Annotated in this window: 66 protein-coding genes; 18 read left to right on the forward strand and 48 right to left on the reverse strand. The window is 37.2% G+C overall.

What is annotated here, in order from left to right; all coding sequences use genetic code 11:
* A partial coding sequence (locus AC1DCY_RS04840; protein ID WP_477347949.1) for a hypothetical protein occupies window positions 1-223 on the forward strand: 223 nt, incomplete at its 5' end.
* Between the two features lie 220 nt (window positions 224-443).
* Here the strand turns inward: AC1DCY_RS04840 and cysC are convergent.
* The 11 genes from cysC to AC1DCY_RS04895 form a co-directional block, all read right to left on the reverse strand.
* The gene (gene cysC, locus AC1DCY_RS04845; protein ID WP_477347950.1) at window positions 444-1,040 is read right to left on the reverse strand and encodes an adenylyl-sulfate kinase; all 597 of its coding nucleotides are present in this window, start codon (window positions 1,038-1,040) and stop codon (window positions 444-446) included.
* Window positions 1,037-2,176 carry a sulfate adenylyltransferase gene (gene sat, locus AC1DCY_RS04850; protein ID WP_477347952.1) on the reverse strand — a complete coding sequence of 380 codons (1,140 nt, stop codon included), beginning with the start codon at window positions 2,174-2,176 and terminating at the stop codon, window positions 1,037-1,039. Before sat ends, cysC begins: the two co-directional genes overlap by 4 nt.
* 169 nt (window positions 2,177-2,345) lie before the next feature.
* A complete protein-coding gene (locus tag AC1DCY_RS04855) occupies window positions 2,346-3,410 on the reverse strand; it encodes an inorganic phosphate transporter (protein ID WP_477347954.1) in 1,065 nt (354 codons plus the stop codon).
* 12 nt (window positions 3,411-3,422) lie between these two features.
* Window positions 3,423-4,124: a phosphoadenylyl-sulfate reductase gene (locus tag AC1DCY_RS04860; RefSeq protein ID WP_477347956.1), complete on the reverse strand. Its 702-nt coding sequence runs from the start codon at window positions 4,122-4,124 to the stop codon at window positions 3,423-3,425.
* A gap of 348 nt (window positions 4,125-4,472) precedes the next feature.
* Window positions 4,473-6,194 (reverse strand): assimilatory sulfite reductase (NADPH) hemoprotein subunit, encoded by a 1,722-nt coding sequence (cysI, locus tag AC1DCY_RS04865; protein WP_477347958.1) that lies wholly within the window; start codon window positions 6,192-6,194, stop codon window positions 4,473-4,475.
* An 87-nt stretch (window positions 6,195-6,281) separates the two neighbouring features.
* Entirely contained in the window at window positions 6,282-8,069 is a 1,788-nt protein-coding gene (locus AC1DCY_RS04870; RefSeq protein ID WP_477347960.1) for an assimilatory sulfite reductase (NADPH) flavoprotein subunit, read from the reverse strand.
* A 63-nt stretch (window positions 8,070-8,132) separates the two neighbouring features.
* Window positions 8,133-8,282 carry a YezD family protein gene (locus tag AC1DCY_RS04875; RefSeq protein WP_477347962.1) on the reverse strand — a complete coding sequence of 50 codons (150 nt, stop codon included), beginning with the start codon at window positions 8,280-8,282 and terminating at the stop codon, window positions 8,133-8,135.
* Window positions 8,282-9,019, reverse strand: coding sequence for a sirohydrochlorin chelatase (locus AC1DCY_RS04880; protein WP_477347964.1), 738 nt, complete (start codon window positions 9,017-9,019; stop codon window positions 8,282-8,284). Before AC1DCY_RS04880 ends, AC1DCY_RS04875 begins: the two co-directional genes overlap by 1 nt.
* A gap of 12 nt (window positions 9,020-9,031) precedes the next feature.
* Window positions 9,032-9,808, reverse strand: coding sequence for a uroporphyrinogen-III C-methyltransferase (gene cobA, locus AC1DCY_RS04885; RefSeq protein WP_477347967.1), 777 nt, complete (start codon window positions 9,806-9,808; stop codon window positions 9,032-9,034).
* Between the two features lie 234 nt (window positions 9,809-10,042).
* Complete coding sequence (locus AC1DCY_RS04890) at window positions 10,043-10,252, reverse strand: uroporphyrin-III methyltransferase (RefSeq protein WP_477347969.1); 210 nt, start codon at window positions 10,250-10,252, stop codon at window positions 10,043-10,045.
* A gap of 68 nt (window positions 10,253-10,320) precedes the next feature.
* The gene (locus tag AC1DCY_RS04895; protein WP_477347971.1) at window positions 10,321-11,829 is read right to left on the reverse strand and encodes a leucyl aminopeptidase; all 1,509 of its coding nucleotides are present in this window, start codon (window positions 11,827-11,829) and stop codon (window positions 10,321-10,323) included.
* Window positions 11,830-11,940: 111 nt separating this feature from the next.
* Between AC1DCY_RS04895 and AC1DCY_RS04900 the strand changes: the two genes are divergently transcribed.
* A complete protein-coding gene (locus AC1DCY_RS04900) occupies window positions 11,941-12,423 on the forward strand; it encodes a divergent PAP2 family protein (protein ID WP_477347973.1) in 483 nt (160 codons plus the stop codon).
* A 218-nt stretch (window positions 12,424-12,641) separates the two neighbouring features.
* Here AC1DCY_RS04900 and AC1DCY_RS04905 read toward each other — a convergent pair whose 3' ends face one another.
* From AC1DCY_RS04905 to AC1DCY_RS04925, 5 genes are all read right to left on the reverse strand, one after another.
* Window positions 12,642-12,971 (reverse strand): YuiB family protein, encoded by a 330-nt coding sequence (locus AC1DCY_RS04905; RefSeq protein ID WP_477347975.1) that lies wholly within the window; start codon window positions 12,969-12,971, stop codon window positions 12,642-12,644.
* Between the two features lie 614 nt (window positions 12,972-13,585).
* Window positions 13,586-15,379, reverse strand: coding sequence for a carbon starvation CstA family protein (locus AC1DCY_RS04910; protein ID WP_477347977.1), 1,794 nt, complete (start codon window positions 15,377-15,379; stop codon window positions 13,586-13,588).
* A gap of 118 nt (window positions 15,380-15,497) precedes the next feature.
* Window positions 15,498-16,244 (reverse strand): LytR/AlgR family response regulator transcription factor, encoded by a 747-nt coding sequence (locus AC1DCY_RS04915; RefSeq protein ID WP_477347979.1) that lies wholly within the window; start codon window positions 16,242-16,244, stop codon window positions 15,498-15,500.
* 4 nt (window positions 16,245-16,248) lie between these two features.
* Window positions 16,249-18,000 carry a LytS/YhcK type 5TM receptor domain-containing protein gene (locus AC1DCY_RS04920; protein WP_477348201.1) on the reverse strand — a complete coding sequence of 584 codons (1,752 nt, stop codon included), beginning with the start codon at window positions 17,998-18,000 and terminating at the stop codon, window positions 16,249-16,251.
* A gap of 23 nt (window positions 18,001-18,023) precedes the next feature.
* A complete protein-coding gene (locus AC1DCY_RS04925) occupies window positions 18,024-18,521 on the reverse strand; it encodes an NUDIX hydrolase (protein ID WP_477347981.1) in 498 nt (165 codons plus the stop codon).
* A 184-nt stretch (window positions 18,522-18,705) separates the two neighbouring features.
* On the opposite strand from AC1DCY_RS04925, the gene AC1DCY_RS04930 reads away from it, so the two are divergent.
* Window positions 18,706-19,257 (forward strand): hypothetical protein, encoded by a 552-nt coding sequence (locus tag AC1DCY_RS04930; RefSeq protein WP_477347983.1) that lies wholly within the window; start codon window positions 18,706-18,708, stop codon window positions 19,255-19,257.
* 273 nt (window positions 19,258-19,530) lie between these two features.
* Here AC1DCY_RS04930 and AC1DCY_RS04935 read toward each other — a convergent pair whose 3' ends face one another.
* Window positions 19,531-19,974, reverse strand: coding sequence for a MarR family winged helix-turn-helix transcriptional regulator (locus AC1DCY_RS04935; RefSeq protein WP_477347985.1), 444 nt, complete (start codon window positions 19,972-19,974; stop codon window positions 19,531-19,533).
* Window positions 19,975-20,118: 144 nt separating this feature from the next.
* Here AC1DCY_RS04935 and AC1DCY_RS04940 point away from each other — a divergent pair, with 144 nt between their 5' ends.
* Entirely contained in the window at window positions 20,119-20,610 is a 492-nt protein-coding gene (locus tag AC1DCY_RS04940) for a CarD family transcriptional regulator (RefSeq protein WP_477347987.1), read from the forward strand.
* Between the two features lie 61 nt (window positions 20,611-20,671).
* Here the strand turns inward: AC1DCY_RS04940 and AC1DCY_RS04945 are convergent, their stop codons facing one another.
* Together AC1DCY_RS04945 and AC1DCY_RS04950 are read right to left on the reverse strand one after the other, a co-directional pair.
* Window positions 20,672-21,073 (reverse strand): NUDIX hydrolase, encoded by a 402-nt coding sequence (locus AC1DCY_RS04945; RefSeq protein ID WP_477348203.1) that lies wholly within the window; start codon window positions 21,071-21,073, stop codon window positions 20,672-20,674.
* A gap of 1,021 nt (window positions 21,074-22,094) precedes the next feature.
* Complete coding sequence (locus AC1DCY_RS04950; RefSeq protein ID WP_477347989.1) at window positions 22,095-22,466, reverse strand: HesB/IscA family protein; 372 nt, start codon at window positions 22,464-22,466, stop codon at window positions 22,095-22,097.
* A 389-nt stretch (window positions 22,467-22,855) separates the two neighbouring features.
* On the opposite strand from AC1DCY_RS04950, the gene AC1DCY_RS04955 reads away from it, so the two are divergent.
* The gene (locus AC1DCY_RS04955) at window positions 22,856-23,548 is read left to right on the forward strand and encodes a DUF2225 domain-containing protein (protein WP_477347991.1); all 693 of its coding nucleotides are present in this window, start codon (window positions 22,856-22,858) and stop codon (window positions 23,546-23,548) included.
* 48 nt (window positions 23,549-23,596) lie between these two features.
* Here the strand turns inward: AC1DCY_RS04955 and AC1DCY_RS04960 are convergent, their stop codons facing one another.
* Window positions 23,597-23,833: a NifU family protein gene (locus tag AC1DCY_RS04960; protein WP_400727666.1), complete on the reverse strand. Its 237-nt coding sequence runs from the start codon at window positions 23,831-23,833 to the stop codon at window positions 23,597-23,599.
* Between the two features lie 84 nt (window positions 23,834-23,917).
* Here AC1DCY_RS04960 and AC1DCY_RS04965 point away from each other — a divergent pair, with 84 nt between their 5' ends.
* Window positions 23,918-24,253, forward strand: coding sequence for a YuzD family protein (locus AC1DCY_RS04965; RefSeq protein ID WP_477347993.1), 336 nt, complete (start codon window positions 23,918-23,920; stop codon window positions 24,251-24,253).
* A gap of 265 nt (window positions 24,254-24,518) precedes the next feature.
* On the opposite strand, the gene AC1DCY_RS04970 is transcribed toward AC1DCY_RS04965, so the two are convergent.
* The gene (locus AC1DCY_RS04970) at window positions 24,519-25,583 is read right to left on the reverse strand and encodes an NAD(P)/FAD-dependent oxidoreductase (protein ID WP_477347995.1); all 1,065 of its coding nucleotides are present in this window, start codon (window positions 25,581-25,583) and stop codon (window positions 24,519-24,521) included.
* A gap of 341 nt (window positions 25,584-25,924) precedes the next feature.
* Between AC1DCY_RS04970 and AC1DCY_RS04975 the strand changes: the two genes are divergently transcribed.
* Window positions 25,925-26,161, forward strand: a complete 237-nt coding sequence (locus AC1DCY_RS04975; RefSeq protein ID WP_285398312.1) for a YuzB family protein — start codon at window positions 25,925-25,927, stop codon at window positions 26,159-26,161.
* Between the two features lie 118 nt (window positions 26,162-26,279).
* Here AC1DCY_RS04975 and AC1DCY_RS04980 read toward each other — a convergent pair whose 3' ends face one another.
* Together AC1DCY_RS04980 and AC1DCY_RS04985 are read right to left on the reverse strand one after the other, a co-directional pair.
* A complete protein-coding gene (locus tag AC1DCY_RS04980) occupies window positions 26,280-27,035 on the reverse strand; it encodes a TIGR01457 family HAD-type hydrolase (protein WP_477347997.1) in 756 nt (251 codons plus the stop codon).
* Window positions 27,032-27,484, reverse strand: coding sequence for a DUF86 domain-containing protein (locus AC1DCY_RS04985; protein WP_477347999.1), 453 nt, complete (start codon window positions 27,482-27,484; stop codon window positions 27,032-27,034). The genes AC1DCY_RS04980 and AC1DCY_RS04985 overlap by 4 nt, the downstream gene beginning before the upstream one ends.
* Window positions 27,485-27,572: 88 nt before the next feature.
* On the opposite strand from AC1DCY_RS04985, the gene AC1DCY_RS04990 reads away from it, so the two are divergent.
* Entirely contained in the window at window positions 27,573-27,839 is a 267-nt protein-coding gene (locus tag AC1DCY_RS04990; protein WP_100546184.1) for a DUF3055 domain-containing protein, read from the forward strand.
* Window positions 27,840-28,016: 177 nt separating this feature from the next.
* Here the strand turns inward: AC1DCY_RS04990 and AC1DCY_RS04995 are convergent, their stop codons facing one another.
* Entirely contained in the window at window positions 28,017-28,211 is a 195-nt protein-coding gene (locus AC1DCY_RS04995) for a hypothetical protein (protein WP_477348001.1), read from the reverse strand.
* 64 nt (window positions 28,212-28,275) lie between these two features.
* Complete coding sequence (locus AC1DCY_RS05000; RefSeq protein ID WP_477348003.1) at window positions 28,276-28,803, reverse strand: D-glycero-alpha-D-manno-heptose-1,7-bisphosphate 7-phosphatase; 528 nt, start codon at window positions 28,801-28,803, stop codon at window positions 28,276-28,278.
* A gap of 141 nt (window positions 28,804-28,944) precedes the next feature.
* On the opposite strand from AC1DCY_RS05000, the gene AC1DCY_RS05005 reads away from it, so the two are divergent.
* The gene (locus tag AC1DCY_RS05005) at window positions 28,945-29,163 is read left to right on the forward strand and encodes a hypothetical protein (protein WP_477348005.1); all 219 of its coding nucleotides are present in this window, start codon (window positions 28,945-28,947) and stop codon (window positions 29,161-29,163) included.
* 59 nt (window positions 29,164-29,222) lie between these two features.
* Here AC1DCY_RS05005 and AC1DCY_RS05010 read toward each other — a convergent pair whose 3' ends face one another.
* Together AC1DCY_RS05010 and lipA are read right to left on the reverse strand one after the other, a co-directional pair.
* Window positions 29,223-29,576 carry a YutD family protein gene (locus tag AC1DCY_RS05010; protein ID WP_477348007.1) on the reverse strand — a complete coding sequence of 118 codons (354 nt, stop codon included), beginning with the start codon at window positions 29,574-29,576 and terminating at the stop codon, window positions 29,223-29,225.
* Between the two features lie 32 nt (window positions 29,577-29,608).
* Window positions 29,609-30,532: a lipoyl synthase gene (lipA, locus tag AC1DCY_RS05015; RefSeq protein ID WP_477348009.1), complete on the reverse strand. Its 924-nt coding sequence runs from the start codon at window positions 30,530-30,532 to the stop codon at window positions 29,609-29,611.
* A gap of 143 nt (window positions 30,533-30,675) precedes the next feature.
* On the opposite strand from lipA, the gene AC1DCY_RS05020 reads away from it, so the two are divergent.
* Complete coding sequence (locus AC1DCY_RS05020) at window positions 30,676-30,924, forward strand: hypothetical protein (RefSeq protein ID WP_477348011.1); 249 nt, start codon at window positions 30,676-30,678, stop codon at window positions 30,922-30,924.
* A 94-nt stretch (window positions 30,925-31,018) separates the two neighbouring features.
* On the opposite strand, the gene yunB is transcribed toward AC1DCY_RS05020, so the two are convergent.
* Genes yunB through AC1DCY_RS05045 form a run of 5 tightly spaced genes read right to left on the reverse strand, consistent with a single transcriptional unit; the run spans window position 31,019 to window position 36,068 of the window.
* Window positions 31,019-31,807: a sporulation protein YunB gene (gene yunB, locus AC1DCY_RS05025; RefSeq protein ID WP_477348013.1), complete on the reverse strand. Its 789-nt coding sequence runs from the start codon at window positions 31,805-31,807 to the stop codon at window positions 31,019-31,021.
* A 43-nt stretch (window positions 31,808-31,850) separates the two neighbouring features.
* Entirely contained in the window at window positions 31,851-32,960 is a 1,110-nt protein-coding gene (locus tag AC1DCY_RS05030) for an HD-GYP domain-containing protein (RefSeq protein WP_477348015.1), read from the reverse strand.
* 41 nt (window positions 32,961-33,001) lie between these two features.
* A complete protein-coding gene (locus tag AC1DCY_RS05035) occupies window positions 33,002-34,366 on the reverse strand; it encodes a bifunctional metallophosphatase/5'-nucleotidase (protein WP_477348017.1) in 1,365 nt (454 codons plus the stop codon).
* A gap of 23 nt (window positions 34,367-34,389) precedes the next feature.
* Window positions 34,390-35,211 (reverse strand): sulfite exporter TauE/SafE family protein, encoded by an 822-nt coding sequence (locus AC1DCY_RS05040; protein ID WP_477348019.1) that lies wholly within the window; start codon window positions 35,209-35,211, stop codon window positions 34,390-34,392.
* On the reverse strand, window positions 35,211-36,068 hold the full coding sequence (locus tag AC1DCY_RS05045) for a DUF72 domain-containing protein (RefSeq protein ID WP_477348021.1): 858 nt from the start codon (window positions 36,066-36,068) through the stop codon (window positions 35,211-35,213). Before AC1DCY_RS05045 ends, AC1DCY_RS05040 begins: the two co-directional genes overlap by 1 nt.
* A 153-nt stretch (window positions 36,069-36,221) precedes the next feature.
* On the opposite strand from AC1DCY_RS05045, the gene AC1DCY_RS05050 reads away from it, so the two are divergent.
* Window positions 36,222-36,425: a hypothetical protein gene (locus AC1DCY_RS05050; protein WP_477348022.1), complete on the forward strand. Its 204-nt coding sequence runs from the start codon at window positions 36,222-36,224 to the stop codon at window positions 36,423-36,425.
* A gap of 149 nt (window positions 36,426-36,574) precedes the next feature.
* On the forward strand, window positions 36,575-37,399 hold the full coding sequence (locus tag AC1DCY_RS05055) for a GNAT family N-acetyltransferase (protein WP_477348024.1): 825 nt from the start codon (window positions 36,575-36,577) through the stop codon (window positions 37,397-37,399).
* A gap of 62 nt (window positions 37,400-37,461) precedes the next feature.
* On the opposite strand, the gene AC1DCY_RS05060 is transcribed toward AC1DCY_RS05055, so the two are convergent.
* From AC1DCY_RS05060 to AC1DCY_RS05070, 3 genes are all read right to left on the reverse strand, one after another.
* Entirely contained in the window at window positions 37,462-38,064 is a 603-nt protein-coding gene (locus tag AC1DCY_RS05060; RefSeq protein WP_477348026.1) for a nitroreductase family protein, read from the reverse strand.
* 82 nt (window positions 38,065-38,146) lie between these two features.
* A complete protein-coding gene (locus AC1DCY_RS05065) occupies window positions 38,147-38,746 on the reverse strand; it encodes a DsbA family oxidoreductase (protein WP_477348028.1) in 600 nt (199 codons plus the stop codon).
* Window positions 38,747-38,840: 94 nt separating this feature from the next.
* Entirely contained in the window at window positions 38,841-39,278 is a 438-nt protein-coding gene (locus AC1DCY_RS05070; RefSeq protein WP_460014811.1) for an Rrf2 family transcriptional regulator, read from the reverse strand.
* Window positions 39,279-39,585: 307 nt separating this feature from the next.
* Between AC1DCY_RS05070 and AC1DCY_RS05075 the strand changes: the two genes are divergently transcribed.
* Window positions 39,586-39,936: a DUF3592 domain-containing protein gene (locus AC1DCY_RS05075; RefSeq protein ID WP_477348030.1), complete on the forward strand. Its 351-nt coding sequence runs from the start codon at window positions 39,586-39,588 to the stop codon at window positions 39,934-39,936.
* Window positions 39,937-40,325: 389 nt separating this feature from the next.
* On the opposite strand, the gene AC1DCY_RS05080 is transcribed toward AC1DCY_RS05075, so the two are convergent.
* The 3 genes from AC1DCY_RS05080 to AC1DCY_RS05090 all read right to left on the reverse strand — a co-directional run bounded on the left by AC1DCY_RS05080 (window position 40,326) and on the right by AC1DCY_RS05090 (window position 42,735).
* Entirely contained in the window at window positions 40,326-41,384 is a 1,059-nt protein-coding gene (locus AC1DCY_RS05080; RefSeq protein ID WP_477348032.1) for an alpha/beta hydrolase, read from the reverse strand.
* Window positions 41,385-41,750: 366 nt separating this feature from the next.
* The gene (locus AC1DCY_RS05085) at window positions 41,751-42,209 is read right to left on the reverse strand and encodes a DUF6097 family protein (protein ID WP_477348034.1); all 459 of its coding nucleotides are present in this window, start codon (window positions 42,207-42,209) and stop codon (window positions 41,751-41,753) included.
* A 316-nt stretch (window positions 42,210-42,525) separates the two neighbouring features.
* Complete coding sequence (locus AC1DCY_RS05090; RefSeq protein WP_477348036.1) at window positions 42,526-42,735, reverse strand: hypothetical protein; 210 nt, start codon at window positions 42,733-42,735, stop codon at window positions 42,526-42,528.
* A 112-nt stretch (window positions 42,736-42,847) separates the two neighbouring features.
* Here AC1DCY_RS05090 and AC1DCY_RS05095 point away from each other — a divergent pair, with 112 nt between their 5' ends.
* The gene (locus AC1DCY_RS05095; protein ID WP_477348038.1) at window positions 42,848-43,723 is read left to right on the forward strand and encodes a ferritin-like domain-containing protein; all 876 of its coding nucleotides are present in this window, start codon (window positions 42,848-42,850) and stop codon (window positions 43,721-43,723) included.
* A gap of 48 nt (window positions 43,724-43,771) precedes the next feature.
* Here AC1DCY_RS05095 and AC1DCY_RS05100 read toward each other — a convergent pair whose 3' ends face one another.
* The 7 genes from AC1DCY_RS05100 to AC1DCY_RS05130 form a co-directional block, all read right to left on the reverse strand.
* Window positions 43,772-45,130: a lytic polysaccharide monooxygenase gene (locus AC1DCY_RS05100; RefSeq protein WP_477348040.1), complete on the reverse strand. Its 1,359-nt coding sequence runs from the start codon at window positions 45,128-45,130 to the stop codon at window positions 43,772-43,774.
* A 410-nt stretch (window positions 45,131-45,540) separates the two neighbouring features.
* A complete protein-coding gene (gene sufB / locus AC1DCY_RS05105; protein WP_031417705.1) occupies window positions 45,541-46,938 on the reverse strand; it encodes a Fe-S cluster assembly protein SufB in 1,398 nt (465 codons plus the stop codon).
* A 100-nt stretch (window positions 46,939-47,038) separates the two neighbouring features.
* A complete protein-coding gene (gene sufU / locus AC1DCY_RS05110; RefSeq protein WP_370042329.1) occupies window positions 47,039-47,467 on the reverse strand; it encodes a Fe-S cluster assembly sulfur transfer protein SufU in 429 nt (142 codons plus the stop codon).
* Entirely contained in the window at window positions 47,457-48,686 is a 1,230-nt protein-coding gene (locus AC1DCY_RS05115) for a cysteine desulfurase (RefSeq protein WP_477348043.1), read from the reverse strand. The genes sufU and AC1DCY_RS05115 overlap by 11 nt, the downstream gene beginning before the upstream one ends.
* Entirely contained in the window at window positions 48,686-49,993 is a 1,308-nt protein-coding gene (gene sufD, locus AC1DCY_RS05120) for a Fe-S cluster assembly protein SufD (RefSeq protein WP_477348045.1), read from the reverse strand. The genes AC1DCY_RS05115 and sufD overlap by 1 nt, the downstream gene beginning before the upstream one ends.
* Before the next feature lie 18 nt (window positions 49,994-50,011).
* Window positions 50,012-50,791, reverse strand: coding sequence for a Fe-S cluster assembly ATPase SufC (sufC, locus tag AC1DCY_RS05125; RefSeq protein WP_049669097.1), 780 nt, complete (start codon window positions 50,789-50,791; stop codon window positions 50,012-50,014).
* A gap of 347 nt (window positions 50,792-51,138) precedes the next feature.
* Window positions 51,139-51,549 carry a hypothetical protein gene (locus AC1DCY_RS05130; RefSeq protein WP_477348047.1) on the reverse strand — a complete coding sequence of 137 codons (411 nt, stop codon included), beginning with the start codon at window positions 51,547-51,549 and terminating at the stop codon, window positions 51,139-51,141.
* 230 nt (window positions 51,550-51,779) lie between these two features.
* Between AC1DCY_RS05130 and gltC the strand changes: the two genes are divergently transcribed.
* The 4 genes from gltC (at window position 51,780) to AC1DCY_RS05150 (ending at window position 55,018) form a co-directional block, all read left to right on the forward strand.
* Window positions 51,780-52,682 carry a glutamate biosynthesis transcriptional regulator GltC gene (gene gltC, locus AC1DCY_RS05135; RefSeq protein ID WP_477348049.1) on the forward strand — a complete coding sequence of 301 codons (903 nt, stop codon included), beginning with the start codon at window positions 51,780-51,782 and terminating at the stop codon, window positions 52,680-52,682.
* A 38-nt stretch (window positions 52,683-52,720) separates the two neighbouring features.
* Window positions 52,721-53,146 (forward strand): hypothetical protein, encoded by a 426-nt coding sequence (locus AC1DCY_RS05140; protein ID WP_477348051.1) that lies wholly within the window; start codon window positions 52,721-52,723, stop codon window positions 53,144-53,146.
* 7 nt (window positions 53,147-53,153) lie between these two features.
* Complete coding sequence (locus AC1DCY_RS05145) at window positions 53,154-53,735, forward strand: LytR/AlgR family response regulator transcription factor (protein WP_477348054.1); 582 nt, start codon at window positions 53,154-53,156, stop codon at window positions 53,733-53,735.
* A 236-nt stretch (window positions 53,736-53,971) separates the two neighbouring features.
* Window positions 53,972-55,018: a sensor histidine kinase gene (locus AC1DCY_RS05150; protein WP_477348056.1), complete on the forward strand. Its 1,047-nt coding sequence runs from the start codon at window positions 53,972-53,974 to the stop codon at window positions 55,016-55,018.
* A 148-nt stretch (window positions 55,019-55,166) separates the two neighbouring features.
* Here the strand turns inward: AC1DCY_RS05150 and AC1DCY_RS05155 are convergent, their stop codons facing one another.
* The 3 genes from AC1DCY_RS05155 to AC1DCY_RS05165 are packed head-to-tail and all read right to left on the reverse strand — an operon-like array spanning window position 55,167 to window position 57,385.
* Window positions 55,167-55,868, reverse strand: a complete 702-nt coding sequence (locus AC1DCY_RS05155; RefSeq protein WP_460014735.1) for a hypothetical protein — start codon at window positions 55,866-55,868, stop codon at window positions 55,167-55,169.
* A 23-nt stretch (window positions 55,869-55,891) separates the two neighbouring features.
* On the reverse strand, window positions 55,892-56,605 hold the full coding sequence (locus AC1DCY_RS05160) for an ATP-binding cassette domain-containing protein (protein ID WP_477348059.1): 714 nt from the start codon (window positions 56,603-56,605) through the stop codon (window positions 55,892-55,894).
* A 6-nt stretch (window positions 56,606-56,611) separates the two neighbouring features.
* The gene (locus AC1DCY_RS05165; RefSeq protein WP_477348060.1) at window positions 56,612-57,385 is read right to left on the reverse strand and encodes an ABC transporter permease; all 774 of its coding nucleotides are present in this window, start codon (window positions 57,383-57,385) and stop codon (window positions 56,612-56,614) included.
* Between the last annotated feature and the right edge of the window lie 24 nt (window positions 57,386-57,409).

Below are 57,409 nucleotides of genomic sequence, written 5' to 3' on the forward strand. Positions count from 1 at the left end.
CGAAGCGAAGCGAAGCGAAGCGACAGCAAAAGGGTTTTATCTGCGAAGCGAAGCGACAGCAAAAGGGTTTTATCTGCGAAGCGAAGCGACAGCAAAAGGGTTTTATCTGCGAAGCGAAGCGACAGCAAAAGGGTTTTATCTGCGAAGCGAAGCGACAGCAAAAGGGTTTTATCTGCGCGAAAGCGAAGCGGCAACGGCAACAGCACCGAAGTTGGTCACTTAGTCGTTGTCACAGGACGTGGCGTTCATAGACTGAGTTCCTCTATTTCAGCGGATGTTTGTACACCCGCTGAAAAGTAACTTAAACCCGCATTCGTTTCACCGCCTTTAGAGATGGGAGATTGCTGTACCTGTCGCTACGCTTTCGGTACACTAAACATTCGCTGAAAGAAGTTAAAAAAATCTGCTCATCATAAGTAAGCAGATTCTTTAAGAAAACAGATTTAGTATATATATCCTTTTGAAGTTAATATGTCTGTGAGCTGTTCTACGCATTCTTCGATAGAATGGAGTTCTGTGTCTAAAATAATTTCTGGATTTCCCGGTTCTTCATAGGGGGCACTAATCCCAGTAAAGTTTGGAATTTCCGCATTGCGTGCTTTTTTATAAAGCCCCTTCGGATCACGCATTTCACACGTTTCAACAGAACACTTCACATAAACCTCTATAAATTCCCCTGTTTCCACAAGCTCACGGACAACTTGACGATCTTCTCGGTAAGGTGAAATAAAAGCAGTTAGAACAATTTGTCCATTTTCCACAAAAAGCTTAGATACCTCTCCAATACGTCTGATATTTTCCTTTCGACCTGCTTCATCAAATCCTAAATCTTTATTTAAGCCATGGCGAACATTATCACCATCTAAGACAAATGCTTGATTGCCCCGTTCAAAGAGTCGGCGCGCAAAGGCATTCGCCACAGAAGATTTTCCTGATGCTGATAAACCAGTGAACCATAAAATAAAGCTTTGATGCTTGTTTTGTGTACGTCGCTCCTCTTTCGTAATGGACGCTTCATGCCAAACGATGTTTGAACTCACTTTAAAACCTCCTTACGCATCCCTTTAATTAGGACATCTACAACCTCTTTACGGCTAAATGTACTTGGAGGTACTTCGCCATTACGTAACATTTCACGAACCTTAGTACCCGATAAAATGACATGTGCTGAGCTATCATGAGAACAAGTTTTCGTCGTTGCCATCCCTTCACATATGTTGCAATAGAAGCTATGCTCAAATTTTAATGGAACAATTCCTAATTCATCTTCCGTAAATTGTTCAAAGATTTTTTGTGCATCGTATGTGCCATAGTAATCGCCAACACCTGCATGGTCACGCCCAACGATAAAGTGCGTACAGCCATAATTTTTTCGTACAAGTGCATGGAAAATAGCTTCCTTTGGTCCTGCATAACGCATTGCAGCTGGAAATACACCTAATTGCACGCGATTTTCAGGATAATAATTTTGTAGTAAAACTTCGTAACTTTCCATGCGAATTGCGGCTGAAACATCGTCTGACTTCGTTTCCCCAACTAGCGGATTTAAAAATAAACCATCAATTGTTTCAAGTGCAGCCTTTTGAATATATTCATGTGCTCGATGCACAGGATTCCGAGTTTGGAAGCCAACAATTGTTTTCCAACTCTTTTCAGCAAAAAGCTTTCGTGTTTCAAGCGGATCGAATGAATAGGCAGGAAAATTTTGCTCTAGACGTTTTACTAATGTAATTTTCCCCCCCACATAAATATTTGGACGTTCATGCAACTTTTTAACACCTGGATGCTGTAAATCCTCCGTGCCGTATATTAACAATGCCTCATTCCGTTTATTTGGCTCATAAATATCGGCAACTTCAATAACACCATAAACAGCATCACCGTATACTAGTTTTGCCTCATCACCAGGCTGCAATGTTGCCGCTACCTCCTTTGCTACAGGTAATGTAATCGGAATACTCCAAACCACGCCTGACGCTAAACGTGTATGTTCAACAACTGATTCATAATCTTCCTGTGTTAAAAAACCTTCAATTGGACTGTAACCACCGATAGCAATTAACTCTAGATCACTAAGTGCAATGGCATCAATCTCAATAACTTTATTTATATGCGTTACATCCTTGTCTGGATTAAAGACTTGCACTAATAGTCCACCATGTGGTTGTAAACTCATAAAAATCTCCTCCTAATTCCATTGAATTACTCAGTTTTATTTTTTAGTGTATTTGCATATTTTATTGATTTTTCGTCTTAGGCAAATTGAGGCTTCTGTGATTGATCCCTTCCTTTCAAAAGAATCAGCTTCTCCTCTGATTTGATCGGCTTTCCCCTCAACCAGGTATTTATATTCCTTCACCCGCATCGTATATTGAGCGTTCTTCTTCACGCATTGTTCGCATTAAGCTAATGACACCAAGCGTTCCAACAATAATACTGCCAATTAATACGATGGTATAGAAATCTTTCTCTAAGAATAGCTGAACTAAAAAATAGGAGATGACTAAAGAAAGGATTGGTGAGACAATCCAAATACGGATTATTTTTTTCACAATATGCTTATGAAAAATTTGTTTCCCGTTTTTGGCCATCCCCATTCCGATAATCGAAGAGGATGTTACTTGTGTTAACGGCACGGGAAGCCCAAAGATAGAGCTTATACTGACTAGTAGTGCACCTGTACACGATATTAGTATCCCTTCTGCTTTCTCAAAGCGCATAATTTTTTTCCCGTTTGTTTCAAGCACTCGTTTTCCAAGTAGCATTGCGCCAAGCGCCACAAATGCCCCACCAAGCAATATCCCTGTTGTTACACTCATCATTCCTGCACCAACGAGAGGTCCAACTGCATTTGCTACGTTATTCATCCCTGCTGAAAAGGCTTCGAAAAATCCAGCGAACACAAGGAGGATCGTTAATATTGAATGATCTTTTAACAAGCCCTTAACACGTAATTTATACAGCCACTTCCCAAAGAAAAATGCAATGACAAACGCCACAATTGGCACTATTACCCAAAACGATATGATGACAAGCAATGATTTAATATATAACACTTTGTAGGCAATCCCTACACCTACAACTGCTCCTACTGTCACTTCACTTGTTGATAATGGGATGCCTAAAAGATTGGCGAGAAATAGTGAGCTTGTCGCAGAAATCAAAATAATAATGACAATCTTTACTGTAATGTACTCCTTTGGCATTATGCCGGAGCTGATTGTTTTTACTACCTCTCCACCACCAAGAACTGCCCCCAAAAAAACACCTACTGAGCAAATGAGCAATGCTTGCCAAGCTTTTTTGATGGCACCTGCTCCGTAAGCAACTCCCATTGAGGCTGCCGCTCCACTAGCACCTATATTCATCGCAAAAAATAAACTAATCGCTATTGCTACATATTCAAGCATGGCAAAACTCCTTTACTCATGTAATCCACACTCAGTTTTACCAGACCCCTGCCACCTACCTGAACGCAAATCATCCATTGTAAATGCTGGTTTTGTACAATGCTCGCAGCCAATGCTTGGATAGCCTTTATCATGCAATGGATTGTACGGCAAATCATGCTTTGAGACATAACGCCAGACATCCTTCCATGTCCAATGAATGAGTGGACAAATTTTAATAGACTGAAATTTATCGTCACAATTGATAAAGTTCGTATTTTGTCGGGTTGGTGATTGTTCACGTCGTAAGCCTGATATCCAAGCCTTTGCGCCCGTTAACGCTTCATGTAACGGAACAATCTTGCGAATTTCGCAACATTTATTTGGATTAGACTTCCACAATTCATCACCGAATTCAGTTGCTTGTTGTTCGAGTGTAAGTGCTGGTTTTTGTATAATAATGTTCAGCTGTGGATATTTTTCTTTTACTTTTTCAATCGTTTCATATGTTTCCTTAAAATGAACATCTGTATCTAAAAAGATAATCGTAGCATTAGGCTTCACCTTTGAAATAAGGTCAATCAAGACCATTCCCTCAATCCCAAAGCTACATGCATAGACGATATCCTCACCATATTCAGCATAACTCCACTGTAAAACCTCTAGTGCAGCCTTATACGTTTCGTCTACCTGAAAATTCAATGTTGGCTCATGCCAAGTTGCATATGTTAGCATATAATCCTCCTCATAACGAAAAAGAGGCGTTCTAACGAAAGACATATATACATGTCTTTGTTAAAACGCCTCTAGTTTGACTAGCCAGCTCATTATTTAATGATTGTTCACTGGTATTGGCTACCTCGTTCTACAATCATTTTTTCTTATTACCCAATATATACTAAAGTACACCTAGTAGTCAACTAGGTTTTTTGCAAAAATTCATTCCAATGGGATTATAATGAGTAGCCTGGAACAGAAATCACCCTTTTTAAAGCCCCGAGCATTCACAACTAGTACCTTGATCATTTTGTTTTTCAACACTATAAGCCATGTAGCATAGACATTTGCTACACGGCTATTATTTTATTTATGATGAAAATCTCGTCCGTCGTACACGGCTGTAACATAACCCGCACGAATAACAAAATCACCGAAATGCTCGCCCTCTAGACGTTCCTTCGCATAGCGAAGAAGGATTGGACGAAGCTCCGCTAATATCTCCTCTTCATCTATATTTTCACGATAAATTTTATTGAGACGATTACCAGTAAAGCTTGCTCCTAAATACATATTATAATTCCCTGGACCTTTACCGATAAAGCCAATTTCAGCCATTGCTGCACGAGAGCAACCATTCGGACAGCCTGACATGCGAATAACGATTTCAGTATCGTTTAAGCCTGCTTCATCAATGATTGTATCAATTTTTGTAATAAGAGAAGGCAGGTAACGCTCCGCTTCTGCCATGGCTAAACCGCATGTCGGTAATGATACGCAAGCAATCGAATTACGGCGCAAAGCAGAATAGTGTGCACCATCTGTAAGGTTATATTGCTCAATAATAGCAGCGATTTCTTTCTTCTTTTGCGGCGTTACATTACTAATCATTAAATTTTGGTTTGGCGTTAAGCGGAAATCACCCGTATGCATCTTCGCAATTTCACGTAATCCTGTTAAAAGCTCATAATTTTCAAAGTCCTTAATACGACCATTTTGAATAAATAATGTATAATGCCATTGACCTTTTACACCTTTAATCCAGCCAAACTCATCACTCGTGCGATTAAAAGTAAATGGACGAGCCTCTTGAATATCCCAGCCTAGACGACGTGTTAATTCTTCGTTAAACCATTCAAGTCCTCTTGCATCAATTGTATATTTAAAACGTGCATTTTTACGAACCGAACGATTCCCATAATCACGCTGAATCGTAATAATTTTCTCCGCTGTTTCCAGTAGTTTATCAGGTGTGATAAAGCCTATTATACGAGCAAGCTGTGGGTATGTTTCATGATCGCCATGTGTCATGCCCATCCCTCCGCCAACTGCTACATTAAAACCTATTAGCTTATCCTCCTCGACAATTGCAATTAACCCTATATCTTGTGAGAATACGTCCACATCATTACTTGGCGGAATAGCAATACCAATTTTAAATTTACGTGGCAAATATTGCGCACCGTATATAGGTTCAATTTCTTCATCTTGAGTGTCAACTACCTTTTCACCATCTAGCCATAGTTCATGGTAAGCCCTTGTTCTAGGTAGTAAATGCTCACTTAATTTGGCAGACCAATTATAGATTTCCTCATGTAATGCGGATTGGTTAGGATTCACATTACACATCACATTACGATTGACATCTCCGCAGGCTGCAAGAGAATCTAATAACACCTCATTAATTTCCTGCATATATTTTTTAACATTCCATTTTAAAATACCGTGCACTTGGAATGCCTGACGTGTCGTTAATTTTAAGGAGCCGTTACCATACTTTCTCGCCAATTCATCCATTACAAGCCATTGTGCTGGAGTAGCTGCTCCGCCCGGTGTACGTACACGCACCATAAATTGATAGGCAGGCTCAAGCTTTTGACGCTGGCGTTCATTACGAAGATCGCGATCGTCTTGTAAATAACTACCATGGAACTTCATTAGACGATTATCATCCTCTGGAATACCCGAACTTAATGGATTGTTCATCGTACGCTCTAATGTTCCGCGTAGATAATTACTGTCGCTTTTAATACGTTCTACATCACTCGGCTTCCCTGGTTGTGGAGGTAGAATAATTTTCCCTGTCATTTGTTATCGCTCCTTTAATCAATTATGCCTCGGCATAATTGTAGCTGTCGCTTTGCTTTCGCTACATAAAACAATTGCCGAAAGCAGTTAATAAACGTCACGTTGATAGCGTTTCTGCTGTTTTAGCTCTTGGACAAAGGCTTTAGCTTCCTCTGGCGTTTTTTGTCCCTGTTGTTCAATAACGCGAAGTATTGTTGCATCAACATCAGCAGCCATCGATTTTTCATCGCCACAGACATAAATGACAGCTCCTTGCTCTAGCCATTCATAAAAGGCCACAGCATTTTCCTCAATTTTATGTTGAACATATATTTTTCTATCTGTATCACGTGAAAAGGCGACATGCATTTGACTGAGCGTGCCTGAAGTAAGCCAACTCTGCCAATCCGTTTGATAAAGGAAGTCTGTGACAAAATGTTGATCACCCAAAATTAGCCACGCTTTTCCTTCGACGCCTAATTCCTCACGCTCCTCCAAAAATGCACGATACGGAGCTACACCTGTGCCAGCACCAATCATAATAATCGGTGTGTCCTCATGCTCTGGTAATCTAAAGTTCGGATTTTTATGAACATATATCGGTAGTGTATCTCCAATTTGAATACGTTCCGCTACACTGCCGGAGCAAACACCAAGACGTTGTCGTCCATTCGTCTCATAGCTTACTTTCCCAATTGTTAAATGTACTTCTTCACTATTTGCCTTTTGACTACTAGCAATGGAATATAGACGTGCTGGAATTTTACGTAGTAAATCTACAAATTGCTGCGCATCCCATATAAATGGTGCAAAGTCTTGCACAACGTCAAGTAAATCTCTTCCTTTTGCATAGTCCTTCCAGGAATTAGAGTCTTCAAGTAACTTTGTAAATTGCTGATGAACCGTATAGGCACTAATTTTTTGTAACAACGGCTTTGACAGCACTGTAATTTCTAATTTTTTTTGTAATGCATCTTTTAATGGTAGCGTTTCTTCGAAGACGGTTACATCCGTTTGTGGATCAAACTGTAACGCTGTGATTAAAGCATCCACTAGCTTTGCATCATTATCTGGTTGAATACCGATACTATCTCCTGGTTCGAAGTGGAAACTTGCACCTTCGATGGATAATTCAATATGGCGTGTTTCTTTATTTGATCCGCGGCCGTTTAAATTAATGTTTTCAAGTACTTCTGCATAAAACGGATTTTTACGAGAATATGTAGTGTCTCCATGTGCTGTCTGATATTGTGTAGTCGATGTAGCAGCTATATCGGTCTGTTGCAACAACTCCTGCTGAACAGCAGAAAACCATTGTGCTGCCGTGTCATCATAATCTACATCACAATCTGTGCGAGGTACGATTGTAGTTGCCCCTAATTTTGCAAACTGCTCATCAAAGTCCTTTCCCGTTTTACAGAAAAACTCGTAAGAACTATCTCCTAATGCTAGTACAGAATAATGAAGATGCTCTAACTTAGGAGCACGCTTACTATGCAAAAAATCGTAGAACTGTATCGCTTGATCAGGCGGATCCCCTTCCCCATGTGTGCTAACAATAAGTAAAAGATTCGTTACCTTTTTTAAATTATTTGGTTTAAACGTTGCTAGCGATGAAATAGTTACGTCGACATCGTTATCTTTCAAGGCTGAGGCATATTTTTCAGCTAACCCCTGGCTATTGCCTGTTTGTGAACCATATAAAATCGTCACTGTCTTGGTGCTTGCTTTTACTATCGGCGTTGCTTTTTCGACAACAGAATCAATAGTTGCTAGTGGAGCACTTAAATAGCCGCTTAACCACACCCTCTGTTCTCCTGTCAGTTTAGGAAGCAGCTCATTTAACAGCTTTACCTGCTCCTCATTAAATGGACTATTCACTACTTGCAGTTTCAATCTTGCCACCTCACGTATTCGTATCATTTTCTACTCTTGATAATTTGTCTGACAAAAACGTTATTATCGAAGTCGGATTTTTTCCTTCTTTTCAATTTGGACAACATAGAAATTTTGCACAATCAATGTAATTGATCCGTGGTTCACAGTATTTAAAATTTGGCGAACATTATCTAATGCTAAATTTACATTTTCATTTCTTTTATCTATCATTACAAAACACCTTCCTCGGTAAATTTTAACAATCGATAAATACGTTCCACTAAAACTTTCCTTACATTGTCGTCATAGCCTAAACTTTCACATAAAATAATGTTCTTATTCTCATAATCTTGTAATCGTTTTGTTATACGTTGACGCAAAATCCCAGTAAACAACAGATACGGCACTATAAATACTTGATTGTCCTTATTTTCTTGTTGTAACCACTCTTCAAACGTAGGACCCATTCCATATAAAAAACATGTGTCTACAGCTTTATAAGCATATTTGTCACGTAATCTAGTTGCAATTTTATCTAAATCGCTCTTTACTGCAGGATCACTACTCCCACGACCTATAAGTAAAACACTTGCATCGTTAGTAGGGCACCTTGCTTCTAAAATTCTAGTCTGTAATGTATCAATTAATAATTCATGGACACCAAGTGGTTCACCGTATGTAAATCGCACTTGTGGATGCTGTTTTTTTGCTTGATCAATTTCTTTTGGAATATCGTGCTTTGCATGCTGAGCGGCAAGCAATAAAATAGGCACGATAGCTATAGCTGTAGCCCCTTGGTTAATACAGCTTGCTATACCTTCAGCAATTGTCGGCGTCGCGAGTTCTAAAAAACTAATTTTTTGAATCGGTATATTAATCTCCTGTTGTACACTCTTTAGAAAGGTTACGGCTTGCTCTACTCCTGCCTTCACTCTACTTCCATGAGCGATATATAAAATAGCTTGCATACCCCCACATCCTTACACAGAAATTTCTGTTAACTGTGGCTGTGGAATGTTTTGTTCGAACCATTGAATTGTTTCCCTCAAAGTCACAACTTTCCCTACTACAATTACGCTTGGATTTTGAATGTTTTCTCGTTGCACTAGTTCTTCAATATTAGCTAAAGTACCTGTGACTGTTTTTTGTTGAGAAAATGTACCCCAATGAATGAGCGCTATTGGTGTTTCTTGATCACGCCCATACTTAAGTAGCTGCTGACGGATATAAGGAAGGTTACCGACCCCCATATAAATAGCAATCGTATCAATCCCTTTTGCTAGACTTTCCCATTGGATAGCATCATCCTTGCCCTCTCTCATATGGCCAGTAACCACTGCAAAACTTGAGCTTAAGTCACGATGTGTAACAGGAATCCCTGCATAGGCAGGAGCTGCTATCCCTGAAGTAATGCCAGGCACAATTTCAAATGGAATATTATGCTGAGCTAGCACCTCTGCTTCCTCAGCCCCCCTTCCAAACACGAAGGGGTCGCCTCCCTTTAATCTCGTTACAATCAATCCTTGCTGTGCATAGCTGACAAGTGATTGATTAATTTGCTCTTGAATCATGGCGTGCTGCTGAGGTAGCTTACCGCAAAAGATGAGCTTAGCCTCTTGTTTAGCATAGGATAGTAGTGTCTTATTAATGAGTCTGTCATACAGAATGACATCTGCACATTCGATACACCGCAATCCTTTTACTGTGATAAGATCCACATCGCCAGGACCAGCACCCACTATAAAAACTTTCCCCATTCGATTTCACTCCCTCTCGTCAGATAAAAAAAAGACTCCAATTATTCATAGGCAGAGCAATGCCTGTAAATAATAAGAGCCTCTAGTTTGCTAGTCAGCTATGTATTTAATTCTTAGTAATATAATAAGAATAATAAATAATGTTGTATATTCTGTCAACATTTTATTTCTTTTAATGTAACCTATTAAAGAAAAAACCAGGTGTCACTTGCTGACATCTGGTTTTTTTGAGATCTAATAGAATCTACGATGCCCTCCAAACGGTGGACCTGGTCGGAAAAACGGTGGACCCGGACGGTAAAACGGTGGATATGGTCGATAAAACGGCGGATAAAATGGAGATGGGCCAAACTGTGATCCAAGAAAACTTCCTAAAAATCCTCCCAAAAACGGCCCACCAATTGGCCAAAAGCCACCTCCTGGATAACCTCCGAAGAATGTCATTAAGCTTCCTCCCTTTTTTACTCTATCGTATGTAGGGGGATGCATATATCACATGTCCATTGCCTATTCTATTTTTCTTCTCCTAAACGTTGCACGAAGTTTGCTAGAGTACGTACCATTACACCTGTACCACCTTTTGGGCCTAGGTCATGTACAGCAATCGCATCTGATGTTCCTGCAATATCTAAGTGAATCCAAGGTGTATCACCAACAAACTCACCAACAAAGCCTCCACCAAAAATCATGTGTCCATCACGACCAGGAGAATTATTTAAATCAGCGACGTCTGATTTACGAATTCGTTTTTTATCATTTTCTGTTAAAGGCATGCGCCACACAAATTCATCAGTTTCCTGTGCAGCTTCCATGAAAGTAGCAAAGAATTCATCGTCATTAGAAAGTGCACCTGTTTTATCCATACCAAGTGCTGTAATTACTCCTCCTGTTAACGTTGCAACATCGATTAGAGAAGTAGCTCCTTGTTGCTTAGCATATGTAGTAGCATCTGCTAATACTAAACGTCCTTCTGCATCGGTATTTAAAACTTCTACTGTCTTACCACTATATGTTGTGATGACATCATCTGGCTTAAATGCTGTGTCAGATACCATATTATCGGTAGAGCCAATAACTGCTAAGACATTTTTGTTAGGACGTAATTCACCGATGATTTTCATGGCACCTAGCACAGCTGCAGCACCGCCCATATCACCCTTCATGCCTACCATTGAATCTTTTGGCTTTAAGGAATAGCCACCTGTATCATACGTAACCCCTTTGCCGACAAGGCCAATTGGATCGTCAAAATCTTCAGTCGCTTTATATTTTAAAGTTATTAAACGAGGTTCTTCATGGGAGCCTTGATTGACACATAGAATACCCCCCATACCAAGCTCCTCTATTTGTGCTTTATCTAAAATTTCCACTTCAAAATCGTACTCGATTGCAAGGGACTCTGCATAATTAGCTAAGTCTGTCGCTGTCAGTAAGTTTGGTGGTAAATTAATTAAGCTACGTGCTTCATTTACTGCATTTGCATAAATAGCACCCACCTCAAAGCTTGCCACCACTTCATCTAAATCATTAGCAGTAGTCACAAGGTGAACAGCGTCAATGCGTTTATCTACTTCATTTGATGTTGTTTTGTAATGAGGAATTGAATAATAACCAAGACCTGTTCCTTCACCAGCTAAAAAGGCAACATCTGTTACAGTAATCGACTCTGTCGTAAACGACTCAAGCCAAATGGAATATTCCTTAACCTTTAAAGCTCTTAGTTCCTTGCCAAGCAATCCAAATGCTGCACGAATATCGCCTTCTGTTAAATTTTTACGCTCATCTAAACCAACAAATAAAATACGTTTAAGATTTGTATGGTCTTTCAGGAATGGCAATTTCGTCATTTTTTTTAGTTCAGTAGAAACATCCCCTGTACTAATCCACGCGTCCAGGGATTCCCCGTAAAATGATGAAAAGCTTGCCCAATCCTGCATTTGCTCACGATGTTTAGTGACTCCTACTACTAACACCTCAGTAGAAATCGTTTCAAATGTTTTTGCTTCTTTTACAATATGCATGTAAATTCCTCCATTCAATTCTATTATACCTAAGTTTCAGAAAACGCGTAATATTTGGCTTTTAGAAAATAATGAATGTTATAATAAATGTAATTATAAGTGAAGGTTGTGATGATTATGAGTTTACTTCAAAATACCCCTTTACTCGTTGCCCTTTTTGCAGTTCTCTTTGCACAGTTTGTTAAAATCCCTATTCATTTTTTAATGACAAGAAAGATTAACTGGGGATTATTTACTTCCACCGGGGGAATGCCTAGTTCACACTCCGCTTCCGTAACAGGACTAACAACCTCTATTGCCTATGAAACAGGATTAGATTCCCCAATTTTTGCTGTAGCCGCTATGTTTTCATTTATCGTTATGTATGATGCGAGTGGTGTACGCTATCAGGCAGGTCAACATGCAGCTGTATTAAATCAACTGCGTAAGGACTTTCAAACATTGCTTCATGATTTAAAAAAATGGCCACAGATGGATGGGCAAGAAAAAATGGAAGAGCTAAAAACATTGCTAGGCCATAAACGGAGCGAGGTATTATTCGGGGCATTAACTGGCATTTTTATCGCCATCATCACATACCAGTTTATTTTGTGAAAACAGACACATCCTCATATCGAGGCTGTGTTTTTTTATTTATCGGAACAATTTTGAGATTTATCGGAAACATTTGTGATTTTATCGGAACAATTTTGAAATTTATCGGAAACATTTCACGTTTTATCGGAAGTTTTTCTAGTTTTATCGGAAACATTCAAAAAAAAAAAAAAAAATCAGTATTCTTCTCTCCTCCGAAAGAAAAATACTGAAAGAAGTTAAAACATTCGATAACCACTTTTACGCAAATAAATCATGACAATTCCCGCAACAATTGAACCGGCAAAGCCACCAGATAAGATTGCAATATCTACTAAATGCAGTGCTTGCAACTTATCTAAAAGTGCTGGAAATGCAGAACCTGGCTTAAAAATATAATCTAAAAAGCTTACATCATCGACAATAAAGATGACAACAATTGGATACACTATTGCCATTAACCATGTCATTCGCAGAAGCATATTCAATAAAAATCCAATACCAAAGAACATGACAAAAAATAACAAAATTGAAATGATTAACTGTACTAATGAAACTGGACCATCCATGTATGTATAACCTCCGTTTTCCTCTCATTAGTTTACATGATTACTACAACGCTTTCAATGAACATATCCTTGATTTCGCTTGTTCGTCATATTTATGGTGTGGTTGATTTCCGTTTCGACTGGGCGCTTTCCTGGGGCGTCCGAGAGCCGCTTGGGGCAACAAATGTTTTGTGCGCGAAAGCGTAGCGTCAGCAAAAGAGCTTTATCTGCGCGAAAGCGAGGCGGCAACAGTACGATGTTGGTCACGAAGGCGTTATCACAGAACATGATGGTTTTAGCCTTCGTTCCCCTATGTGCTCGCTGCAGCGTCTCATCTGTGACGCAGTCGGAACGAAAATCAACTGATTCACATGACATACCTTTTAACAGAATGACATCCAACTTTTGAGTTTTATCGGAACACCTTTACGTTTTATCACCCAACTTTTGAGTTTTATCTACTAACTTTCACGTTTTATCTACTAACTTTTAAATTTTATCTACTAACTTTCACGTTTTATCACCCAACTTTTGAATTTTATCGACATTCAACTTATAGATGAACCATAATTAAGAAATTAAAAAACTATTGAAAACTAGTATACGACTAATTTTCAATAGTTTCTCGCTTTTCACTATGAAGCTGTTTGTGATAATAAAAACCTCGGTGACTTCCAAAGCTCTGCCCATTTTTTAAAGGCGGCTATCACAATTATCAAGCCTAAAATTAACATAATAACGGACAATACACCATTTAACATATTGTAACCGGCAGCCGCTGTATTCCAATAAACATTTTTAATCATCCAAAGGCCCGCTACATTTACAGTGACATATAAATAGGCTAATGGGATAAAACATGTTAAAGCGTAGATTCGCTTATCTGCAACTTTTAAGACCATTGTTACACCACATACTAAACCGATTGTCGCCATCAACTGATTCGAAACGCCAAATAATACCCAAATCGAACTGATATCTCCTGAATACAATAAATAGCCCCACATAAAGCATGCCAGTGCACTTGCAAAGATTGTACCTGGAAGCCAATTTGTTTGCTTCAGCGGCTTGTAGACATTGCCGCCAAAATCTTGAATTAAATAGCGCGCTACACGTGTCCCAGCATCAATTGCAGTTAAAATAAAGACCGCTTCAAACATGATAACGAATTGATAGAAGTAAGAAGACAGTTCAGCAAACCAAGGAATCCCCGTGAAAATATCAGTCATCCCAACTGCTAGAGTTACAGCTCCACCTGTACGTCCTTCTAAATCCATCCCAATACTTTCGGCTAATGCATGTAAATGAACCGGCTCCATTCCTAATGTAGCAAAGACTGCTGGAGCTGAATTAATCGCAAAATAATCTGCAGGATGAAGGGCCGTTGCTGCGATTAAAGCCATTACCCCTACTAAAGATTCTACAAGCATAGCCCCGAAACCAACGATGCGAATATCTTCCCAACGATCAATCATTTTCGGCGTTGTCCCAGAGCCAACAAACGCATGGAAGCCGGAAATAGCTCCACAAGCAATTGTAATGGAGACGAATGGCCATACTGGACCAGCAATTACTGGACCACCACCATGAATAAACTCTGTAATTGGTGGGAATTGAATGATTGGGTTCACGAAAAAGACCCCAATGATTAACGCAATAAATACGCCAATTTTCATGAAACTACTTAAATAATCACGCGGCGCTAATAAGAGCCAAACAGGTAATGCCGCCGCAAAGAATGCATAGATAGGTAGAATAATAGCTAAAGTATTACGGTCAAACGTTAAAAAATCACCAAATGCTGTTCCTTGAATCATCGGTCCAATAAATACACCGACCATTAACAAAATAAAGCCAACTGTTGACGTAACAATTAAATTTCCCGTTTTACGATAAGCAATACCAACAAGCATCGCTATTGGAATAGTAATCCCTACCGCAAAAGTTCCCCATGGATTTCGCTCCAACGCACCAAGGACAACCATCGATAGCCCGGCCATTGTAATTGTAATAATGAAAAGCATCGCAAGGCCTGTACAGAATCCTGCAACAGGTCCTAACTCCTTCTTCATAACCTCTGATAACGATTTTCCTCCATGGCGCATAGAAGCGAATAACACTACAGCATCATGTACTGCACCACCGATTACCGCACCAATTAACAACCAAAGGAGCCCTGGCAAATATCCAAATTGTGCAGCTAAAATAGGTCCAACTAACGGTCCTGCTGCTGCAATCGCTGCAAAATGATGCCCAAATGTTACCCATTTATTCGTCGGAACATAGTCTTTACCATCCTCCATAGCGTGCGCTGGGGTGGGCGTATCATCTTTTATCTTAAGTACCTTCTTTGTGAAAAATATGCCATACAAACGATAGCTAATCATCAGTACACAAATGGAACCTATTACAATTGTAATAGCATTCATGTTATCACTCCTTTTACGTTTTCCACATCATAGCAAATGAATTAAACAATTATTCGTAAAATTCACCGAAATGTCAGAATTTTAAGTTGAAAGGGTGTTTTCTACTGTTGAAATGCAGTTATTTTGATAGCTGAAATATCTTGCGCACATCTTTCATATAAAGCCTGCTGACAGGTATCGAATGCCTATTATGCAAAATCAAATTGTATTTAGAGCTACTCCAAGGCTCCAGTTCTTCAATATGTTCTAAATTGACGATAAATGCCCGATGGACACGCACAAAACCTTTTAAAGCAAGTTTATTCTCCAAAGCAGCTAACGACTCTGAGGCAAAATATTTCCCTTTCTCAGTGACAACAATCGTCTTACTATCTTCAGATGTACAATATAAAATTTCCTGTATATTAATAAGCAAGATTCGATCATTTATATAAACTGTTAATTTATCAAGCTTGTCCAATTGTAAATGCTTTATTTTCTCCATCGTTTTAGCCTGCGTTGCTCTTCTTTTCGCCCCTAGCTTTTCAACTGCACTTTGTACACGCTCTGGCTCGAATGGTTTTAAAATATAATCAAAGGCGTTTACTTCGAATGCCTGTAATGCATACTCATCATAAGCAGTAGCAAAAATAATTTCAGGTTTAAGTATGCTTTGTTGCAGCTGTTTTGCTAATTCAAGGCCATTATTTACCCCTAGCTGAATATCTAAAAACACACAATCAATCTGCTCAAACTGTGGGTCCTGCAGTAGGTCCTCCAGATCCTCCGATTCTCCAATGATCTGGACTAACTTTGTTTGCTCCAATAAATAGCGCAATTCAGCCCTTGCTAACGGTTCATCATCTACTATATAGACATTTAACATAGTTCTACTCCCATCTTGTGGCTTTTAAAGGCAGCTGAATCATAATTTTCGTGCCAACATCCAACGTACTTGAAATGTGAAAATCCGCCTCAGTTCCATAAATTTCATGAATACGCTGATAAATATTCCATAAAGCTGTCCCTGTCCCTTGCTCGGATTGCATGATCGTTTTGCCAAGCTGTTTAACCTGCTCTTTTCTCATCCCACAGCCATTATCCTCTGTTAACAGCAATAGCTTATTATTAATTCGTTGCACCTTTACGTCAATTTTGCCTTCCTTACGATTTTTAAAGGCATGATAAATGGCATTTTCAACAAGTGGCTGTAAGGTAAATGGGGGGATTTGTACGTCAAAAAGTGATTCATCTAAGTGAAATTGCACATCATAGCGGTTCGGAAACCTTGTTTGTTCAATCGACAAATAAGCCTCCACATGGTCAATTTCATTTTTTAACGGAATTAGCATTTGACGAGCTCCTTGCAAATTACTCCTAAAAAACGTACTAAGCTTTATCAATAATGCTCTAGCCTCATCAGCATCCGTTCGAATCAAACTTGAAATAGTATTGAGACTGTTAAAAAAGAAATGCGGATGAACCTGTGCTTGTAGCGCTTTAATTTCGGCATCCTTCAATAGCTTTCTTTGCTGCTCAATTTCAGCATATTCAAGCTGCGAGGAAAATAGTCGACTGAGGCCCTCAGCAAGCTCCTTTTTGGCCCCAGTTAATGAAGAAACATTGATAAAATATAGCTTTAAGGTACCTACCGTTTTATGCTGTACTTTTAAAGGTAAGACAATCGCAGCACTTAACGGACAATATTCATGTGGACAGCTGATTTCTTTTGCTGACGTCGCTGTAATAATGCGTCCTTCTACTAATACCCGTTTCGTTAAAGCCGTCATTATTTCTTGATGAATGACATGATGGTCCTCGCCTACTCCTACATGTGCTAAAATCCCATTTGTATCCGTAATCGCGACAGCATCAACTTCAATCTCTCTTTTAATAATTTCCGCAACCGTTCGGCAGGATTCTTCATTTAACCCTTTACGAAAATGTTCAATTGTTTGTTGGGCAATAGAAAAGGCTTGGTGTGTTTGTAATGCTTTTGTGCGCTCTTCCTCATCAATAAAAGTTTTGATAATAATGAAAAATATCAAAATCCCAAAGGCATTCATAAAAATCATCGGTAGCGCTATTAAAGAAACTAATTGCAAAGCTTGTTCAAATGGTTTTGCCACTAGTAAAATAACAATCATTTGTAAAGTCTCTGCACAAATTCCGATGATAACAGCTTTTTTATAAGAGAAGGTTTGACGTATTTTTAATTGCTTACTTAAACTACCAGTAATGAATCCTGCTAGTATTGTCGAAACACCACAGGCAACCGCTGTAAAACCGCCAAGGGTAATACGATGAATCCCTGCAATAACCCCTACGCTAACACCAACAAGTGGCCCACCAAAAATACCAGCAATCGCTACGCCAATTAGCCTCGTATTCGCGATAGCTTCCTCTGCATTTATAGTGCTATGTATCATTTGATTTAAAGGATTGATAGACCCACTTTCGATCTTTATCCCTGTATAGCTGCTCACTATACTTAAAGCACTAAAAATAATAATAAGCCAAACCTTTTCCTTAACCCCTTGATCTTGAAATAATACTCCCCGAAAGAGCCGCCATCTTGACATTAAAAAGGCAAACACAATGATTAGCCCAACTCGCTCTAGCATAAACAAAAATAGCTCCATCATAGGTCCCCTCCTCTGTCACTTTATTTTTTAAAGAACAATTTATAAGAGGAATAGCCAAAAACATCTCCTGGATTAATGCCTTCAATCCCCTCTAATTGGTGCTTTTCAAATTGGTTGGATGCCATTTCCTTTAACATCACTGATGTCATTTCATCCTGAGCGAGCTCCGTTGGATACATCCATTTCGCTTCTAATAATTCATATTCCTGAATGCAAATCTTCTGCTGCTCATCCTTTATCCGACAATAAAATATCGCCATATTATCACTAATGTCACTACGAATCACACCTGTTCGAAATCCAATTAAGCCTGACACGTAGCAATCGATACCCGTTTCTTCTTTCAATTCACGAACAACAGCTTCATCTACTGTTTCGCCAGCATTGACAAAACCAGCCGGCAATGACCATCTTCCCTTTAATCCGCTATACGCTTTTTTGACAACTAGCCATTGTCCTAACTCGTTGACAGTAACTCCCGCAACACCTAACCAAACTTTTCCTCTATCTTTTTTCATCATCGTCTTCACCTCTATATCACTATTATAACGGTCAATTTTCCATATATAGAAGTATTAATTCAGAATTTTATGGTTACTCCGCACTCCCAATCATAAAATACCCACGTACGCCTACTTTTGTAAATATGTTACACTGATAAAAATACAGAATATTCACTTTTAAATAGAAGGAGGAGATTTTATGTTAAACGAATTATCACCTAGTACAAAGTTTTTTATTTTTGCGATAGTGTTGCTTTTACTATCACCCATCATTGTTTTCATGTTGCCATTTACGATTTCCCAAACGTTTTATTTTAGTAGAGATAATATCGTGCTGATCACTCCAACAGACAACTTCTTTATGCTTTTCCTAGCAATTGCACTACTTATTTTAACGTTGATCGTGCTTGGATTTAAAAGAAATAAATACACTTATCTAATTACGCTTTTAGTAATCGTTAGCAGTCTAGTTTTAGGCTATTTTTCTGTTTTAAGTTATACCGCTATACAGAATAAACAAATTGTTTTCAAAGATTTCCATCATCAAACTTCATATGAATGGCAGGACATTAAGGAAGTCATTTATGAGTATGAAATAGGTACAGTAGGCACTTATTATTTCCAAACGAAACATAACGAAAAGTTTGTCATTGAAGAAGACGGACAATTTGGTGCGGAGGAGAAAAGTGCCATTTATAATTTAGCAAATGAAAATGGCGCTACATTTTTAGAACGTGAGAAGGTAAAGTAACGATTATCAATTATGCCTCGACATAATTGCGTCCAGAATCGGCTTTGTGCTTGTCCACCCACTGTAAATCCGCCTTCATCCTATAGTGGTGGGACACTTCTGTACCTGACGCTTTGCTTTCGCTACCAAAACACCTGCTGAAAGAAGTTAAAAAAAAGCCACTTTCGACTAGGACGAAAGTGTCTTGTAAAATATTTCTATATAGCTTACATGAAAAGATAGTACCCTACCTTTTCATGTAAGCTATATTTTTCATAACTAAACAACGAATACTTACGCGTCCAGCTGCTCGATATCCCAATCAAGCTTTAATATATTTTTTAATCTGATGACCTGATCTTCTCCAATTGTATTGACCAGTTGTTTTTCTATTTCTGCTTTACAATATTGATTTTTTTCAAAGCAATCTTCACCAAATTCAGTCATACGAATAGCTTTATGTTTTTTACTATGTTCAACACTCGTAACTGTCACCAACCCTTTAACTTCCAAACTCTTTATTATTTTATGGGTTGCTTGTCTTGAAAATTTAACATTTTTAGCTACATCTGAAATCGTAAGTTGTTTTTTATAAATCATCCCTAGAATATACCATTCTGAATTTGAAATATAAATATCGTTATGCTTATTCCACTTCTCTTCAGCTAGTCTTCGAAGTAGTTCGTGACGTTCGCTCAACAAATCAATGACATCTCGATTCTGCAATTCGTCCTTCAACTATTTCACCTTCATTTCATATTTTTCGTTATTAATATACAAAAAACAGCACCAATCGTCAACTAAGTTGACAAAAACCTTATAATTGCTTACAATAAATTTAGTCAACTTAGTTGACAATATAGTTTGTTGGAGGGGATATACATGTACAACGTTGGCGATGTAGTCATTTACTCATCACATGGACTTTGTTCTATTGAAGATATTTGCGAACAAACCTTTAACGACATTACTAAATCTTATTACGTGTTACAACCACTAAATGAACCACAATTAATCATTCGTACCCCTATTGACAATTCCAAAAAACAGCTTAGAGATATTATTAAAGAAGAAGAAGCCCTCAGTATTTTACATTCATTCACATCACCTGGTGTGGAATGGATTGAACAAAATACACATCGAATGAGATTTCATTTAGAAATCATTAAATCTGGCAATCGCCAAAAACAAGCCAAGCTTTTAAACACATTGTTACGAAAAAAGCTCGAATATAAGACCAATGAAAAAAAATTCCCTAACCAGGAAGAAAAATTATTGCAATCATTACAAGATACTATCTTTTCAGAGTTTTCCATAGCTCTTAATAAACCATCCGATGAAATTTATGATTATGTTTTAACACAACTTCACTAGTTGTAAATTGTCGGTACATGAATAAGGCCACGCTAAAAAATAATCGTGGCCTTATTCTTAGTTAAAAAGAGATATAAAAAGGTTCTGCTCCATAGTTTAAGCAAAGTAATAGTTCCTGTTTAAAATCTTCATTTTCTATTAATAACAATGCCTCCTCAACATCAAAAAAACCGACCTCTAAACTTTCACAGCTCGTTTGTAACTTACCACCAATAGGAGTTCCTAACCACCACATATTACAAATACTATTTTTTATTTCTTGCGAAACACCACAAAATTTGATAATTTCGATTTCAATTCCAGTTTCCTCTTTTACTTCCCTAATAGCTGTATCTTTAAATGTTTCATTTTTTTCTACACGGCCACCTGGTAACTCCCATCCTCTAATGGGATCTTTTTTTAAAAGTATTTGATCTTGTTTATTTAAAATAACAGCACCTGATGTAACAGTAAATTTGCAAATGTTTGATCAACACCTTTTCATTTAATTTTAGTAAGGGCATTTTTTATTGTGTTATAGCATTTTTACCAATTATCTAACAATACGTATTAATGATTCATTCGGATCAGATTCTGGTCAATCATATCGCCTGCTATAAGTGAAATATGGACAAGCGTGTTCAAGCCCTCTCACGTTCAGTCATCATGGCTCAAAAGAAATAACAAATCTATACAGCGCTTTACAAATGGTATATATTGTTAATAAAGATTTATTCCACATAAAAGGAGGGAACTAATTCGAACACACATAAAATTTTAGTTCTGTACAACACTCTCACACGCATAGAGAAATGAACAGATCGATAATCGTTCATCTCGTTCACGTTGAGAGCTGTATAATATTCTAATGGAAACAAGGTTCAACATATATAGCTCGATTATCGTTATGCCCTGTAGTAACAGTCAATCCCATTGGTTGCACATGTATCATATTCTACATAAAGCGTTAAATCTCTATGTTACGATTTCAATAGATTTAATTTTCAGTTGTTTAAAAAATAGTGGGAGGTAGTAATTTGATTATATTTGCGTTTATTAACGTTTACTGCATGCCTATACTCGGAATCATTTTTTGTTTAAATCTTGTCAGCATTTTAACTAAAATTAAGAAGGATGAAAAGACAACAAAGAATACATTTTGGCTTACACTATCATTCGTTCTAATAATTTGGTCTATATCTATGGGAACTTTAATGAGATAAGACGAAATTGCCAACTTTTCAACAAGCGAAAACTCAAACGAGTTTGTGGTTAGGATATTTCTTTTCCATTGCCAACAGCCTTACGTTTCTTCTTTTTTAAAACCATACAAAAAAGCCTCCTCAATTTGTTATGTTTTCGCAACATACAAATCAAAAAGGCTTGGTATCTACAATCCTACATGCATCACTTTTGGGTTGTGAGCGCACACATTTTAAGGATTGCGTACACATCAATTTCTAGTGTTGTTTACAACCCTACTTCAACACTTAGACAATTTATTTTTAATCACAAATCTCAGGCGTACCTTCACGTTTCGCCGTTTTGAAAGACGTGCCACAGCCGCATGATGCGATGGCATTTGGATTATCGATTGTGAAGCCTCCGCCCATTAGTGATTGCTTATAATCAATTTTTGTCCCCATTATAATCGGCGCATCTTCACGGGAAACAAGAATTGTTAAACCATGTTGTATATCTTCAAAATCATCTTCTTTTTTCTCTTTATCAAAATGCATACCGTATGATAGGCCACTGCATCCGCCACCATTAACAACTACACGTAAAAACGAACCTCGCTCTTCATTGTGCTCCATCATTTCATTAATATGAAAGACGGCCGCTTCAGTAACTTCAATTACTTGCTTACTTGTCATCCCAATCACCTTCCTTCTTACTTATTATCATATCAATTTTGACTATTGTATGACAAACATTCAGCTCCGATAGGATTTTGGTTCATTACTAATAGTTAAGGATGACATTTGTTAGAACGTATGCTATGTAGTTAATTGGAGTGGCGGCTAGCGACTCCTCGGGCTTACCCGATCACTTTTCAGGGATACCTGATCACTTCCGGGTATCGGGACGCCACGCCACCAGGAAAACGCCTAGTCGGAATGGAAATCAACCCACCAATATAGTGATGAAACAGCTTTTTAGTAAAAATTCTAATATTTTTCACATTTTTAGTATTTTTTATCCATGTTTATAAAATTCACATTGGTATAATAGTTGTAATAAGTCGATGAAAGAGGTATAAAATATGGAGATTTCACCTTATTACGAAAAAAAAATTCAATGCCATAATTGCAAAAAAGAATTTCCAACATTAAAAGTACGCTCTAAATTCATTAAAGTAGATCATACAGAAACAGATTTTCATCCTATTTATGCAGACGGTGTAAATGCACTTTATTATAATGTATTTGTTTGTGAGCATTGCGGATTTTCATTTACAGAAGACTTTTCAAAATATTTCGCCCCTGGCACGCAAGATGAAATTCGCACGCAAATTACTGAAAAATGGGTGCACCATGATTTTAAGGGTGAACGTACTGTATTCCAAGCAATACAAGCTTATAAATTAGCATTCCTTTGCGGTACAATTAAAAAAGAAAAATTTGTCGCTATAGCTGGGCTTACGTTACGTCTTGCATGGCTATATCGTTCACTAAAAAACGAAGGCCAAGAGCAACGTTTTATGACAATGGCCCGAGATTACTATATGGATTCTTATTCAACTGAGGATTACAGTTCAACGCAAATGTCAGATATTCGAATTATGTATATGATTGCTGAACTTTCACGACGTATCGGTGATTTAGAAAATGCTACACGCTTCTTTTCAAAGGTCATTGAAAAGCAAAGTATAGGTGGAGAAGCAAAAATCATTGATATGGCTAAGGAACAATGGGCTATTATTCGAGAAGAAAAAGAACACGCTCGACAAATGTAAGAAAAAAAGTTCTAGTCTGAATGAATCAGCTAGAACTTTTTTTAGTCATTAGAATACTTGCTCCACTTCAATAATACCTGGTACTTCTTCTAATAATGCGCGTTCGATACCGGCTTTAAGTGTAATCGTTGAACTTGGGCAACTACCACATGCACCTAATAAACGTAATTTTACAATGCCGTCTTCTACATCTACTAATTCACAGTCTCCACCGTCACGTAGTAAGAATGGGCGTAATTTATCTAATACCTCTTGAACTTGATCGTTAATTGTTACTTCTGCCATTTTGTCTCGACTCCTTTCCTTATAATGATTATAATGTTAGCAACAGAAAAAATCCAATATAGAATCACGAGGAGTGGAAATGGAATGGGACAAACGAAACCAATGATCGAAATTTACGGAACAGCGGTAATCTGCGCAAGTTGTGTCAATGCGCCATCTTCAAAGGATACATATGAGTGGCTACAAGCAGCCATAGATCGAAAATATCCAAACCAAGGATATGATATTCGCTATATCGATATTGAAGGACCAATTGAGAATGAGCGCGATCAAGACTATGCTACACGCATTCAAGACGATGAATTTTTTTATCCGCTTGTTCTTATAAATGATGAAGTAGTGGGCGAAGGCTATGTGCAATTAAAGCCTGTATTTACCGCACTTGAAAATTTAGGATTCGTACCTGACGAAACCGTTTAACTTATTTCAGCGGATGTCACGGAATCGGAAAGGAGTTCTTAAAGGATGTTAGCCTACAATCATCGCATCCATGCGATAACGGCTAACAGACCTGCATCGGTAAAACCCCACGTCCTGTGGCATTACCGAAATGACCGACATCGTGTCGGCCTCGTGCAGGCCTAAGTACAAAGCCGATTCCGGACGCAATTATGCCGAGGCATAATTGATAGAAAAACTTAGGGATTGCTTCAAATTTTGAAGCAATCCCTTTTTATAAGACTAATTAATCATTTTGACGTTTGTAGTACCATAATAATCCTGATTTCATCAAGCGTGCGATACGTCCTGTTACAGTTGTATCTGCTAAATAAACAAAGCCTTGTTTTTTACCAAGAGCTCCCATGAACCCTTTTAATTTAATATCAGGCATTTTCTCAGGTAAGTTTTCGCCTTTCCAACGCATGCGAAGTACTTTGACGATTTGTTCTGCTTGCTCCTCTGCTAACTGCGCAGTTGGAGGTAAGTCTGATGCAGCACAGTCACCTACAACATATACATGCTCATCATCAAGAAGATTGAAATATTGTGTTACAATCGGACGCCCTTGTTTATCTTTCTCAACTTCTAAATCGCGAACAATTTTGACAGGCTGTACACCAGCAGTCCAAACTACAGAATCGAGTGCAATTTCTTCTTCGTGATTGTAAATTTTACCTTCATCAATTTTTGTAATATTTGAATTGGCAATGACTTCGACATTATGTTTTACAAACCAGTCTTTTACATATTTACTTAGCTTTTCTGGGAAGTCCTTCAAAATACGAGGACCACGGTCGAATAGCTTTATTTTCAAATCTGATCGGCTTTCACGTAACTCACTTGCAAGCTCAATACCACTTAAGCCAGCTCCTACAATTCCGACTGTAGAGCCTGCTGGTAAACCACAAAGTGCTTGGAATGTTGAACGTGATTTCGCCATTGTCTGAATGCTATATGTGTACTCCTCTGCACCTGGTACACCATGATACTTATCCTCACAGCCAAGACCAATTACTAAATCATCATATTCAATACGTTGTCCATCTTCTAGAATGACTACTTTTTCCGTACGATTAATTTCAACAACTTCTCCGTATACAGCCGATAAACGTTCATGCTCTGGGAAGCTTACACGAATTTCTTTATCTGTTGCAGTCCCTGCTGCTAATGCGTAAAATTCTGTTTTTAAACTATGGAAAGGGGCTCTGTCTACTAGCACGATTTCTGTGTCTAATGGAACGTTTGGTAATAATCGAAGCATAAGACGCATATTGCCGTAGCCGCCACCTAAAAGTACTAATTTTCCCATAATAGTCTCCTTTTATATCTCTTATATTAATTGTTCACAAAGTATCCACAAATGAGTATAACCGATTGTGAGAAGTTTCACAATATCAGAATGCAATTTTGTGAAAGATTTCACAAAATGAATGATAACTCGCTTTTTTCGAACGATTTTTGAATCACTCGAACTTCGATAAATTGTCGCTATTGTCCGAATTTTCCTTAAATACAGTTTTCTTCTCTTCACTTTTGTAAAGTAGTTGCGCCCAACTTTACCACTTAGTATCTGCTTTTATCTCATGATCAACTCAAAACATTGACGAATGTTTTAAAAGCGAGTAGCATTACTTTGGTGAGGTGACATATATGAATCCAATGGTTGAATTTTGTATAAGTAATTTGGCAAATGGCTCTCAAAAAACTTATGAAATACTAGAGCGTGATCCGAACATTGATGTTTTAGAATATGGCTGCCTTAGTTACTGTACAAAATGTTCAGAATCATTTTATGCAATCGTCAATGGTGAACTAGTCGAGGCTGATTCTCCTGAAGAGTTGACGAAAGCCATTTATCAATTTATCGAAGAAAATCCGTTATGGTAATGAAGGCGTAATACCTCATTCATATAATGATGAAACACTTACTAATACTAAATTTGAACATAAAAAAAGGATGTTATGCCAAAAAAATCGACATAAGCATCCTTTTTTTATGTTAGAACTAATCAATTAAAGTTTCTACCACATAGGTAGGTTGCTGCTCCTTCTCAAGTACAACCTTTGTTGGTGTAACACCTGTGTTTACATGGATTGTGTCACAACCAAAACGAATTCCACACATAATATCTGTGTCGTAATTATCGCCAATCATCACCATTTCATCTTTCGTAAAGCCATGCTCTGTCGCAATGACTTCAAGCATTGCAGGTGATGGTTTACCGATATAGATTGGCTCAACGTCTGCAACTTCACCTACTAATCGGGCGAACGACCCATTACCTGGTAGAAATCCATACTCTGTCGGGAATTTAATATCTTGATTCGTTGCTATAAACGTCGCACCATTTTGCACAGCAATCGTCGCCTTTGCAAGTGCCATATAATCTAGATTTCGATCAATCCCCATAACAAAAACCTCTGGCTCATCCTCGATAGGTTCAATGCCTTCATTAAATAACGCTTTCCGAATACCATCAGAACCTAACATGGCTACTTTTCGGCCATGGAAATTCAAGGCTACATATTTTGCTGTAACTAATGCGCTAGAGTAAATATGCTCTAACGGTGCATTCACACCTATAGCACTTAAAGCTTCCTGCAGCTGCTCTCTTGTCTTAGAAGAATTGTTTGTTACGTAAAATGGCTCGATTCCTGCTTGTTGTAACCGATGAATAAAAGTAATCGCAGAAGGAATGCCATCCTTTCCACGATAAACTGTACCATCTAAATCAAAGCAATATGCCTTGTAGGTTTTCATTGATGATCCTCTGATAAAAATGCCGAAACAGGGCCAAGTTCATTTGTTAAATAACTATTCACAGCTGGTGAGAATTGCTTTAATGCTGGTAAAGTCGTTGTTAACACATTAACAACTTCCTGAACATCTACATCTGTGAATTCACGAACAAGCATTTTACGTAAGCCAACTACTGCTTTTAACGGTGCTTCCATTTCAGTAGATACGACTTTTTCATCGATTAAAATATCAATAATATCCTCATAGCTTCCTGGATCACGCATAATGAAGCCGTCAATCATTAAATTTCCTACATCCATCATTGACTCCATCACATTGTGACCAATTCGCTCGATCGCTAATTTCTTAATATCATTTTCTAGCCAGCTATCTTCTGACTCTAAATTTGCTAATAGTCCATCTAAGTACTGTAAGTTTTTTGTGATTTTATTACGATCTACAAAATACACAAGGAAAGCCCCCATTCAAATCTTTAAAAGTTGATAGTCATTTCTCTTCTATAGTACCATATCTATAGGACTGGAAGGAGATTAAAAGATGGAACGTTTTTTTTTATATGATGATGTAGAAGATACAAAAACACGCTTTGTTAGTTTTGCAGGAAATAAGTTACGTTATGATTTAGCCATTTTGCAATCAGGCCGTTTCTTTGGGAAAGTGCTTGTCATGGATATTCAATTTGGACGCTTTGCTATAATTGGTCCAGATGATATAGAAGAGCCTGGCTATCTTGAACACGTATACAATCGCACAGAGGAAGATACAGTTGAGCTACGTGAATATTTACGTGAATTATTAAATTAACACCCTACATATTTGGTGTTTTTTGTACCTGCAATGATAGCAATTAAGAATTTAATACAAAAAAATTCCGCTTTTCTGCGGACATAGGGTTCTACTTTGCGCACTGTGCAACAGAAGGTTGGCGGAATTTTTTTGTAAGTATCTTAAATCTAAATCATGGAGCATTGAATTGTGCTCCTACTTTTCATTATTTAATTTAGCAGGATTATCCTTATTGCGAGGCTTGTCTTTGTTTTCATTGTCGTTTTGTTTTTTGGCTTGTTGATTTTGCCCAATCACTCCTAAGTCATCAACACTAATATCAAAGCCAAATCCATATTCTTCTCGATCTAACGATTTTTTATTTTCTTTAGTCAAAATAATCACCTCCAATAAATAAATTATCCTTTTTCACATGATTTATACGCTTTGTCTTTCCACTTCAACAATAGTAGCGTTATGCTGTTGCATCTTTAATAATCCAATCAGCAGCACTAATTAAATCTGGAAAAGTCGCATCTGCCAGTGGATCTTTCGCACCTAAAAATACTCCCTTAGTTCCTGCTTTTTTGCCTGCTATAATATCTGTGTCCGTATCTCCCACCATGTAGGATTTTGCCATGTCTATATTATATTTTTCACCAAGATCAACGATTAATTTACTATTGGGCTTACGGCAGGCACAGCCCGACTTTGGCTTATGGGGACAATATACGACTTCGTGAATAATGGCCCCTTCCTTCTTCAATTCTTTTACCATATGCTCATGTATTTTTTGTAGCTGCGTTTCTTTCATAAACCCCAATCCAACGCCACCTTGATTGGTTACTACAAAAATATAGTCGAAGTATTTATTCAATTTTTTTATAGCTTTCGGAACATGTGGTAGGAAATAGAGATCCTTAGGTTTATTGACAAATTTAACGCGATCCGTTAATACTTCATTGATGACCCCATCACGGTCCAAAAATACAGCATTTTTCATCTACACAACACACACCTTTAATAAAACTAGAATTAATTTTAAAATCCGTCCTTTTTGATTCACCACCAAAAGTTGGAGATAGTATTTGTTAAAACATATATCCTGAATATAAGTTGATTGGAGTGGAGGCTAGGCGACTCCTTGGGGATCAGCGTCACAGATGAGACCCTGGAGCGAGCAACGCGAGTGAAGCGGCTCATCGGACGCCCCCAGGAAGCTCTGCTCTGTGCGAAAGCGAAGCGTCAGCGGCAAATGTTTTCTGTAGCGAAAGCAAAGCGACAGCTACAAAGCGCCCAGCCGGAACGGAAATCAACCTCACGCTACGTTGATGAGCTACATTTTTATTATTACCAATTTTAAAAAAACCTATCACTACAAAGTAAAAACCTGATGCAAATTTTGCATCAGGTTTTTAAAGTTTATTCTGCTATTTGTGCATTTTCAACAAGCTTTGTCACTTCATGATCTTCACTTACTACAGCTTCTGGCTGCTGAGTAGATTTGCCGGATTTTCGCAAGACGAAATATGCACAGCCAAAGTTACAATACTCAAATAAGTAATCTTGTAGTGTACTAATCTTCGTATCGAAAGTGGCTTTCTGATTTTTATCGTCAAAAAAGCCTTTTAAGCGTAATTGACTATAACCCCAGTCGCCCACAATATAATCATATCTGGCTAAAATATCTGAGTATCGTTCCTTGAATACTTCCTCTTGAAAAGCTTCTTTGTAATCTTCAATAATCTCGTATTCATATCCTTCAATATTGATCAAAGTGGCACCGCCTTCTATTTCAACATTTGTTTTTACTGTTCTGCTTGTAGCTGACGTTCTTTTGTTGCTTCGTTAACTTGTTCATCAGCATGATAGCTACTACGTACAAGTGGGCCTGCTTCACAATGCTTAAACCCTTTTTCCATTGCGATTTTACGCAGTTTACCAAACTCTATTGGAGAATAATACTTTTTAACAGGCAAATGCTTTTTCGTTGGCTGTAAGTATTGACCAATTGTCATAATATCTACGTCGTTTGCTCGTAAATCGTCCATAACTTCTAAAATTTCTTCATGTGTTTCACCTAAGCCTATCATTAATGATGACTTTGTAGGGATGTCTGGTTGCATTTCTTTCGCCAAACGAAGAAACTCTAATGAACGCTCATATTTTGCACGTGCACGTACTCTTGGCGTTAAGCGACGCACTGTTTCAATATTATGATTTAAAATATCTGGCTTCGCATCCATTAACATTTGAAGGTTCTCTTGCAAACCACCTAAATCGGACGGTAAAACTTCAACCGATGTAAACGGACTTTTACGACGAATCGCACGTACTGTTTCAGCTAATACTTGCGCACCGCCATCCTTTAAGTCATCACGGGCTACCATTGTAATAACTACGTGCTTCAAGTTCATAATAGCTACAGAATCTGCTACTCGTTCCGGCTCTGCTAGGTCTAATTCATTTGGTAAGCCTGTTTTAACAGCACAGAAACGGCAAGCACGCGTACAAACAGATCCAAGGATCATCATTGTTGCTGTACGTCGTTCACCCCAGCATTCATGAATATTAGGACAGCGTGCTTCCTCACATACTGTATGCAGATTTTTTTCACGCATGAGCTTCTTTAGCCCTTTATATTCATCATTTGTGTTTAATTTAATTTTTAACCAATCTGGTTTTCTTAAATATTCTTCTTTTCCTTTGCTTGTAGGTTTACAAGATGTCATACGGATATCGCCCCTATCAAATATATGCAGTTTTTATATTACTATCTTCACTGTTGTCAATGTAACATAATAAATGAACTCCAACAACTATCATAATCAATTTTGCCTCGGCAAAATTGCGTCCGGAGGCTTTAGGCCAACAAATGTTTTTTTGCGCGAAAGCGGAGCGGCAGCAAAAGGGTTTTATCTGCGCGAAAGCGGAGCGGCAGCGGCAACAGCAGATGTTTTTTGCGCGAAAGCGTAGTGCTAACGGAGCGGCAGCAACAAATGTTTTCTGTGCGAAAGCGAAGCGGCAGCAACAAATGTTTTCTGTGCGAAAGCGTAGTGCTAACGTAGCGGCAGCAACACGAAGTTGGTCACTCAGTCGTTGCCACAGGACGTGGCGTTCTTAGACTGAGTTCCTCTATTTCAGTGGGTGTTTGGAAACCTGTACCTGTCGCTACGCTTTCAGTACAAAAGACATTCGCTGAAAGAAGGCGAACATTTCTACTTTTTAGGAGAGACAGGTATTTGAATTGAAGGTACCTCTGAACTACCATTTGAATAAACATCTGGAACTGTTCCCCTTACTAAGCCCATTGCCACCGGAATATCCTGAGTAACTGTAGTAGTTTTACTAGCAAAAGGGACAATAATTTGCACATTTACTTCTATATGAATCCCTACCTCCATATATGCGCTATTTATACCAAATTCCTTTATTGAAGAAGTAACTTCACTATGCACATTGCCAATTACATGAAAGCGTATCGGAATTTTAGGTCCTAAGTTCCCAATTAAAGGGATATTAGCCGCCTGACTCAACGGCATATAAAAAACTACTCCATTTCCTTCATTAATCTTGTTATAATCATATTCAACATTATCAAGATTTGGCAAATGCGACAACTCCCCTTGCTCTGCCTGCTCTAAATACACTTTTACTTGATTGACCGTTTCTGTTCGAACTCGATTAATCGTTTCTGTATTAATTTTCAAATCAGCATGGTTATCAGGGGATACTTCTACAAGAATATCATTAACATCCATAACACTTGATGTACGAGAATCAATCGCTTTACTCACAACGGAAGATGCAATCTTACCCGTTTGTATTTCAGCATAATCTAAATAGGTCGGCATAAGCTTCGCATTTAAATAATAAATAAATAAAATAACACCGATAATTACGCAGATAACTACTATGGTTAATCGATTCAACCGACTTCCCTTTTTTCTATAGTTGCCATAATTACTATATGATCGTAATTTCATCCTTTTTCGAGGGAAAAACAAAAAATCTCCTCCTGTTTCATAAAGTATGAACAGGAGGAGATTTTTATTCTATTTTCGATGGTACAACATAATCCACTTCAACGCTTTCAATTGTTATAGTTGGGTAGTCCACTAAATTAATTTCATATGTAGCTGATAATATTTGATTTTGCTCTTCAAAAATTCGAATCCACGGTAATGCGGCATCCAATGTATTTTGTCTTGATACAATACCTCGACGCCCATCCGATAATTTTAAAATAACACCTTTAGGATAATGGACAACAGACCTTTTCAATGCTTTCACAATACGTATATCGTATATAGTTCCAGCGCCTGCTTCTAAAATTGCTAGGCCCTGAGAAGGTAGCATTTTTTCACGATATACACGACTTGTAGTCACCGCATCAAAGACGTCTGCTACACCAATAATTTTGGCAAACGGATGGATTTCAAAATCAACTAAGCCCCGTGGATAGCCACTCCCATCAATCCGTTCATGATGTTGGAAGGCACAATGGGCAACAATCAATGATATGGAATGTAAATTACGTAACAAATCAAAACCATATCTAGTATGCTGCTTCATCGTTTCAAATTCCTCAGACGTTAGGCGATCAGGCTTTGTCAAAATTTCTTTTGGTACCATAATCTTTCCTATGTCATGTAACAATGCGCCAATTCCAATTAAACGTAAATCCTCAGCTGAGTATCCAAGCTCTTTAGCAATCGCTATCGAATAAAGTGTGACTTGAAAAGAGTGTTGATATAAATATTCATCAAATAAATACGCATCTGTTAGTATTGTTAAAATTTCATCATTACCTCTAACTGCCAACAGTAACTCATCTATAATGGAGACAATTGCTTTTGATTGTTGGTCAAGCACATAAGAGGCATTTACTGGATTTAAACCATTGATTGATTGGAAAGAATCTTTAATGGTTGAAATTGCTTTATTTCGAATAACAGTTGGAATTGTTTCCTGTACCTCAATACCCTCAGAAATTTTATCGTCAATATATAAATAATGCATATTTAATTGTTGAAGTCTTTGTATGATACGTGCATTAATGACAACATCTTTCTTTAAAAGAGGGTGCCCTGCCTCATTCCAAATGGTTCTTGCTAATACCATTCCTTCTTTTAATACATCGATTGAAATTAATCGCATGACCTTTTCCCCAATCCATTCTAAAAGCGTTTTATCTACTCTTACTTAAAGAATCTTTGCCCATAATCTATCATAATGTTTCGTAAAAATTCTGGTAGAATATATTTTTTCTTAGCATATTTAAAACTCGGATAAAAATAACCAAACGTAAACAAATCAAGTGTTACTAATTTATAAATTCGATCATTATCTGCAAGCTTCCCATTGATCAGTAATTGGCGATCTTCATTCATTGAAAAGCCATAAGTTAACATCTTCCCAAAAATAACGCCTCTAAACCCTAATCCTTTTAACTCAATATAAGGCCATTCTTCATTTTTAGATTGCTGAAAAATTTCTTTCATTTCGGCAACTGATAATTCAATCGTACACAAATTTATAGGATGTGGGAAAATTCTATGCAAATCTAGTGCTGTCACAGTTCCCTTAGGTAAACCATCTAAAAAAATACCTGCATTAAATAACGCACAATCCGCTCCACTTTTCTCTAAAATGGCACGCGCAAACAAATCGGATAATTGCGAATAATGGAACCATTCCTTGTTGTACGATTTTCCCGTAGTGAATACTGGAATATCAAGTAATCGTTTGCCTTCTTTTTCTAAAGATTGAATGATTTCATATTCATTTTTAATCGTAGGCAAATCTTTATTATGAATTAAAGTATCCTTTTTTTCAACAATTCCCCTAAATCTCGTATCATATTCTAACACAAGATGTCCAGTATATTGTCCAAATTTTCCTCCACCCGTTAATAAAACGCCATTAGTTAACTTTCCATTAGGGAGAACATGATGTGTATGTGAGCCGAATATAACATCTATTTCCGGGCATTCCTCAGCTAAAAGCTCATCCTCTGTTATCCCTAAATGAGACAAACAAACAATAATATCCACTTCTTCACGAAGTTGAAGCGCTAAGCGAATGAGTGTACTTCGTGCCTCATCTATCTCCCAGTCTAATTCCTTATAATAAATTTCAAACATAGCCGTTGCTGCAATTACCGCAACCTTTGTGCCATAAGCAGTTGTTAATACAACATACGGCTTCATCCACGCTGGATTTGGTCCTTCTGAGGCATTCACATTAGCAACTACTACATCAAATGCTGCTTCATCATACAAATGGTACAGTTCCTTATGAGACAATGTTATACCTTCATTATTACCGATTGTCACTACGTCGTAGCCGGCTTCATTCAATAACTTCACATTGCCCTTTCCGACAGTTGCTTCTGTATAAATATTTGAACGATCTAAATGATCACCGACATCAAATAAATAGCTTGTTTCTCCCATGGTTGTAAGCTTAGTACGCATTTCTCTCACATAGCTTTGCATTCGTGGCCAATACTTAAAATGACTGTGCAAATCATTCGTGTGAAAAATATGAATTTTTTCCAGCAATTAAGCCACCTCTTTTTAAAAAATTACAATAAAGCATCGATAATGGAACGAATTCCTAATAATAATAAAATAACTCGAAGTGCTACTACAAGAGTATCTGATTTAATTTTTTTATTTAATGCTGCCCCAAGCTTTGCTCCAATATAAGCTCCTGGAATAACAGGAATCGTATAGAGCCATGGTACATGTCCTAAATAAATATGACTCGCTGAATTAACAATCGACGATAAAAACACCATGAACATCGATGTTGCCACTGCAACGTGTGGTGGGAATAAAAATAAAATAATCATGGCAGGTACGATCATCGAACCTCCACCGATACCAAATAATCCAGAGGCAAAGCCAATCCCAAATGTTAATGCAATGGCAAACCAAATTGGATACCCATATACAAAAGTATTTCCTTCTTTATCTTCGAATTCCTGTTGCATACCGTTTTTTACAAACCATTCTACAGGTTTCAATCGATCCCGCACAAGTAATATCGTCGCCAAAATGATTAGTAAAATACCAAAATACAAATTAAATGATGGTACATCTAGTCCCTTATTTACCCATGCACCCAGCATCGTTCCAGGAATACTTCCTATAAAAAATATCCAACCGCTTTTATAATCAACTGTTTTAGTTTTCATATAACTTAACGTAGAGGCAAGTCCAGTGAAAATCATCATGACAACCGATAAACCAACCACTTTTTGAGGAGTGATATCTGGAATCATCCCTAGATTTACCCCAACGTATAATGTTGCTGGGACTAAGATAATTCCTCCACCAAGCCCAACCAACGAGCCAATTATCCCAGATAATAATGCAATAATAGCTAAAACAAAAAATTCCATTATAGTTCCCCTTCAAACATATTTAATTGTTTAGGCGCTAACCCTACATCTCTAATCGCTAAAATCTCTTGTAATTCCTTTGCATTTTTCGCAGCATGAAGCCCTGAATTATTATTAAATAATACATACACACCCTGTACTTCTGATTGAAGATGTTTCAAATGCTGTCCAAGCTGCTGCAATTCTTCACTATTGTAATCATATAAAAAGCGAACCTTCCGCCAGTTTTCGGCATTACCAGTATTACGCCACCCATGAATGTTACGTCCATGAATACGTACAAGTGCCTTAGTCGCAGTAACAGCAGGATAAAATGGTACAGAACCTACGCCAGCCTGTGGTTCATCACAAATAGTATGAATGAATTGATGTTCTTGTAAAAAATCCATTGTTTGCTGTACGACATTGTCCGCATACCATGTTCGATTGCGAAACTCAATCGCTACGTCAAAGCCTTTAAGCTGCTGCCTAATATACAATAAATATTGTACATTCTTAGTCTGACAATCAAACCACGGTGGGAATTGTGCTAGTACCATCGCCAGCTTTCCATGACGTTTAAATTCATTGGCACATTCGATAAAGGCATTAAACATGTCATTCTTCGATTCAAACGGTATGTCGCCACGTAAATGACCAGTCATTCCTTGATAGGTCTTCACAACAAAACGAAAATTTTCGGGTGTATCCTCACACCACTTTCGAACATTCTCTTTAGAAGGTATCGCATAAAAAGAAGTATCGACTTCTACCGTTAAAAAATGACCTGTATAATCGAATAATTTGTCTTTTGAGGCAGTCACTTCACTATAAAGCGAAGGATGATCACCCCAACCAGTTAATCCAACTATAATCATGTGACCCCCTCCTCTATGTACATTTATCATAGCATATACTTTCTAATGAAATATGAACGTATCGTAAAAAAACACACCTCATAAATTAGGCCGGCAAAGATAGATATTACCATCATTTCCCTATATGATAATGTAAAGGATTATCATTATAGCGTGGGGTTGATTTCCGTTCCAGCAGGACGTTTTCTGCGCGAAAGCGAAGCGTCAGCGGCAGGATGTTTTTTGCGCGAAAGCGAAGCGTCAGCGGCAGGATGTTTTTTGCGCGAAAGCGAAGCGTCAGCGGCAGGATGTTTTTTGCGCGAAAGCGAAGCGTCAGCGGCAGGATGTTGGGCACTAAGGCGTTATCACAGAACGTGATGGTTCTAGCTTTCGTTCCTCTATTGCAAATCCTCAAGGAGTCGCCTAGCCTCCACTCAACCTATGCACATGGTATACGTTTTAATAAATGTCATTCCGAACTTTTAGTCGAAATATAGCAAAATTAATGCGAGAGGATAGTGATATAAATGATTACTGAACTACAGCAAAATGAATTTTACAGGTGTAAAGAGCTGTTGAATAAGCAAGGCCAATTAGAAGTTCAAGCAGTTGTAGAGGGAGTAAATCCTGGACGAATATTTGTGGATAATATCGACACACCACGTACAGCACTTATTTGGTTAGGCAACAATGATGGGTTTTTATTTATCGGGAATGAAGAAAATGAACAATTTAATAATCAAATAAATGGTTTTGTTGATCGAGTAATTGTACCCGAAGCAAAGAAAGTGGGGTTGCATTACTTTGAAGGTATCGGTAACCATCCAAAGTGGAATCAAATGATTGAAAAAATATTTAAACATCGTGAACTTGGTAGTTGGAAACAAAGAGTTTATAAGCTTCATAAAAATAACTATATAGCAAATAATGAGCCCGATGTTAAAGAAGGATACACTGTTTTAAAAATAGATAACGCTCTATTTAACGATAACGCAATTAAAAATCTCGAATTTTTACATTCAAAAATTCTTTCGTGTTGGTCTTCTCCTGAGTGTTTCTTGAATAAAGGAATTGGATATTGTGTCGTTTACAAACATCACATTATTAGTTTTTGTTTTTCAGGCTTTATCGTTGAAAATGTCCACTGTATTGACATTGAAACATTAGAAGCTCACCAAGGTAATAAATTAGCCCAAAAGTTAGCTCATTACTTTGTAAAAGATTGTTTAGCGCAAGGGTCGACCCCATATTGGGATTGTATGGATTCAAACAAGCCTTCCATCGCTGTAGCAGAAAATATAGGGTTTACCAATATTTTTAACTATGTAGGATACGAATTTTCATTCAACTAAAAATATTATAACCCCGCTAAGTAAATCACTTAACGGGGTTTATTTGTAGGTATTGATATTAATTAATAAAATTTCACTACATCTTCAAAAGGTAAAGAAGTTTTTTCTCCTGCTTGTTCATTTGGTTCACCAAATGGCATTTGAGCTACTAGGCTCCATTCTGCAGGGATATTCCAAGTTTCTTTAACTTCCTCGTCAATAATTGGATTATAGTGCTGAAGAGATGCGCCGATTCCTTCAGTAGTTAAAGACATCCATGTTGCGTACTGAAGCATTGCATTTCCTTGATGTGACCAGAATGGGAATTGCTCTTTATAAGAAGGAGCGTTTTCTTGCATTTGTTTAATTGTTGCTTGATTTTCAAAGAATAAGATTGTTCCTACGCCATCTTTAAAGCCTAGTAAACGCTCTTCTGTTGCAGCAAAATTTTCTGCTGGAACACGTGCACGTAATGTTTCTTTGACAATATCCCAAAACTTTTCGTGTTCATTATCCATTAAAACTACTACACGTCCACTTTGCATATTAAATGAAGATGGTGCATGTACACTAATTTTTAATAGCTCTTCAATTTTGTCTTTTGTAATTGCTGCATTCTTTTTCACTTTACGGATTGAACGACGATTAATAATTGCTTCTTTTAAATTAGTTGTTGTTACTGACATTTGTATTTCCTCCAAATTTTAATCAAATTTATATACATAGACTTTTACATGCAGCTTCATTTTATACGCTACTTTACATTACCTATTTTTTAAAATGCTGATCGATGACTTGCCCTATTCTTTCTTTACTAGCTAATCCTTGGATCATTTCATCACCAATAATTAGTGTTGGAACAGCCGTAATATTCGCTTCTTCATAAGCATGCTTTAAAGCTTCTTGATGAGCTTCACGATATTTACCTGAAAGCAAAGCTTCTTTGAATTCTTCTTTTTGCAGACCTACCTCATTCGCTAATTGAGTTAACACGTCTACATCCTCAATATTTTGTTCCTCTTGGAAAAACGCTGTGAAAACTCTATGATGAAAATCATTTCCTTTTCCATATACTTTAGCGAATTGATATCCTTCAAAAGCTAAATTTGTATAAGGATGCGGAGATACTCGCGGTAATCGCATATCAATGCCTAGCTTTTTAGCTGTAGGGAGAATATAGGAATCCCACGACCCTAATTTAGCAGGCTCTTTCCAAGGATCAATTTTTGGATATGGCTTAGGTCTTAATTCAAACGGCATCCACTCTATCTCTATATCCTTTTCTTTTGCAATTTCATCCAACGGCCCTTTCCCTAAAAAACAGAAAGGACAAATAAAATCCGAATATGCTTTTATTTTAAGAGTCACCCAATAAAACCTCCCTTTCTCTCTTCTTGTTGTAACCATTTTAGTTACAACTAAATCAAATAAATATGCATTCCGTGAAAAGAAAAGAATGCATTTATTGTGATTGTTGAATTTCATGGATTAAAGATGTAATCACTTGTTCCATCGTAATATTAGCTAATACTTGTTCCATCGCTTCTTGTGCTTGCACTAAAATTAGCTCTAACACAGCCTGTATATTTGCACCAATAGGACAATCAGGATTGGGATTTTCATGTAGATGAAATAACTTATCTTCTTCTACAACTTCTACTGAACGAAAAACCTCTAGCAAAGTGATAGCATCTAGATCTTTGACTAAAGAAGCTCCACCTGTCCCTCGGCGCACTTGCACTATACCCGCCTTTTTAAGATAGGATAATATTTTCCTAATTACTACCGGATTTGTATTTACACTTTCCGCCATAAATTCTGATGTGCAAATGGTCGATGGATTTTGTTTGATGATTGATAAAATATGAACAGCGATTGTAAAACGACTGCTAATCTTAATCTTCATCACCTCCAGCTGTAACCATTATAGTTACAACTGAAAAATAAGTCAACTGTTTTATAAAAAATACAACATACGAAAAAATATAGATTGAAAAACTGTTGGGTCTATACTTGAACATGCTATTTATAAGATACTGCTATACAAGTTATATTTAATTGTGAACAAAGTAAAGAGTGTATAGTATTATAAAAGTAAAGTTCCCAAAGCATTGCTGGATCTGGCACCATTCACAGAAAAACTGTATTCAAAAGTTTTGAGTTTAGCTATAGTCTTTTGTTTAAAAAAGAAAAAAGTGGGGATGCAAATGGACATTTTTATTGGGGTAATTATCTTCTTTCTAATCATTTTTGTCGCACTATGGATATTTCCATTGAAGTATCAAAAAATTGAATGGATTGAAACGAACGCACAGATTATCGAAAGTGATTTTTCACACCGAACAGTTGGCCATGAGATTACATATGCAAAAGGAGAATCAAAGCGTAGAATAAAGTTGGCAGTACAATTTACTTCATTACAAAATAAATCAATCACTGTCACGAGCAAAGTATGGACATATACGAAAAATCGTGCTTTTTTTGAGGAAGGACAATGGGTGACGATTCTTTATAATAAAAAGAAGCCTCAACAGTTTAAACTCAAATATCAAATATAGAAGGTTACTGGGATAAATAAATTTTTTACTGGCAGGAGTCGTGCATCTTCTCTACAATCATCTAATAAGCTTTTTCACACAGTTAGTAGTTCTATAGAGGGGTTCTTAACAAAGACATCTCTACATTTCCTTATCCTATTCAACATGTCTGAAAAAATATTATGCAATTATGCCAAGGCATAATTGCATAATTACATCCGGAATCGGCTTTGTGCTCGAATCTATATTCAAACACAATCTATTTTATTAGATACCGCTAAACTCCCTACACCATGTACTAAACCTTAGTTTACTAATAGTGAGCCCCATCCGCTTCTTTTTCCTCCTCATCCTCTTTCTAACCAAAACGTGAATTCTTTTTATCTAGTAGCTCGATATATCCATGGGCTTCATTGGCTAGATGAAGTAATTTCCTTCAGAAACTCTTTTGTCTTCTTCAAGCTGCTTACGCTAGCCGGGGAGGCCATATCAAACTGATAGCCATGACCAACCTTCATCACGGCAGGGTCGAAAAATAGAGAGTTGACCTGAATGTTCTGTTCTTTAAGTGTATCCACGAAAATCCTAGCCTGTGATTCAAACGAATTCGTATTTCCGTCGGTCACAAATGATGGTGGAAAGTCTTTTGTGACATACTTCGATAGGTTTAAAACATCAAATTCCGGGTTGTTCATCCAGTTTTTATCGCCCAAAATGCTCCAGCCCATTCGCTTGAGTACGAATTGTTGCGAAGACTTTAAATCGATATGCTGTATTTCTGAGATATCGTATGGAGCGCTGTATAACAATAATCCTTTGATTGCGTTAGTCGGCATCAGTTGTGGAATTTCCACGAGCTTTGCATATTCAGTATTGGATTGGATTAGCGCAAATTCTCCCGCCAAGAAAGCACCCGCTGAGGAACCAGCCAAAATCACTCGTGATGGGTCCAAGGGATATTTCGAAGCCAAGTGCTGCAAATAAGACCATACTTCCCCCACTTGCTTCGTCTGATCAAACAAAGTGGCTCCAGGCGCTAACTCGTAGTTCATGGATACTACAGCATAGCCATCAGCGGCCAAAGCTCTTGAATAATTAGCGGCCATAAACTTATCTCCCGTAATGAAGCCTCCTCCGTGGATAAAGAGAATAACGGGCAGCGGCTTTGAATCGCCTTGAGGGAGATAAAGGTCGAGTTTATTTTCCTTGTACTTGGATGGATATGAGAGGTCTGAGATCACCTGAGTTTGCGCCATGAGCGCGGGTAAATCGGATGGATCAGAACCAAAATTTTCAGGATTATTCTTGCTAGCCAGTAGTTGCATCACCCAAATCGTCGGCTGAGGCGTCCAAATGGCAAAGGCCGATGTGATCAGAACAATAGCCAAAAAAGCCATCAGTATAAGCTTAGTTAATTTGAGAATTTGCTTTTTTCCTATTTGTTGACGGGATTCTTGTATCTGGGACATAGATAATGCTCCTTAATAGTATTTTTGTCTACTATACTACATATTTATTATTTTGCAATTTTCAGATTTTTGAACAAAGAATTCAAACCTATCAAAAAAACGCCATAAACATTAATGTAGTAGGATTTCCAAAATCTCTTTATTCAATTTATAGGCCCATCTTCATTACTCATTCTTGTCCCATAGAAAAAACACCTTCACGTTGATTTCATAAGGTGTCATACCAGTTTTTCAACGAAAGGTGTTTTTATGTATCTTAGAATTTCTAGGTCAGTACATTGCTACGCACACGCCCATCTCATTGCTCCTCAGGTAGGAACTGTTGTTAGCGAAATGAGCGGAAAGAAACTCCGTTAAACCTACTTTTCAATTTTGATTTAATTGGTCTAATAATTTCAACTTTAAATTAGGATATATTTTATTATACATCTTCTTTTCTATTAATTTATGTGCAATTACGATAGAAGCAAATATAAAAGCGTATAGAATAAAGGCCCATGGATACGCTAAGAACCAATCAAGTATATTTTTAAAGATATCCTCGCGACCTATTATTTTTAACTTTCCTAAAATCATATAAACAATAAAGACAACGATTGGTAAGGCAATAACACCTGACATAATGTTTAAAGATCGTTTTTTATTCCGAGCTTCGATAAAAGTAGGTTCATTTAAATATTCGCTAACCCCCACTGCTTGTTTTTCAAAAGTATCTTCACTTCTAATAGGTAAGTTGTGATCACTAATTATTTTGTGAAGCTGTTTAAGTTCTTCCGCGCTAGAATAAATTTCAAGCATCGTTTTTCCGTAATTCAGATTCCTCACTTCTTTCTCGCATAAAATATTTAGTATATAGTACCATTAATGAAGGATTTTTGCTATTTACAGGTTATTATTTGTCATATTTGTCCAATGGAAAAAGATGATTCTACATTAAATGTTGGAGTGGAGGCACAATATTTAACGATGCTCCTTTCTATTTAAATACTTAAGTCTTGTTGAATTAACACCCAACCTAGGCAACACAAGAAATGACTTTGCACAATTACCTATACATAATGCATAAAATAAGTTGATGGATCAATTATGCCTCGGCATAATTGCATCCGCCGGAGGCTTTAGGCCACACAATGTTGGTCACTCAGTCGTGTGTTGTTGTTATTATTGTTGTTGCTGTCGCTTCGCTTTCGCACAGATAAAACCGTGTTGCTGTCGCTTCGCTTTCGCACAGATAAAACCGTGTTGCTGTCGCTTTGCTTTCGCACAGATAAAACCGTGTTGCTGTCGCTTCGCTTTCGCACAGATAAAACCGTGTTGCTGTCGCTTCGCTTTCGCAGAGATAAATTGCCACAGGACGTGGTGCTCTTAGACTGAGTTCCTCTATTTCAGCGGATGTCTTTTGTAGCGACAGTTACGGATGTTTGGACACCCGCTGAAAGAAGTTAATGAAAAGGAGGACAATGATGTATCCAAATCAATACTATTATCATTATGCTCCACAGCATAATAGTACTTATCCTATGCTAAACGATGCTCAACTTGTAAATGATATTCAGAAGGCAATTAATGCTGAGTATAGTGCCGTTGCTTGTTATGAGAAGTTAGCTAAGATGGCACCTGCTGAGGATGAAAAGAATAGAATACTTGAGATCCAAAAAGATGAAATACGCCATCTCGAGGAATTTAGCAAAATCTATACGAATTTAGCAGGAAGAAAGCCTTCTTATCAAATAATCGAGGAATGCCCGGACAACTATAGAGCCGGAATCGAATTTGCTTTTAAAGATGAGCAAGAAACTGTTGATTCTTATTTGGATATAGCAGATAAAGCAAATGATCTGATGATTAAAGAAAGATTTCGACGTGCAGCAGCGGACGAGCAAAATCATGCTGTTTGGTTTTTGTTTTTTTTTTCAAAAAGCCCCGACATAACACATATTAATAAACAAACTCAAAATTACAGTCATCAAGATCTATTACATCCTCCTACATTGCCATCCCCTCAATTGTTGGGTGAAAACTTACCTCAATCTATTTTTGATAATTTTCTAGGAAACTTTAACTTTTTTAATAATACATTTGGGCAAATAAATGCTTTATTACCGTTTTTCGGACATAATTGGGTACCGTTTTCTAATGATGAATCGCAGTTATTCGTAACAAACTCAGATAACAATAAAATAGCATATGCGACTAGGAGTCATAGGGATAAAGATAATATTTCTATATACGAATCGTTTATAGCTTTTAATATTCCAACCGAAAATTTCCCAACCGTTTTTTCTCAACTTTATAACGACTCTTTGAACTACCAAAACAACATTAGGTACTTACCTTAATAATCAAAAGAAGGAGACGAATTTTAAAGTTCGTCTCCTAGCCATTTTTTATTTAATTTCTTTCCATAAAGACAATGCGAATATCCAATTTGGATCTCCATATCCTTGATAGCTTTGCACAGCTTCATATATTTTACCTTGGTGCTCTACTTTATCACCTTTTGTGTATGCCTTAATTGGACTCCATTGCTCATAAGACGACCCTTGCTCTTTTGTAGTCACAGTGAAAATGGAACTTTTATTAGATTCATTTCCAGCTGCATCAACGGCAGTGACTGCATAGTTATATGTTGTATTTGATTGTAGATTCATGTCCATAAAGGAAGTAGTTTTCGATGTTCCAACTACAGTCATTTGCCCTACTTGTGTGCCTCGATATATTACATAGTGGTCAACTGCTACATTATCCTCTGATGCCCCCCACATTAAGTCTACACTTGAGGCTGTTACTCCCATCGTATGAAGTGAAGTTGGTTGCGTTGGTGCTTCCGTGTCTGGAACTGCATTCATGGTCTCTACAGCTATAGACTCACTTTCTTTAGAAACATTTCCAGCTGCATCCACTGCTTTTATTGTGTATGTATATTTTGTATTCGCTTTTAAATTTTTATCTGTGAATGTTGTTCCAGGTACAGTACCAATTGCTTTACCATCACGGAATATTTGATATTCTTTTACACCCACATTGTCTGTAGAAGCATTCCATTTTAGCTCGACACTGTTAGCAGTAACTTTCGTTGCCTGTAATCCATTTGGCTGAGTTGGAGCTTCCTTATCTACATCCACATTATTCACTAAATTAACATCAATCACATTATAGAAAGCATTTGCAGTATTCGCTACATCCCAAACAGCTAAAATAACGTGGTAGCCACTACGATCAGTTGGTACGTTAATTGTATGAGTTAAATTAGTGGATGCTTCAGTACCGTTATGTTCAACAGTTCCAATTGGCTCAAGATCAGCACGAGTTAATGGCTTATTAGGATCCCATCCCTTTTTCGTAATATAATAGTGCCATTTGCTTGTTAAATGTGATGCAGTGTACTTCCATGTAAAGGTATTCGGTCCCCCTGTAATCGTATTCTTAAACCAGCGATTTACAGATTGTTGATCTAGGATGCCATCAAACTGACCTCCTGCAGATGCAATTTTACCATCAACTGGTCCACCTTGTGGAAATCCTTTTTTGGCCTCTAAGCTCTGTGGCTCATACATAACCCTTCCACAACTCAAGTTAAGCGCGCCATAACTTTGGCTACATAAAGCAGCACGGCTAGCTGGTTTTTCTACAAACCCATGTGCAGATGCATTTGGTGCCATTGCAATCCCCATGATTCCTGCTGCTAATACTGCCGCACTTAGTCCCTTTTTACTTTTACTTAATTTTGTAAATTTAATGTTCATATAAGTAGTCTCCTTATCATTGATAATGTATTTCTACTCGTATGATAGCTATGGATTAAAAATTAAGCAAACTATGTATGAATGTGATAAAAGTCGCATTATATTGTTATGTTTTTTTACAAAAAAAGTATATTAATAGCTCTAAATATAATAAACATCTTATAATTATGTGCCTTTTCACTTGAAAGAGCTACGGATTTTAATAAAGTGTTCATAAAATATTCAAATAAAAATTTGTCTATTTATGTTCTTCTTCATAAGTTTTTATCCCTCATAAAATAAGTCGGTAAGCTATGTAAACAACATCTGCAATAAAAAAAATCGAGCGCAATGCACTCGATTTATATTTGTGGCAATAAGGGGCTTTGGCCTTAGCGCAATACCCTTATTTACCCACGATTATCGGCGTATTAACCGATAGAACCTTCCATCTCAAACTTGATAAGACGGTTCATTTCTACTGCGTATTCCATTGGTAATTCTTTTGTGAATGGCTCGATGAAGCCCATTACGATCATTTCTGTCGCTTCTTCTTCAGAAATACCACGAGACATTAAGTAGAATAATTGTTCCTCTGATACTTTTGAAACTTTCGCTTCATGCTCTAAAGAAACATTATCATTTAAGATTTCGTTGTATGGAATTGTATCTGAAGTAGATTGGTTATCCATGATTAACGTATCACATTCGATGTTAGCACGTGCACCACTAGCTTTAGGGCCGAAACGAACTTGACCCATATACGTTACCTTACCACCTTGTTTAGCAATCGATTTAGAAACGATTGTTGAAGATGTGTTTGGTGCCATATGAATCATTTTCGCACCTGCGTGTTGGTGTTGCCCTTTACCTGCTAATGCGATTGATAATGTCATACCACGAGCGCCTTCACCTTTAAGGATACAAGCTGGGTATTTCATTGTTAACTTAGAACCGATGTTACCATCGATCCATTCCATTGTACCGTTTTCTTCAACAACTGTACGTTTTGTTACTAAGTTGTAAACGTTGTTTGCCCAGTTTTGAATCGTTGTATAACGGCAGTATGCATCTTTACGTACAACAATTTCTACTACTGCTGAGTGTAAAGAGTTTGTAGTGTAAACAGGAGCTGTACAACCTTCAACGTAGTGTACGTGAGCGCCTTCATCTACAATAATTAACGTACGTTCGAATTGACCCATGTTTTCAGAGTTAATACGGAAGTAAGCTTGTAATGGCGTTTCCACTTTTACACCTGGTGGTACATAGATGAATGATCCACCTGACCAAACAGCTGAGTTTAGCGCAGCGAATTTGTTGTCAGTGTAAGGAATCACTTTGCCCCAGTATTGTTTGAAAATATCTTCATTTTCACGTAAAGCTGAGTCAGTATCTTTGAACACAATACCAAGGTCTTCAAGATCTTGTTTCATGTTGTGATAAACAACCTCAGATTCATACTGAGCAGATACACCTGCAAGGTATTTTTGCTCTGCTTCTGGAATACCTAATTTATCAAAAGTAGCTTTAATTTCATCAGGTACTTCATCCCAAGATTTTTGTGTAGCTTCTGATGGTTTTACGTAATACGTAATTTCATCAAAATCTAAATCTCCTAGGTCGCCACCCCATTGCGGCATTGGTTTTGTATAGAAAGTTTCAAGTGCTTTTAAGCGGTATTCAAGCATCCACTCTGGCTCTTGTTTCATATTTGAAATTTCACGAACGATTTCTTCAGTTAAACCACGTTTTGAACGGAAAATTGATACGTCCTTGTCATGGAATCCGTATTTGTAATCGCCAATATCAGGCATTTTTTTAGCCATCGTTTCTCCTCCGTTCATACATTATTGTTATCTCGTTTCAAGCTCGGATATCTTACTTTGAGTGAAAGCATATAAAGTGACTTTCACTCAAATTTAGATATTATTGCTTTACACCTTTTTCCATCGCTTTCCAAGCTAATGTCGCACATTTAATACGTGCAGGGAATTGAGAAACACCTTGCAGCGCCTCAACATCCTCAAGGTCATATTTCTCACTATAGTCTTCGCCCATCATCATTTTAGAGAAAATTTCAGCAAGCTCTAATGCTTCCTCAACCTTTTTCCCTTTAATGAGCTGCGTCATCATGGAAGCAGAAGACATCGAAATCGAACAGCCCTCGCCGTCAAACTTCGCATCCTCTACAATACCGTCAGTCACTTTTAGCGTTAAGTGAATACGGTCTCCACAAGTCGGATTGTTCATATCGATCGTAACAGCATCATCTTCAATAGATCCTTTATTACGAGGATTTTTATAGTGATCCATAATGACTGAACGATATAGTTGATCTAAATTATTAAAAGACATCGCCAAAATACTCCTTCGCAGAACGTAACCCCGCAACTAGGCGGTCAATATCTTCCTCTGTGTTATACAGATAGAAGCTTGCACGCGCTGTCGCTACTTGTTGCAGACATTTCATTAGTGGCTGTGCACAATGATGTCCTGCACGAACAGCAATACCATTCATATCAAGAACCGTTGCCACATCATGTGGATGTACATCGTCTAGGTTAAACGTTACAAGGCCACAGCGCTTCATTGGGTCACGTGGGCCGAAAATTTTAAGTCCGTCAATTGTTTCAAGCTGATCCATCGCGTAGCCTGCAAGCTTATGCTCATGCTCTGCAATGTTATCTAGCCCAATTTCAGTTAAGAAATCAATAGCAGCTCCTAAACCTACTGCACCTGCAATAATAGGAGTTCCACCTTCAAATTTCCACGGTAATTCCTTCCACGTTGAATCGTAAAGTCCAACAAAGTCAATCATTTCGCCACCAAATTCAATTGGCTCCATCTTTTCAAGGTGTTCCTTTTTACCATATAGTACACCTATTCCAGTTGGTCCGCACATTTTATGCCCTGAAAACCCTAAGAAATCTACATCTAAATCCTGTACATCGATTTTCATGTGTGGTGCCGCTTGTGCACCGTCCGCTACCATTACAGCACCGTTAGCATGCGCGATTTGAGCGATTTCTTTAATTGGGTTAATCGTTCCAAGGACGTTTGACGCCATTGACACCGACACAATTTTTGTTTTAGGTGTAATTGTCGCACGAACCTTTTCTAGATTAAGTGTGCCATCCGCTTCAAGCTCAATATATTTCAGCGTTGCATTTTTTTCCTTCGCTAGTTGTTGCCAAGGAATAATATTAGAGTGGTGCTCCATGTGAGTAATGACAATTTCATCACCTTCAACAACATTAGCACGACCATAACTTGATGCAACTGTATTTAAAGCAGTTGTAGTACCGCGAGTAAAAATAATTTCTTGTGTTGATGTAGCATTAATAAAATTACGAACCTTTTCACGTGCACCCTCATACTTGTCAGTAGCACGATTACCTAATGTATGCACACCACGGTGAACATTAGAATTATCGAATTCATAATATTGCTTCATTGCTTCAATCACTTGAATAGGCTTTTGAGAAGTTGCCGCGCTATCAAGGTAAACAAGCTTATGACCGTTTACTTCCTGATTTAAAATTGGGAAATAGCTTTTAATGTCTTTATTCATCATTAGCGAACTTTCCTTTCAATAACCTCCGTCAGTTGCTTTTGAACGCCTTCGATAGGTAATTGCGTAACAACTGGCGCAAGGAATCCATGGATAACAAGGCGCTCTGCTTCTGCTTTCGAGATACCACGACTCATTAAATAGTAAAGTTGTAGTGGATCAACTCGACCAACAGATGCTGCGTGTCCTGCTGTTACATCGTCTTCATCGATCAATAGAATTGGGTTTGCATCGCCACGAGCTTTTTCAGAAAGCATTAACACACGTGATTCTTGCTGTGCATCTGCCTTTGTCGCACCGTGTTCGATGTAGCCAATACCGTTAAAGATTGATTGTGCTGCATCTTTCATTACACCATGCTTTAAGATATGACCATTTGAGTTCTTACCCCAGTGACGAACTTCAGTAGTAAAGTTAAGTTTTTGTTCACCGCGACCAACAACTACTGTTTTTGTATCAGCATGAGAACCATCACCGATTAGATGTGTAATGTTTTCGGAAATAGTATCTGAGTCATTCATTAAGCCAAGAGCCCAATCTACTTTCGCATCACGAGCTAATCGTGCACGGCGATTTACATAAGTAGTATATCCTTTCGCAAGCACATCAACCGCACCGTAAGTAACTTGTGCATTGTCTTGCACTACTACTTCTGCAATAATATTTGCTTGACCTTTTGCTTCTTCAACTGTTGAAATATATGTTTCAACATAAGTTACAGCTGAATTTACTTCAGCAACAACTAACACGTGGTTATATAATGAAGCTTCTGCGTTATCATTTAAGAATACTACTTGAAGCGGTTGTTCGATAATGACATTTTTAGGTACGTATACGAACACACCACCGTTAACAAGTGCCGCATGAAGTGCTGTTAATTTATGCTCATCAACTTTTACAGCTTCTGTCATAAAGTACTTTTTAACAAGGTCGCCATGTTCACGAACCGCTGTTAAAATATCTGTAAAAATAACACCTTTATCAGCTAGTTCTTGTGATGTTTTTATGAAAGCTGGTGTGTTATTGCGTTGAATATAAAGATTTTCTTGTGCTTCAAAATCAATTAAAGCTTTTGCTTCTTCTGGTAACGCATCAAGTGAAGCGAATCCTTCGCTGTCAACTGTGTGAGTTGGGAAATTTACGAAATCCCATTTTGTAATATTTGTTCTGTCTGGTTTTGGCAAATCTAAACCAGTTACTTTGTCTAGTGCTGCCGCGCGAAGTTCTGTAAACCAAGCCGGTTCTCCATTTGCTTCTGAGAACGAGCGCACGTCCTGTACTGTTACAGGCAAGTTAAGTTCCACTGTCATGCTAGTTCGTCCTCCCTCTTATGCTTCTTGTTCTTCAGTTTCTTCTTCGATACCTAATTCTTTTTTAATCCAGTCATAGCCTTCAGCTTCTAAACGTTGTGCTAATTCTTCGCCACCTGATTTAACAACGCGACCTTGCATCATTACGTGTACATGGTCTGGTGTAATGTAGTTAAGTAGGCGTTGGTAGTGAGTGATCATTAAGCAGCCGAATCCTTCTCCACGCATTGCATTGATTCCTTTTGAAACAACTTTAAGCGCGTCAATATCAAGACCAGAGTCAATTTCATCTAAAATTGCGATAGTAGGTTTAATCATCATTAATTGAAGAATTTCGTTACGTTTTTTCTCACCGCCAGAGAAACCTTCATTTAAATAACGTTGTGCCATATCTTCGTGCATTTCAAGGAATTCCATGTTTTTATCTAATTCACGGATAAATTTCATTAGAGAAATTTCATCGCCCTCTTCACGGCGTGCATTGATAGCTGAGCGTAAGAAGTCAGCATTTGTTACACCAGCGATTTCAGAAGGATATTGCATTGCTAGGAATAAACCTGCCTGAGCACGCTCGTCCACTTCCATTTCAAGTACATTTTCGCCATCAAGTTCTACTGTACCAGAAGTTACTTCATATTTTGGGTGACCCATGATTGCAGAAGCTAGTGTTGATTTACCAGTTCCGTTTGGTCCCATGATTGCATGAATTTCATTTGTATTAATTGTAAGGTTTACGCCTTTTAAAATCTCTTTCCCGTCGATTTCAACGTGAAGATCTTTAATAACTAAAGTTGACATGAAAATACCTCCATAGTGTGTTCAGTGAATGGTGTACCATTCCTTAATTATCATCATTCTAATCTTAACTGAAAATCGTTCTCTATGCAAACCATTTCAATCACTTTCATTTTTCTCTGAAACAATCCTTAATAATAAAGCGTTTGTAAGCATTTTCAGATTATTGCTAATCGTTATTGACAATGAGAATCAACTTTCCTCATTTTCAATGAAATAAATCTAATTGAGAATCAGTTTCATCTAGCTACATAGTGAAAACCCCGCAGAAAGTGCGAATTGTAGCTGTTTTGTGACAGAAATGTATAAATAATAATACCAATACTATAACCTTTTTTATTAGAATAGAATCAAATAAAGGAAAGAAATTTCGAGAGTACTAGTTGGGAAATAAGGCTTACTATCATAATGTGAGGTTGATTTCCGTTCCGGCTGGGCACTTTGCCGCTGACGCTTCGCTTTCGCRCAGATAAAACATTTGTTGCTGTCGCTTCGCTTTCGCACAGATAAAACATTTGTTGCTGTCGCTTCGCTTTCGCACAGATAAAACATTTGTTGCTGTCGCTTCGCTTTCGCACAGATAAAACATTTGCCGCTGACGCTTCGCTTTCGCGCAGAGCAGAGCTTCCTGGGGGCGTCCGATGAGCCGCTTCACTCGCTTTGCTCGCTCCAGGGTCTCGGGCCAACACGAGGTTGGTCACGAAGGCGTTATCACAGGACGTGATGGTTTTAGCCTTCGTTCCTCTATTGCTAATCCCCAAGGAGTCGCCCAGCCTCCACTCCAATCAACTTATATACATGGCATTCGATTTAACCAATGTCATCCCTTACTTTTGATGATGAGCCCAAATTAATAATTGAAGATAATCCAATTTTCTTTTAATCATAAATACTTGCTAGCTAACATTTATTTACGGTCTTTTTCATCTTAAATAGTATATAATTGAGGTATAATCAATCGTATTTTTCGATTAATAGAGGTGAATATCTAGTGGAGTTACGTCAATTACGCTATTTTGTTGAAGTTGCTGAGCGTGAACACATTTCAGAAGCTGCTGAACATCTTCATGTTGCTCAATCTGCAATAAGCCGACAAATTGCTAATTTAGAAGATGAATTAGGCACACCACTTTTCGAACGTGTAGGACGAAATGTTAAATTGACACCGATTGGAAAAACATTTCTCAAGCACACAATTGCAGCTTTAAAAGCCATTGATTTTGCTGCAAAGCAAGTTGAAGAATATTTAGATCCTGCTAAAGGTACAATAAAAATCGGTTTTCCAACAAGCTTGGCTAGCTATGTATTACCAACTGTTATTTCAGCCTTTAAGCGTGAATATCCAGATTTGCAATTCCAGCTCCGTCAAGGTTCCTATCGTTTTTTAATTGATGCAGTCAAAAATCGCGAGTTAAACTTAGCTTTTTTAGGCCCACTGCCACCGAAGGACGAATCAATCCATTCAACAATATTATTTACTGAAAATATCGCCGCATTATTGCCAGCAAAACATCCATTAGCCAAAAAGGAAAGTATTCAGCTTGCTGATTTACGTAACGATTTATTTGTGTTATTCCCAGATGGATACATATTACATAAAGTAGCTATGGATGCCTGCCGAGCTGCCGGCTTCTCGCCAAACATCATCTCCGAGGGTGAAGACTTAGATGCACTAAAGGGGCTTGTCGCTGCTGGCATCGGGGTCAGCTTATTACCAGAAAGCTCACTGTATGATTCAGCTGCCCGCTTCACAGTAAAAGTACCGATTAAATCACCTGCAATCCCAAGAACAGTCGGTATTATTTCACCTGTAAACCGTGAGATTGCACCATCAGAAAAAATATTTTTAGACTTCGTGACAAATTTCTTTTCACGTCTTTCTCAATTCCAATAAAAAAAATCGCCGTAGCTGGCGATTTTTTTTGGTTTAAGGTGATTCTATTCTTCAGATTGGCGGTTCTATCCGTCGCTTTGACGTTTCTATCCACGATTCTGACGTTTCTATCCACGATTTCGGCTGTTCCATCCATCATTTTGACGTTTCTTTCCACGACTTTGGCTGCTCTATCCATCGCTTTGACGTTTCTTTCCGTCACTTCGGCTTTTCTTTCCGCCGCTCTGGTTTCCATCCGTCACCTTGGCGTCGCTCTCGCCTTTCCATCCGTTGCCTCAGCACTTTTATCCGCCACTTTGACTGTTCTATCCACTATTTTGACGTTTCTATCCACGATTTTGGCTGGTCTATCCGTCGCTCTCGCCCTTCCATCTGTCGCTTTGAGGATTCTCCGGACTCCCCTTTTTTCCGCGTTCCATCTAACAGGCTGGGCACAAAACGACATTACTTATCACATTGCTTAAAAGACATATGAAAAAAACTGAGTTTGATTTATTTATTTTAGATATTGAATTTCCTAATACTACAGGTATTGATCTTGCTGAAATAATTCGCCAAAACAATTTAAATGTTCCTATCATATTTTTAACTAATTACAGAGAATATATGGAGGACGTCTTTAAGGTACATACCTTTGATTTCATAATCAAACCTGTAACTAAAGAGAACTTATTTCCGGTTTTGGATCGAGTAACTAGATATCTAGATGTAAGAGAAGAGAGGTTCATTTTTTCCTATAATAAAATATCTTATAGCCTCAATATTAATGAGCTTGTTTATTTCGAGAAAAGTCGTCGCCAAGTTATTATTCATTCGTTAAATGAAGATTATGTCTCTAATATGTCTACAACTACAATTCTATCTAAACTTAATGACTGTTTTGTTCAAGTACATGCATCTTTTATAGTTAATGTAAAATATATCAAAGAAATAGGGAACAATTTCCTGGTATTAAAAAAAGATAACAATAATTCTATTGAGATACCAATGAGTAGAAAATATAAGGAAACCGCTCGAGATAAAATACTAATGAAATTAAGGGACATAGTATGATAATCATATTTATTCGACTATTAAGTTTTGTAACTTATATCTTCTTACTTAACTTTTTTTTCTCAAGCTGGTCATCGTCTCAGAAATTGTTTAGTAAACTAAATTTGTTAGTTATCCTACTTCTTTTCCTGACTGTAGGAAGTTCCTTCATTATTAATGGAACTTTTTTGCCATTCGTTAATATCCTACTAACAGTTTCATTGATATTGATAATTGCTAAGCAACACGATGTCCCAATGAAAGAAACCATTTTTTGGACAATAGTTCTTTTATCAATTAACTTCATATGTGAATCACTGTCACTTGCATTATTCAAAAATTTATTCTCATCAACCGTCTATTACTCAGATAATACCATTTTCATTATTATCACTACTAGTTTTACTATGATTTTTGGAATACTTATATTTTCCGGAATTAAATTCTTATTTCTTCAAAAAGACAATCTTTTTCAATCCATTAATATTTCTGCGTTATTAGCTCTAATTTCGATCCCTGTTATTTCGATAATTGTTTTGTTAGGCTTCTTATTATCCGAGATAAACGTCAACATTAACTCACAACTAATTGAGTTTTTGGTGGCATCAGGTATTCTATATATGAACATATGTGTTTTGTATTTGTACAATAGTCTAATCCAACACTTAAGAAAAATAAATCATATTTCAATCCAAAAAAAGGCACTTGAATCAGAAATAAAATATATTGAAGAAGTTAAAAAAAACCAACTAAAAATCAAAGCCATAAAACATGATTTAAAGAATCAGTTTCTAGTTCTATTAGGTCTGCTTGACCGTAAAGCTACAGAGGAAGCAAAAGATTATTTGATGAGTTCCATCGAAGGACTAAACCAACAATCAAATTTTTACACTAGCGACAGTGTGCTAAATTATTTATTGAATGAGAAAATCTCAATTGCTAAAAAGGAACAAATTGATTTCAAAGTTAAGATCTTTCTATCAGAAAAAATTAGTATTGATAACGATATTCTTACAATAATAATTGGAAACTTAGTCGACAATGCATTAGAAGCTTGCATTAGAATAAAAAAAAGTGAAGACAAAGAAATATTACTAGTAATTAAGCAGTTCAATAGAAACCTCTTGATTGATATATCTAATACTTTTGTTCCCTTAGAGACTAAATCTAGAAGAAATCGTCAATATGAAGGAATAGGTGTTAGAAGTATAAATGCTTTAGTTGAAAAGAATGGTGGTCTGTATAAGCATTGGATTGAAAACAAGAAGTATTTTGTAAGTATTGTACTTTTTGATTTCTATTAACTTTATACAATCTATTCTTAATCAAAATATTTTTAATAGATAATCGCTCGACCTCAAAATTCTAGCTTTTAAGGTCGAGCGATTATCTATTTTTTATTTGTTCTGAAAAGAATAAGCGATTACAGCAAAGTATTAATGATAGAGTTCGTCATATAGTCTCGCTTTCATCTATTCTTTTACCAACATAACGAAGTATAGGAAGCATCACCAATAATACACATAAAGCTCCTATGGATGCGACAAATTGAAAGTTTATCAATGACAGTGCAGAAACGTTAGCTAATACAACAATAGAAATAATGCTAGTAATTACTGTATACATTGTTGATGAAAAATAAATACCAATAAAGCTAGAAAAGAGGACGATTGATAAAGTTAGTAGTACACAAACTACTGCAACAAAAATAAAATCCACCCAATAACTTTTAATTGGTTTACCCAGTATTGGAAAAATAGTTTCTCCTATTGAAAAAATTGAGTTGACCAATAGAAGTGCTACAAATTGGGGCAAAGCCAAGATACATCCAAATACTATGTTCTTGATTAAATACAATCTACTTCGTTTTATTGGATATAAAAAAACTCTATTTCTATGATCACCAACATAATTTTTAACAATATAACGGCTTATTGCTACAGCTCCATATACTGAAATAATACACATAGTTATTGTGCTTGCTAAACTAAGTATCGCTGGGTAACTTGTTAAAATATCATCTCCATCATTCCCCTCGAATTTTCCCACAATTACAAAAAAATAAATAAAAATCAATTGAGAGAGAAAAGTTAATGCAAATGTAGGAAATATAATTTTCTTCATTTTAGTAATCTCAAAATGATAATAATTCATTTATTAAATACCTCCATTTACTTTCATTTTTCCGCAGTTAGTTGGTGGTAATAGTCTAATATTCCACCTTCATAAATACGGTTGATATCATCAATTTTTCTCATCTCAGTCGTTCTGCCATTTGACATCAAAACAATATCAGTTGAAATATCTTCAAGGTCAGTGAAAGTATGACTTGATATAAGTATAATTTTTTTTCTTGCTAACGATTTCAAAATGTTCTTAACTAATTCAATTCCATCAGGGTCTAGTCCATTAAAAGGTTCATCTAAAATTAAAATTTCCGGATTGTGTGTCAGAGCTACTGCCAATTGTAACCTTTGCTTCATCCCTAAAGACATTTTTCCAATAACCATTTCTGGAGAAACATTCAATTTCACTTGTTGCAAAAGAGGGCCCCAAGAACTAGGTTTATTTAACCCATAATAGTGAAAATGTTCTTCAAATAACTCATGAACAGTAAGTTCAGAAATACTGTCTAAAGAAGTAAATATCGTACCTATTTTCAGTAAGTTTTTATAATTATCCTTTTGTGAAACAAGATTATCACCAAACCAGATTTCTCCCTCATCAACAACAACCAATCCACAGATACTTTTCAACAAAGTAGTCTTCCCAGCACCATTTGGCCCTATTAGTGCATGTATTCCTCCTCTTTTGAAACACAAATACTCCACATCAATCACTAGATCATTCTTAATATATTTTTTTAAATTTATTAGCCTAACTTGATCCATATTGACTTACTCCTTTCTCGAAAGGGCAAATAATGATAATCCAAAAGTAAATAGTGCCCATATAATAACCACAAATAAATCCACAAATGAAATTGATCCTTGGCCAAATAGTGTAGCTCTAATCAAATTACTCGTTGGTACAAAGGGAAGTACATTGTATATAACTGTCATCCAATCCGGAAGTCTATCAGCAGGGTAAGTAATAGGAGAAAACAGTAGGCCACCTATCATAATAATTTGTGTCACCAATGCAACAAAATTCGATGGAAGCCAATATGCTATCGCAAAGCCAATAGAAATCATTGCTACTTGTGCCAGCAGGATAATAAGAATACTTGTAAGAGATACGTTGATTGATATATTAAATCTCATCATAGCAGCCAAGCATGACATTAATATTCCGGGTAGTGAAGCGATACCCCATATGATAATATCCGCAATCAGAATACTCATACGATTGACAGGTAAAGTCTTTTGATATTTTACAATTCCATCTTGTTTAGCAGTATTAACTATTTGAGCTGCTAAAACACAACCAACAGCAATAATCCCCAAAGTAATCGCACCTGAAGATAGATATAGTGAAGTTCCTTCATCTATTTCCGGTATCAATAAAGCAAGCCCATATACAATGGCGAGCGCTAAAGCTGCTTGAGCTATACTAAAAGTTGGCAATAAATATTTGTGCCTAATCAGACTCCAACGCATCAAACCCCAAAACTGTAGTAAATTATAGTTTTTTGGCATTGCTTCAGCATGTATTTCAAGTTTACTCTTCATTTGTCAACTCTCCGTATAGATTAT

The organism is Lysinibacillus sp. 10T31 (assembly GCF_056394365.1).

Bases quoted from the DNA above. Each gene is read 5' to 3' on its own strand.
- AC1DCY_RS04975 (WP_285398312.1), top strand. From the start codon at position 25,925: ATGAATCCAATGGTTGAATTTTGTATAAGTAATTTGGCAAATGGCTCT.
- AC1DCY_RS04925 (WP_477347981.1), bottom strand. From the start codon at position 18,521: ATGAAAAAAGATAGAGGAAAAGTTTGGTTAGGTGTTGCGGGAGTTACT.
- AC1DCY_RS04965 (WP_477347993.1), top strand. From the start codon at position 23,918: ATGGGACAAACGAAACCAATGATCGAAATTTACGGAACAGCGGTAATC.
- AC1DCY_RS04930 (WP_477347983.1), top strand. From the start codon at position 18,706: ATGTTAAACGAATTATCACCTAGTACAAAGTTTTTTATTTTTGCGATA.
- sufC (WP_049669097.1), bottom strand. From the start codon at position 50,791: ATGTCAACTTTAGTTATTAAAGATCTTCACGTTGAAATCGACGGGAAA.
- AC1DCY_RS04910 (WP_477347977.1), bottom strand. From the start codon at position 15,379: ATGAATGCTATTACAATTGTAATAGGTTCCATTTGTGTACTGATGATT.
- sufD (WP_477348045.1), bottom strand. From the start codon at position 49,993: ATGACAGTGGAACTTAACTTGCCTGTAACAGTACAGGACGTGCGCTCG.
- AC1DCY_RS04920 (WP_477348201.1), bottom strand. From the start codon at position 18,000: ATGGAGCTATTTTTGTTTATGCTAGAGCGAGTTGGGCTAATCATTGTG.
- AC1DCY_RS05075 (WP_477348030.1), top strand. From the start codon at position 39,586: ATGGACATTTTTATTGGGGTAATTATCTTCTTTCTAATCATTTTTGTC.
- AC1DCY_RS04875 (WP_477347962.1), bottom strand. From the start codon at position 8,282: ATGATAGATAAAAGAAATGAAAATGTAAATTTAGCATTAGATAATGTT.
- AC1DCY_RS04955 (WP_477347991.1), top strand. From the start codon at position 22,856: ATGGAGATTTCACCTTATTACGAAAAAAAAATTCAATGCCATAATTGC.
- AC1DCY_RS04990 (WP_100546184.1), top strand. From the start codon at position 27,573: ATGGAACGTTTTTTTTTATATGATGATGTAGAAGATACAAAAACACGC.
- AC1DCY_RS05000 (WP_477348003.1), bottom strand. From the start codon at position 28,803: ATGAAAAATGCTGTATTTTTGGACCGTGATGGGGTCATCAATGAAGTA.
- AC1DCY_RS04880 (WP_477347964.1), bottom strand. From the start codon at position 9,019: ATGCAAGCTATTTTATATATCGCTCATGGAAGTAGAGTGAAGGCAGGA.
- AC1DCY_RS04980 (WP_477347997.1), bottom strand. From the start codon at position 27,035: ATGAAAACCTACAAGGCATATTGCTTTGATTTAGATGGTACAGTTTAT.
- sufB (WP_031417705.1), bottom strand. From the start codon at position 46,938: ATGGCTAAAAAAATGCCTGATATTGGCGATTACAAATACGGATTCCAT.
- AC1DCY_RS05030 (WP_477348015.1), bottom strand. From the start codon at position 32,960: ATGCGATTAATTTCAATCGATGTATTAAAAGAAGGAATGGTATTAGCA.
- cobA (WP_477347967.1), bottom strand. From the start codon at position 9,808: ATGGGGAAAGTTTTTATAGTGGGTGCTGGTCCTGGCGATGTGGATCTT.
- AC1DCY_RS04855 (WP_477347954.1), bottom strand. From the start codon at position 3,410: ATGCTTGAATATGTAGCAATAGCGATTAGTTTATTTTTTGCGATGAAT.
- AC1DCY_RS05020 (WP_477348011.1), top strand. From the start codon at position 30,676: ATGTTTTTTTGCGCGAAAGCGGAGCGGCAGCAAAAGGGTTTTATCTGC.
- AC1DCY_RS05040 (WP_477348019.1), bottom strand. From the start codon at position 35,211: ATGGAATTTTTTGTTTTAGCTATTATTGCATTATTATCTGGGATAATT.
- AC1DCY_RS05160 (WP_477348059.1), bottom strand. From the start codon at position 56,605: ATGGATCAAGTTAGGCTAATAAATTTAAAAAAATATATTAAGAATGAT.
- AC1DCY_RS04915 (WP_477347979.1), bottom strand. From the start codon at position 16,244: ATGTTAAATGTCTATATAGTAGATGATGAACCGTTAGCAAGGGCTGAA.
- AC1DCY_RS05080 (WP_477348032.1), bottom strand. From the start codon at position 41,384: ATGTCCCAGATACAAGAATCCCGTCAACAAATAGGAAAAAAGCAAATT.
- AC1DCY_RS05100 (WP_477348040.1), bottom strand. From the start codon at position 45,130: ATGAACATTAAATTTACAAAATTAAGTAAAAGTAAAAAGGGACTAAGT.
- AC1DCY_RS04895 (WP_477347971.1), bottom strand. From the start codon at position 11,829: ATGCATATTGTAAAAGAAGCAAAAACATTTGAAACGATTTCTACTGAG.
- AC1DCY_RS05145 (WP_477348054.1), top strand. From the start codon at position 53,154: ATGAAAAAAACTGAGTTTGATTTATTTATTTTAGATATTGAATTTCCT.
- AC1DCY_RS04860 (WP_477347956.1), bottom strand. From the start codon at position 4,124: ATGCTAACATATGCAACTTGGCATGAGCCAACATTGAATTTTCAGGTA.
- AC1DCY_RS05115 (WP_477348043.1), bottom strand. From the start codon at position 48,686: ATGATGAATAAAGACATTAAAAGCTATTTCCCAATTTTAAATCAGGAA.
- AC1DCY_RS05045 (WP_477348021.1), bottom strand. From the start codon at position 36,068: ATGATTATAGTTGGATTAACTGGTTGGGGTGATCATCCTTCGCTTTAT.
- AC1DCY_RS05055 (WP_477348024.1), top strand. From the start codon at position 36,575: ATGATTACTGAACTACAGCAAAATGAATTTTACAGGTGTAAAGAGCTG.
- AC1DCY_RS05165 (WP_477348060.1), bottom strand. From the start codon at position 57,385: ATGAAGAGTAAACTTGAAATACATGCTGAAGCAATGCCAAAAAACTAT.
- AC1DCY_RS04940 (WP_477347987.1), top strand. From the start codon at position 20,119: ATGTACAACGTTGGCGATGTAGTCATTTACTCATCACATGGACTTTGT.
- sat (WP_477347952.1), bottom strand. From the start codon at position 2,176: ATGAGTTTACAACCACATGGTGGACTATTAGTGCAAGTCTTTAATCCA.
- AC1DCY_RS04905 (WP_477347975.1), bottom strand. From the start codon at position 12,971: ATGGATGGTCCAGTTTCATTAGTACAGTTAATCATTTCAATTTTGTTA.
- AC1DCY_RS05095 (WP_477348038.1), top strand. From the start codon at position 42,848: ATGTATCCAAATCAATACTATTATCATTATGCTCCACAGCATAATAGT.
- cysI (WP_477347958.1), bottom strand. From the start codon at position 6,194: ATGACAGGGAAAATTATTCTACCTCCACAACCAGGGAAGCCGAGTGAT.
- lipA (WP_477348009.1), bottom strand. From the start codon at position 30,532: ATGACATCTTGTAAACCTACAAGCAAAGGAAAAGAAGAATATTTAAGA.
- AC1DCY_RS04970 (WP_477347995.1), bottom strand. From the start codon at position 25,583: ATGGGAAAATTAGTACTTTTAGGTGGCGGCTACGGCAATATGCGTCTT.
- sufU (WP_370042329.1), bottom strand. From the start codon at position 47,467: ATGTCTTTTAATAATTTAGATCAACTATATCGTTCAGTCATTATGGAT.
- AC1DCY_RS05150 (WP_477348056.1), top strand. From the start codon at position 53,972: ATGAAAGAAACCATTTTTTGGACAATAGTTCTTTTATCAATTAACTTC.
- AC1DCY_RS05060 (WP_477348026.1), bottom strand. From the start codon at position 38,064: ATGTCAGTAACAACAACTAATTTAAAAGAAGCAATTATTAATCGTCGT.
- AC1DCY_RS05155 (WP_460014735.1), bottom strand. From the start codon at position 55,868: ATGAATTATTATCATTTTGAGATTACTAAAATGAAGAAAATTATATTT.
- AC1DCY_RS04900 (WP_477347973.1), top strand. From the start codon at position 11,941: ATGATTATGAGTTTACTTCAAAATACCCCTTTACTCGTTGCCCTTTTT.
- AC1DCY_RS04960 (WP_400727666.1), bottom strand. From the start codon at position 23,833: ATGGCAGAAGTAACAATTAACGATCAAGTTCAAGAGGTATTAGATAAA.
- AC1DCY_RS04950 (WP_477347989.1), bottom strand. From the start codon at position 22,466: ATGACAAGTAAGCAAGTAATTGAAGTTACTGAAGCGGCCGTCTTTCAT.
- AC1DCY_RS04890 (WP_477347969.1), bottom strand. From the start codon at position 10,252: ATGACATTCTTCGGAGGTTATCCAGGAGGTGGCTTTTGGCCAATTGGT.